60 protein-coding genes, 1 tRNA gene, 1 other RNA gene and 1 pseudogene (1 of these 63 running past the window's edge) are annotated in these 57,671 nt (G+C 31.7%); 28 read left to right on the top strand and 35 right to left on the bottom strand.

Annotated features, from left to right (window positions below; genetic code table 11):
* A protein-coding gene (locus VLC96_RS03250) for an SPW repeat domain-containing protein (RefSeq protein ID WP_325260616.1) crosses the window boundary here: on the top strand, window positions 1–57 show its final stretch. 297 nt of this gene lie to the left of the window's left edge; only the last 57 of its 354 coding nucleotides appear in the window; the start codon falls outside the window, past its left edge; it ends in the stop codon at window positions 55–57.
* A gap of 53 nt (window positions 58–110) precedes the next feature.
* On the opposite strand, the gene VLC96_RS03245 is transcribed toward VLC96_RS03250, so the two are convergent.
* From VLC96_RS03245 to VLC96_RS03200, 10 genes are all read right to left on the bottom strand, one after another.
* Window positions 111–797, bottom strand: a complete 687-nt coding sequence (locus VLC96_RS03245; RefSeq protein WP_325260615.1) for a DUF2243 domain-containing protein — start codon at window positions 795–797, stop codon at window positions 111–113.
* Window positions 798–882: 85 nt separating this feature from the next.
* The gene (locus VLC96_RS03240) at window positions 883–1,254 is read right to left on the bottom strand and encodes an SPW repeat domain-containing protein (RefSeq protein WP_325260614.1); all 372 of its coding nucleotides are present in this window, start codon (window positions 1,252–1,254) and stop codon (window positions 883–885) included.
* A 35-nt stretch (window positions 1,255–1,289) separates the two neighbouring features.
* Window positions 1,290–1,829 (bottom strand): hypothetical protein, encoded by a 540-nt coding sequence (locus VLC96_RS03235; protein WP_325260613.1) that lies wholly within the window; start codon window positions 1,827–1,829, stop codon window positions 1,290–1,292.
* 20 nt (window positions 1,830–1,849) lie between these two features.
* On the bottom strand, window positions 1,850–2,995 hold the full coding sequence (locus tag VLC96_RS03230; RefSeq protein WP_325260612.1) for a zinc-dependent alcohol dehydrogenase: 1,146 nt from the start codon (window positions 2,993–2,995) through the stop codon (window positions 1,850–1,852).
* 457 nt (window positions 2,996–3,452) lie between these two features.
* The gene (locus VLC96_RS03225) at window positions 3,453–3,680 is read right to left on the bottom strand and encodes a hypothetical protein (protein WP_325260611.1); all 228 of its coding nucleotides are present in this window, start codon (window positions 3,678–3,680) and stop codon (window positions 3,453–3,455) included.
* A gap of 17 nt (window positions 3,681–3,697) precedes the next feature.
* Window positions 3,698–3,937, bottom strand: coding sequence for a hypothetical protein (locus tag VLC96_RS03220; protein ID WP_325260610.1), 240 nt, complete (start codon window positions 3,935–3,937; stop codon window positions 3,698–3,700).
* Window positions 3,918–4,130, bottom strand: a complete 213-nt coding sequence (locus VLC96_RS03215) for a DUF2188 domain-containing protein (RefSeq protein ID WP_325260609.1) — start codon at window positions 4,128–4,130, stop codon at window positions 3,918–3,920. Before VLC96_RS03215 ends, VLC96_RS03220 begins: the two co-directional genes overlap by 20 nt.
* A gap of 4 nt (window positions 4,131–4,134) precedes the next feature.
* Window positions 4,135–4,314 (bottom strand): DUF3606 domain-containing protein, encoded by a 180-nt coding sequence (locus VLC96_RS03210; protein WP_325260608.1) that lies wholly within the window; start codon window positions 4,312–4,314, stop codon window positions 4,135–4,137.
* Window positions 4,315–4,433: 119 nt separating this feature from the next.
* The gene (gene xth, locus VLC96_RS03205) at window positions 4,434–5,213 is read right to left on the bottom strand and encodes an exodeoxyribonuclease III (RefSeq protein WP_325260607.1); all 780 of its coding nucleotides are present in this window, start codon (window positions 5,211–5,213) and stop codon (window positions 4,434–4,436) included.
* 179 nt (window positions 5,214–5,392) lie between these two features.
* A complete protein-coding gene (locus tag VLC96_RS03200) occupies window positions 5,393–6,346 on the bottom strand; it encodes a hypothetical protein (RefSeq protein ID WP_325260606.1) in 954 nt (317 codons plus the stop codon).
* A gap of 323 nt (window positions 6,347–6,669) precedes the next feature.
* Here VLC96_RS03200 and VLC96_RS03195 point away from each other — a divergent pair, with 323 nt between their 5' ends.
* The 9 genes from VLC96_RS03195 to VLC96_RS03155 all read left to right on the top strand — a co-directional run bounded on the left by VLC96_RS03195 (window position 6,670) and on the right by VLC96_RS03155 (window position 14,389).
* Window positions 6,670–7,185 (top strand): RNA polymerase sigma factor, encoded by a 516-nt coding sequence (locus tag VLC96_RS03195; RefSeq protein WP_325260605.1) that lies wholly within the window; start codon window positions 6,670–6,672, stop codon window positions 7,183–7,185.
* 50 nt (window positions 7,186–7,235) lie between these two features.
* Window positions 7,236–8,135, top strand: a complete 900-nt coding sequence (locus tag VLC96_RS03190; protein ID WP_325260604.1) for a FecR family protein — start codon at window positions 7,236–7,238, stop codon at window positions 8,133–8,135.
* A gap of 27 nt (window positions 8,136–8,162) precedes the next feature.
* Window positions 8,163–10,667, top strand: coding sequence for a carboxypeptidase-like regulatory domain-containing protein (locus VLC96_RS03185; protein WP_325260603.1), 2,505 nt, complete (start codon window positions 8,163–8,165; stop codon window positions 10,665–10,667).
* A 397-nt stretch (window positions 10,668–11,064) separates the two neighbouring features.
* Window positions 11,065–11,463 carry an OB-fold protein gene (locus VLC96_RS03180; RefSeq protein WP_325260602.1) on the top strand — a complete coding sequence of 133 codons (399 nt, stop codon included), beginning with the start codon at window positions 11,065–11,067 and terminating at the stop codon, window positions 11,461–11,463.
* A gap of 7 nt (window positions 11,464–11,470) precedes the next feature.
* Window positions 11,471–12,313: a DUF5777 family beta-barrel protein gene (locus VLC96_RS03175; RefSeq protein ID WP_325260601.1), complete on the top strand. Its 843-nt coding sequence runs from the start codon at window positions 11,471–11,473 to the stop codon at window positions 12,311–12,313.
* Window positions 12,314–12,333: 20 nt separating this feature from the next.
* Window positions 12,334–12,711 (top strand): c-type cytochrome, encoded by a 378-nt coding sequence (locus VLC96_RS03170; protein ID WP_325260600.1) that lies wholly within the window; start codon window positions 12,334–12,336, stop codon window positions 12,709–12,711.
* A 5-nt stretch (window positions 12,712–12,716) separates the two neighbouring features.
* Window positions 12,717–13,271 carry a YceI family protein gene (locus VLC96_RS03165; RefSeq protein WP_325260599.1) on the top strand — a complete coding sequence of 185 codons (555 nt, stop codon included), beginning with the start codon at window positions 12,717–12,719 and terminating at the stop codon, window positions 13,269–13,271.
* Window positions 13,272–13,366: 95 nt separating this feature from the next.
* Window positions 13,367–13,768, top strand: a complete 402-nt coding sequence (locus VLC96_RS03160) for a hypothetical protein (protein WP_325260598.1) — start codon at window positions 13,367–13,369, stop codon at window positions 13,766–13,768.
* Window positions 13,769–13,915: 147 nt separating this feature from the next.
* Window positions 13,916–14,389, top strand: a complete 474-nt coding sequence (locus tag VLC96_RS03155; protein WP_325260597.1) for a CHRD domain-containing protein — start codon at window positions 13,916–13,918, stop codon at window positions 14,387–14,389.
* A gap of 208 nt (window positions 14,390–14,597) precedes the next feature.
* Here the strand turns inward: VLC96_RS03155 and VLC96_RS03150 are convergent, their stop codons facing one another.
* The 3 genes from VLC96_RS03150 to rnpB form a co-directional block, all read right to left on the bottom strand.
* Window positions 14,598–16,610 (bottom strand): RagB/SusD family nutrient uptake outer membrane protein, encoded by a 2,013-nt coding sequence (locus tag VLC96_RS03150; RefSeq protein ID WP_325260596.1) that lies wholly within the window; start codon window positions 16,608–16,610, stop codon window positions 14,598–14,600.
* 13 nt (window positions 16,611–16,623) lie between these two features.
* Window positions 16,624–20,013 carry a SusC/RagA family TonB-linked outer membrane protein gene (locus VLC96_RS03145; RefSeq protein ID WP_325260595.1) on the bottom strand — a complete coding sequence of 1,130 codons (3,390 nt, stop codon included), beginning with the start codon at window positions 20,011–20,013 and terminating at the stop codon, window positions 16,624–16,626.
* 420 nt (window positions 20,014–20,433) lie between these two features.
* Window positions 20,434–20,755: RNase P RNA component class A (gene rnpB, locus VLC96_RS03140), an RNA gene on the bottom strand.
* A gap of 120 nt (window positions 20,756–20,875) precedes the next feature.
* Here rnpB and VLC96_RS03135 point away from each other — a divergent pair.
* The gene (locus VLC96_RS03135) at window positions 20,876–21,187 is read left to right on the top strand and encodes a hypothetical protein (RefSeq protein ID WP_325260594.1); all 312 of its coding nucleotides are present in this window, start codon (window positions 20,876–20,878) and stop codon (window positions 21,185–21,187) included.
* Between the two features lie 96 nt (window positions 21,188–21,283).
* On the top strand, window positions 21,284–22,078 hold the full coding sequence (locus VLC96_RS03130) for an RMD1 family protein (protein ID WP_325260593.1): 795 nt from the start codon (window positions 21,284–21,286) through the stop codon (window positions 22,076–22,078).
* 91 nt (window positions 22,079–22,169) lie between these two features.
* On the opposite strand, the gene VLC96_RS03125 is transcribed toward VLC96_RS03130, so the two are convergent.
* The 7 genes from VLC96_RS03125 to VLC96_RS03095 all read right to left on the bottom strand — a co-directional run bounded on the left by VLC96_RS03125 (window position 22,170) and on the right by VLC96_RS03095 (window position 27,325).
* Entirely contained in the window at window positions 22,170–23,633 is a 1,464-nt protein-coding gene (locus VLC96_RS03125) for an AAA family ATPase (RefSeq protein WP_325260592.1), read from the bottom strand.
* Window positions 23,634–23,767: 134 nt separating this feature from the next.
* Window positions 23,768–24,886 carry a vWA domain-containing protein gene (locus VLC96_RS03120; protein ID WP_325260591.1) on the bottom strand — a complete coding sequence of 373 codons (1,119 nt, stop codon included), beginning with the start codon at window positions 24,884–24,886 and terminating at the stop codon, window positions 23,768–23,770.
* Between the two features lie 77 nt (window positions 24,887–24,963).
* Window positions 24,964–25,752, bottom strand: coding sequence for an META domain-containing protein (locus tag VLC96_RS03115; RefSeq protein ID WP_325260590.1), 789 nt, complete (start codon window positions 25,750–25,752; stop codon window positions 24,964–24,966).
* A gap of 105 nt (window positions 25,753–25,857) precedes the next feature.
* Window positions 25,858–26,238 (bottom strand): YchJ family protein, encoded by a 381-nt coding sequence (locus VLC96_RS03110; protein ID WP_325260589.1) that lies wholly within the window; start codon window positions 26,236–26,238, stop codon window positions 25,858–25,860.
* Between the two features lie 130 nt (window positions 26,239–26,368).
* Entirely contained in the window at window positions 26,369–26,602 is a 234-nt protein-coding gene (locus VLC96_RS03105; RefSeq protein ID WP_325260588.1) for a hypothetical protein, read from the bottom strand.
* A gap of 11 nt (window positions 26,603–26,613) precedes the next feature.
* The gene (locus tag VLC96_RS03100) at window positions 26,614–26,766 is read right to left on the bottom strand and encodes a hypothetical protein (protein ID WP_325260587.1); all 153 of its coding nucleotides are present in this window, start codon (window positions 26,764–26,766) and stop codon (window positions 26,614–26,616) included.
* A 1-nt stretch (window position 26,767) separates the two neighbouring features.
* The gene (locus VLC96_RS03095) at window positions 26,768–27,325 is read right to left on the bottom strand and encodes a hypothetical protein (RefSeq protein ID WP_325260586.1); all 558 of its coding nucleotides are present in this window, start codon (window positions 27,323–27,325) and stop codon (window positions 26,768–26,770) included.
* Window positions 27,326–27,603: 278 nt separating this feature from the next.
* Here VLC96_RS03095 and VLC96_RS03090 point away from each other — a divergent pair, with 278 nt between their 5' ends.
* The 6 genes and pseudogenes from VLC96_RS03090 (at window position 27,604) to VLC96_RS03065 (ending at window position 30,517) form a co-directional block, all read left to right on the top strand.
* Window positions 27,604–27,846: a hypothetical protein gene (locus tag VLC96_RS03090; protein WP_325260585.1), complete on the top strand. Its 243-nt coding sequence runs from the start codon at window positions 27,604–27,606 to the stop codon at window positions 27,844–27,846.
* Between the two features lie 168 nt (window positions 27,847–28,014).
* Complete coding sequence (locus VLC96_RS03085; RefSeq protein WP_325260584.1) at window positions 28,015–28,455, top strand: KTSC domain-containing protein; 441 nt, start codon at window positions 28,015–28,017, stop codon at window positions 28,453–28,455.
* Between the two features lie 171 nt (window positions 28,456–28,626).
* A complete protein-coding gene (locus VLC96_RS03080) occupies window positions 28,627–28,845 on the top strand; it encodes a hypothetical protein (protein WP_325260583.1) in 219 nt (72 codons plus the stop codon).
* A gap of 247 nt (window positions 28,846–29,092) precedes the next feature.
* Window positions 29,093–29,848 carry a DUF4369 domain-containing protein gene (locus tag VLC96_RS03075; protein WP_325260582.1) on the top strand — a complete coding sequence of 252 codons (756 nt, stop codon included), beginning with the start codon at window positions 29,093–29,095 and terminating at the stop codon, window positions 29,846–29,848.
* An 18-nt stretch (window positions 29,849–29,866) separates the two neighbouring features.
* Window positions 29,867–30,253 (top strand): annotated as a pseudogene (locus tag VLC96_RS03070) (TlpA family protein disulfide reductase); the annotation flags it as partial.
* A gap of 183 nt (window positions 30,254–30,436) precedes the next feature.
* Window positions 30,437–30,517, top strand: a tRNA-Tyr gene (locus VLC96_RS03065).
* A 92-nt stretch (window positions 30,518–30,609) separates the two neighbouring features.
* Here the strand turns inward: VLC96_RS03065 and VLC96_RS03060 are convergent.
* The 3 genes from VLC96_RS03060 to VLC96_RS03050 form a co-directional block, all read right to left on the bottom strand.
* Window positions 30,610–30,855, bottom strand: coding sequence for a hypothetical protein (locus VLC96_RS03060; RefSeq protein WP_325260581.1), 246 nt, complete (start codon window positions 30,853–30,855; stop codon window positions 30,610–30,612).
* Between the two features lie 459 nt (window positions 30,856–31,314).
* The gene (locus VLC96_RS03055) at window positions 31,315–31,998 is read right to left on the bottom strand and encodes a response regulator transcription factor (RefSeq protein WP_325260580.1); all 684 of its coding nucleotides are present in this window, start codon (window positions 31,996–31,998) and stop codon (window positions 31,315–31,317) included.
* A gap of 7 nt (window positions 31,999–32,005) precedes the next feature.
* Entirely contained in the window at window positions 32,006–33,367 is a 1,362-nt protein-coding gene (locus VLC96_RS03050; RefSeq protein ID WP_325260579.1) for a sensor histidine kinase, read from the bottom strand.
* A 129-nt stretch (window positions 33,368–33,496) separates the two neighbouring features.
* Here VLC96_RS03050 and VLC96_RS03045 point away from each other — a divergent pair, with 129 nt between their 5' ends.
* Window positions 33,497–35,623, top strand: a complete 2,127-nt coding sequence (locus VLC96_RS03045) for an outer membrane beta-barrel family protein (protein WP_325260578.1) — start codon at window positions 33,497–33,499, stop codon at window positions 35,621–35,623.
* Between the two features lies 1 nt (window position 35,624).
* Here the strand turns inward: VLC96_RS03045 and VLC96_RS03040 are convergent, their stop codons facing one another.
* Entirely contained in the window at window positions 35,625–36,230 is a 606-nt protein-coding gene (locus VLC96_RS03040) for an RsmD family RNA methyltransferase (protein WP_325260577.1), read from the bottom strand.
* The gene (locus tag VLC96_RS03035; RefSeq protein WP_325260576.1) at window positions 36,227–37,033 is read right to left on the bottom strand and encodes a DUF3822 family protein; all 807 of its coding nucleotides are present in this window, start codon (window positions 37,031–37,033) and stop codon (window positions 36,227–36,229) included. Before VLC96_RS03035 ends, VLC96_RS03040 begins: the two co-directional genes overlap by 4 nt.
* Before the next feature lie 179 nt (window positions 37,034–37,212).
* Between VLC96_RS03035 and VLC96_RS03030 the strand changes: the two genes are divergently transcribed.
* The 3 genes from VLC96_RS03030 (at window position 37,213) to kdsB (ending at window position 40,421) form a co-directional block, all read left to right on the top strand.
* Window positions 37,213–38,634 carry an ATP-dependent DNA helicase gene (locus VLC96_RS03030; protein ID WP_325260575.1) on the top strand — a complete coding sequence of 474 codons (1,422 nt, stop codon included), beginning with the start codon at window positions 37,213–37,215 and terminating at the stop codon, window positions 38,632–38,634.
* Between the two features lie 162 nt (window positions 38,635–38,796).
* On the top strand, window positions 38,797–39,630 hold the full coding sequence (ygiD, locus tag VLC96_RS03025) for a 4,5-DOPA-extradiol-dioxygenase (protein WP_325260574.1): 834 nt from the start codon (window positions 38,797–38,799) through the stop codon (window positions 39,628–39,630).
* A 59-nt stretch (window positions 39,631–39,689) separates the two neighbouring features.
* Window positions 39,690–40,421: a 3-deoxy-manno-octulosonate cytidylyltransferase gene (gene kdsB / locus VLC96_RS03020; RefSeq protein WP_325260573.1), complete on the top strand. Its 732-nt coding sequence runs from the start codon at window positions 39,690–39,692 to the stop codon at window positions 40,419–40,421.
* Between the two features lie 37 nt (window positions 40,422–40,458).
* Here kdsB and VLC96_RS03015 read toward each other — a convergent pair whose 3' ends face one another.
* Window positions 40,459–41,124, bottom strand: a complete 666-nt coding sequence (locus VLC96_RS03015) for a spermidine synthase (protein ID WP_325260572.1) — start codon at window positions 41,122–41,124, stop codon at window positions 40,459–40,461.
* Window positions 41,125–41,188: 64 nt separating this feature from the next.
* On the opposite strand from VLC96_RS03015, the gene VLC96_RS03010 reads away from it, so the two are divergent.
* Window positions 41,189–41,743 (top strand): 1-acyl-sn-glycerol-3-phosphate acyltransferase, encoded by a 555-nt coding sequence (locus VLC96_RS03010; RefSeq protein WP_325260571.1) that lies wholly within the window; start codon window positions 41,189–41,191, stop codon window positions 41,741–41,743.
* A 64-nt stretch (window positions 41,744–41,807) separates the two neighbouring features.
* On the opposite strand, the gene VLC96_RS03005 is transcribed toward VLC96_RS03010, so the two are convergent.
* The gene (locus VLC96_RS03005) at window positions 41,808–42,257 is read right to left on the bottom strand and encodes a helix-turn-helix domain-containing protein (RefSeq protein WP_325260570.1); all 450 of its coding nucleotides are present in this window, start codon (window positions 42,255–42,257) and stop codon (window positions 41,808–41,810) included.
* Between the two features lie 311 nt (window positions 42,258–42,568).
* Here VLC96_RS03005 and VLC96_RS03000 point away from each other — a divergent pair, with 311 nt between their 5' ends.
* The 4 genes from VLC96_RS03000 (at window position 42,569) to VLC96_RS02985 (ending at window position 47,509) form a co-directional block, all read left to right on the top strand.
* A complete protein-coding gene (locus VLC96_RS03000; RefSeq protein ID WP_325260569.1) occupies window positions 42,569–43,723 on the top strand; it encodes a M14 family metallopeptidase in 1,155 nt (384 codons plus the stop codon).
* Between the two features lie 76 nt (window positions 43,724–43,799).
* A complete protein-coding gene (locus VLC96_RS02995) occupies window positions 43,800–44,279 on the top strand; it encodes an Lrp/AsnC family transcriptional regulator (RefSeq protein ID WP_159685266.1) in 480 nt (159 codons plus the stop codon).
* Window positions 44,280–44,371: 92 nt separating this feature from the next.
* The gene (locus VLC96_RS02990; protein WP_325260568.1) at window positions 44,372–46,957 is read left to right on the top strand and encodes a phosphoenolpyruvate carboxylase; all 2,586 of its coding nucleotides are present in this window, start codon (window positions 44,372–44,374) and stop codon (window positions 46,955–46,957) included.
* 36 nt (window positions 46,958–46,993) lie between these two features.
* Entirely contained in the window at window positions 46,994–47,509 is a 516-nt protein-coding gene (locus VLC96_RS02985; protein ID WP_325260567.1) for a DinB family protein, read from the top strand.
* Window positions 47,510–47,524: 15 nt separating this feature from the next.
* Here the strand turns inward: VLC96_RS02985 and VLC96_RS02980 are convergent, their stop codons facing one another.
* The 7 genes from VLC96_RS02980 to aroB all read right to left on the bottom strand — a co-directional run bounded on the left by VLC96_RS02980 (window position 47,525) and on the right by aroB (window position 54,479).
* On the bottom strand, window positions 47,525–48,004 hold the full coding sequence (locus VLC96_RS02980) for a DNA-deoxyinosine glycosylase (RefSeq protein ID WP_325260566.1): 480 nt from the start codon (window positions 48,002–48,004) through the stop codon (window positions 47,525–47,527).
* A gap of 4 nt (window positions 48,005–48,008) precedes the next feature.
* The gene (gene recQ, locus VLC96_RS02975) at window positions 48,009–50,120 is read right to left on the bottom strand and encodes a DNA helicase RecQ (RefSeq protein ID WP_325260565.1); all 2,112 of its coding nucleotides are present in this window, start codon (window positions 50,118–50,120) and stop codon (window positions 48,009–48,011) included.
* An 88-nt stretch (window positions 50,121–50,208) separates the two neighbouring features.
* Window positions 50,209–50,607 carry a DNA primase gene (locus VLC96_RS02970; RefSeq protein WP_325260564.1) on the bottom strand — a complete coding sequence of 133 codons (399 nt, stop codon included), beginning with the start codon at window positions 50,605–50,607 and terminating at the stop codon, window positions 50,209–50,211.
* 9 nt (window positions 50,608–50,616) lie between these two features.
* On the bottom strand, window positions 50,617–51,588 hold the full coding sequence (locus VLC96_RS02965; RefSeq protein WP_325260563.1) for a deoxyhypusine synthase family protein: 972 nt from the start codon (window positions 51,586–51,588) through the stop codon (window positions 50,617–50,619).
* A 136-nt stretch (window positions 51,589–51,724) separates the two neighbouring features.
* On the bottom strand, window positions 51,725–53,122 hold the full coding sequence (locus VLC96_RS02960) for a type III PLP-dependent enzyme domain-containing protein (protein WP_325260562.1): 1,398 nt from the start codon (window positions 53,120–53,122) through the stop codon (window positions 51,725–51,727).
* A gap of 55 nt (window positions 53,123–53,177) precedes the next feature.
* A complete protein-coding gene (locus VLC96_RS02955; protein ID WP_325260561.1) occupies window positions 53,178–53,354 on the bottom strand; it encodes a hypothetical protein in 177 nt (58 codons plus the stop codon).
* Window positions 53,355–53,411: 57 nt separating this feature from the next.
* Complete coding sequence (aroB, locus tag VLC96_RS02950; protein WP_325260637.1) at window positions 53,412–54,479, bottom strand: 3-dehydroquinate synthase; 1,068 nt, start codon at window positions 54,477–54,479, stop codon at window positions 53,412–53,414.
* Between the two features lie 92 nt (window positions 54,480–54,571).
* Between aroB and VLC96_RS02945 the strand changes: the two genes are divergently transcribed.
* Window positions 54,572–55,741: a proline dehydrogenase family protein gene (locus VLC96_RS02945; protein ID WP_325260560.1), complete on the top strand. Its 1,170-nt coding sequence runs from the start codon at window positions 54,572–54,574 to the stop codon at window positions 55,739–55,741.
* Window positions 55,742–55,854: 113 nt separating this feature from the next.
* Here the strand turns inward: VLC96_RS02945 and VLC96_RS02940 are convergent, their stop codons facing one another.
* On the bottom strand, window positions 55,855–57,642 hold the full coding sequence (locus VLC96_RS02940) for an ABC transporter ATP-binding protein (protein WP_325260636.1): 1,788 nt from the start codon (window positions 57,640–57,642) through the stop codon (window positions 55,855–55,857).
* Window positions 57,643–57,671: the final 29 nt, after the last annotated feature.

The raw sequence follows: 57,671 nt of genomic DNA, 5'->3' as shown, positions 1-57,671 counted from the left end.
GGTTTGATCGAAATAGGTATTGCTATTTTAACAAAATCAGAAGTGCAATATGCTTGATGAATCTATTAAGTGATTCTCGATAAGTTTCAAATCAGTTGACAATCTTTTTATTAGAGATTTTCAACTTTTTTTATTTCATTTTTTATCAAAATAAAACCAGCAATTAGTAAAGTTATTCCGAACATTAAAAACCCATAGTTCCATAATTCGGGGTTCGCGGTTGCTTCTCTCACATTGTGAAGTTTTAAAATTTGGTGGTTTATTATTCCTTCAATTAAATTAAAAATTCCCCAGCCAGTTAAATTTCCTCCGATTAAAAGTTGTACAGATTTATTGATATTATTCTGGTTTTGCAATCTCCAAAGCAAATAGATTCCGATCGTTGTTGCTAGAAATGTGAACAGATGAAAAATGCCATCCCAAAACATGTTTACACTTTTGTTAAGCAATGTATTTGAAGGTATTGAGTTCGAAAGCATTTGATGCCATTGCAATATTTGATGCAACACAATTCCATCTGCAAATCCGCCCATTCCAATCCCAATGATTAATGCAGCGGCAATCTGTGGAGCAAACAATTGCGAATAAACGTGTTTATATGATCGTAAAGAAAAATAGGTCAAAAGAATTAAAACAATTGTTAACACTATAAATGCAGAAAACATCTTAAAGCCTTGCAGATCATAACTTTTTGCAATGCAGTTTTGTAGTTGCTTATTGCAGTTAACACAGGAATAGCCGTTAGTTGTGACTAATATACTTGTTGTTAAAATGAATTTGAAATTTGTTATTTTCATTGTAAATGTATTTAGGATTTGATTCATAGATTAAAATAAAGCCACCAATAGGCAGCTTTATTTTATAAATAGATTTTATGAAAAATTAATCTCTGATTTCAATTCTTGTGCGCTCAGGCACAGTTCTGGTCATTAGTGCAGCAGCAATTTCAATCACACCTAAAGTGACATGGTGTCCATAAACAATTTCTGAAAAACCCAAAATCCATGGTGATGCCGCCAGTAAAATTCCTGAAAGGATATCAAGTATTAGGTGAAATTGCATCGGAATGAGTTTAAAAAAACTTACTTCATAATCAGTGAGCAGACTATAAATAATTACTGCAATACCCGCTACATAAAGTACAATACTCTCCTTCCCATTCATGTTAAAACCGAACAATGAAGGCGCTGCTAACAAAAATATTCCCATTATATAATCGATATATCCGTGGGTTTTGGTATCAATAATTTTCATGACTTTAGTTTTAAATGATTAAAAATAGTGTGTGGTTAAGTTCTAATTCGTCTGGTTTTCTTGTCAGATGAAAACAGCAACAATAAGACAGCGCCAGTAATAAGAATACCTACGGCAGTCCTGATTAAAAGTTTTTCTTTATTGTATTTCCATTCTGATTTTAATCCTATTTCTTTTGGAACATTCGGAATATGTCCTCTTGACAAATCATCAACGAAACCTTCGATCATGTCAATTCGGTCAGCAATCATCAACGGAAGCCATCTCATATAAGTTGATTCACTAAATTTATACGCAATTCTTCGAATGAATCCGCTTAAACCACTTGGAGGTCTTGAAGTGCCATAAACCGCCGGAAGATTTGGTCGTTCAACTGAATGGAGTATTTCTACAGTTTCATCTTGTTGATCAGGACGTTCCCAGGAATATCCTTTATGTTCGTCATTGTTTCTTTTTTTAATAGGGTAGGTGGGATCGTTTTCTAAGTTCATATCGACTCCCCATCCTTTAATATGGTTGTGATTGCCCCGTCTTTTATTTGAAAAATCTTCGGGACTTGTTTGATCTGTTATCATAATATAAAATTTAAAGTTAATTAGTCTGCAGATGGCGGAATCAAAACAGTTTTTATACAATTATCTAGTTTTGAGGAAAATATGTGGTATGCTTCAGAAACTTCTTCAAGCGGAATCCTATGTGTTATTAGTCCTTTAGGATTAAGCACTCCCGATTGAACATGGTCAATAAGTCTTGGCAAAAGTCTTTTAACAGAAGCTTGATTGGCACGGATTGTAATTCCTTTATTAACCACATTTCCAATAGGAACTAGGCTGTCGATTGGTCCGTAAACACCAACTATAGAAACAATTCCGCCTTTTTTCACTCCATTGATAGCCCAGTGAAGTGCAGTCGTTGCACCGCCTTGTAGCAGTAATCTTCGTCCCGTTATTGTGTTAATAGTATTTCCTGATGCTTCGCAACCAACGGCATCAATACAGACATCTGCGCCGAGAGAATCGGTAATGGTTTTAAGAAATACAACCGGATCTCCAATTGAATTAAAGTTATAGGCTTCACATTGGGCATATTTTTCGGCAAATTCCAAACGATAATCAATATGGTCAATTATGATTACTCGGCCTGCGCCAAAAAGCCAAGAACATTTTGCCGCCATAATTCCGATTGGTCCAGCACCAAAAACTACAACTGTGTCCCCAGGCTGGATGCCGCCCATTTCTGCAGCCTGATATCCTGTCGGAACAACATCGGTCAATAATACTGCATCATCAGGATCCATCCATTCAGGTATTACAACCGGACCAACATTAGCATAAGGAACGCGTACAAACTCGGCTTGACCGCCATCGTAACCTCCTGCAGTGTGGGAATAACCAAAGATTCCGCCAACAGCAGTAGCTTCGGGGTTGGATTCATGACAATTGCCATATAATTCCTGACGGCAGAAAGCACATTTACCACAAGCAATATTAAATGGTACCATAACACGGTCACCAATTTTTACTTTATCAACTGCAGAACCAGTTTCTACAATTTCGCCTATAAATTCATGACCAAAGGTAGAACCCACTCTCGTATCAGGCACAAGTCCATGATACAAATGCAAATCCGAACCACAAATGCAGGAACGTAACACTCTCACGATGGCGTCTTCGGGATGAAGGATTTCGGGAATCGGTTTGTCCCGATCCAGTCGGACTCTATGTGGTCCGCGGTAATTCATTGCTAGCATATTTTTTAATATTTAATTAAACTTCAGTGATTATATAAATGTTGTTCTATTTGATGTTGTTCGTGTGCTAATAACTGCTAGTAATTAGTTTATATAAAAGATTAAAGCACAGATGTTGATCGTATAGAAACAAATTTCATGTAAGGAGAGGACATTTTTTTATAACATTACAAGCTGATGTTATACATTTCGCATTTAAATAAGGAGGTAATTAATCTCATTTTCAATTATTTATAAAAAAAATGAAGTTTAAGAGAAGAAAAAATGAATGAATCAGAATTGGTAACTGGTTTATTAAAAAATAGAGCGCAGTGGAGATAGTATTATGTTATCGACTGCGCTTGAACTTATGTATCTAATTTTAAGTAATATAAAAAACAAAAAAAGAGCCTTTTACAGCTCTTTTAAATTTATAATTACTCTTTTTATAATGAGAATATTAATCATTTTAACTATTTGTACTAGCACTTCCAGAACTTCCGGATCCGCCGCTATTGTCATTTCGGTCGGTATTATAACCTTCGTCAATTTGCTCCGTATCACGCTCATTGTCCCAGTCGCCATTACTAGCATCTTTGTCAGCTGAATTACTGTTGTTTTTGTCTCCTGTATTTTGCTGGTTATGATACGGACAATTTGAAATATCCTCGCTGAATTTATTATTTGTATTTTCCATTGTGTTTCGATTTAAAATTAAAAGCCTTTAAGGTCTGAAAGCTTTGAAGTATTAGAAGCCTTGTTGATGTTTTCGTTTACTGTATCAGTTGTATCATTATCATCATTTAAGGCACTTTCTGTGTAATTTTCCAATTTGTCTGGTTCTCCGTTATTACCACCTGGTTGCCAGTTTCCAGAACCACTGTAGGCGCTATTGGCATTTAGATCGGTATTTTCATCGGCATTATTTTCCGTTTTATTTAGATCTTTTTCCATTGGTTTCTGTTGTTGAATTTTTCTCTTTATGATTCTTTAATAATTCACGTGCCTGCTTTAGTCCAGTGGCAATTGCAATGCCTTCAGGAACTCCATCACCAAGGAGTCCATTGGCTATTTCGACGGCTTTTTCCCTCAGTGCTATGGGCTGATTCTTATATGATGGAGGATAATCCCCGTTATACCAAGGCATGATGCTATGATTTTTGTTTAAGATATTGAGTAACTTCATTCACATCTGGACCAACTGCCTGGACAGCATTTCTCAACTGATCTCTGCTCACATTGAGCTTTTCAGACCAGTATTGCAATTCATACGATTCATTTACATTAATACGTGAATCATCACTTTTTCCTGTTTTTGATTTATTATCCATGATATATTATTTTAAAATGAATGATAAAATTAAAATACTAATCGGGGTAATAATTACAAAATCAATACGATATGTTACAGGATTTGAATTTTTGCAAATAATAAGAACAAACTTCGTTGCTAAATTTTGTGATCAATTTCAATCCACACAGGAGCATGATCACTGGTTTTTTCCCAACCGCGTACATGACGATCCACTTGGCCGGAAAGAAGCTTTGGTGCTAGCTCCGAACTTAACAAAAAATGATCGATGCGAAGACCAGCGTCTCTTTGATAGGCATTTCTAAAGTAGTCCCAGAAAGTATAAATCTTTTCGTTTGGATATAGAGTACGAATTGCATCTGTCCATCCTTGTGCGGTAATATCGCTAAAAGCTTTGCGGACTTCAGGTCTGAAAAGGGCATCTTTGACCCATTTTTCAGGTTTATAAACATCAAGTTCTGTTGGCATAACATTGAAATCGCCGATGAGAATTACCGGAGTTTTCAAGCTCAAAAGCACTTCGGCTCTTTCTGAAAGTCTTTCGAACCATTTTAATTTATATTCAAATTTCGGACCTGGTGCGGGATTGCCGTTGGGCAGATATAAACACGCAATGACAATGCCGTTTATAAGCGCTTCAATATATCGGCTTTGAACATCTTCGTCATTTCCTGGAAGTGTACGGGTCACTTCTTCAATTTCCATATTACGGGCAAGTATCGCGACGCCGTTCCATTGTTTTTGTCCATGCCAGATGGCGTTATATCCGGCATCAGCTATGGCTTTTTCAGGAAATTTATCCTGAGGTGCTTTCAATTCCTGTAGACACACAATATCTGGGGCGCTTTCTTCAAGCCACCGCAGCAAAACATTTAAGCGTCCGTTAATTCCATTTACATTATAAGTGGCTATTTTCATGATCATTACAATAATTGGTTTTTGTAATTTCTAATTTACAAATTATTATTGGATGATGAAAAATTTAGATTTTGGTAAGAAAAAATCTAGGAGGTATTAAAAAATTATCAATGAAAAATAAATTTATTGAAATATAATAGTTTGTAGTTTATGCTATTAAATAGAACTCAAACAGTCTGTCATTTCTCAAAATAAAGATAACTAGCAGTACTACCGCCTTCATTTCGCAATCGTATATGCGAATTATTAAATTCGTAGACATCCCAGTTATTATTCAACTTTTTGAGTACGTCTGAATTGAAACTTAATTTTACTTCCCTAACACCATTGTTTACTTTAGTTTCCCATTGACCAGTTTCCGAAATCGTTCCTTTGGTAGCAACAACAGAATAGTCATTTTTAAAAACAAATGAATAGCCACTATAGGAAGAAGTTTGGTCTGTATCAAAGAAAAAATAAGGGATTTTCCATGTGCCATTTGTTATTGCACTTACAAAATCAAGTGTGACAATGTTGTTTTCTGGACAGTATTTAATTGCATATTCGATAGCATCTTCGAAATCGGAATTGTTTGCAATTATTTTTGTTTGATTATTGTAGTCAACAACGGTGATTGGATATTTTAACGAAATGTACTGACTACTGTTCAGGTTTTTTATAAAATTAAAAAAAGCCTGATCACTCACAATGGATGTTGAACTTGCGAATTGATTGGCACTATTGTAAGTATCAATTGTTATTGGATAATTGATGTTCAACCCATTGATTTTGTATAAAAGATCAGGGTAAAGATTCCAATAATCAATTAAAGCATCAAAATCAGCTTGATTTGGAATTGGTTTTTCGATGTAATTGTAGTAGACCATAGTTACAGGAAAATCTATTTTTACAATATCATCGTCATAGCTATTTGCATTGATATTGTCTTGTACTTTCTGGTAATCGGCGGTAGTGTTTACGGCAATTTTAGCATTATTGACAGTAACTGTATAAGGGAGTTTAATGGTACAATAAGTAGATCCGTCAATCACATTATCCTGAACCGTTTTTACCATTGAAACTCTTTGCAAATACGAAGTCAGCGGAGAAGTATTTGTAACGGTTTCCGGTGCATTATAACTCTGTTCTTCCATCTCGTTTTGGCAGGAGAATAAGAACAAAATCATGACTATTGATAAATATTTTGTTAAAGGGGACATATTTATATTTTTACAAATGTAATAAAATTAAAAGAAATTGTTTTTTTTAATAAATTTGACATCAAGGGTTTAAGTTGTTTTGTTGCCACGAATTACAAGAATTTACGCTATTGCTATAATTGCAAAATAAATTTAAACCAATTATCTGTTCTTGTTTGTTTGAAATAAACCAATGTCCAGACACTCTAATAAAACATTCAGCTTGATTTTTACCCTACTTTAATTAAAATATTTTTTATACCAATAGAAAAACCTACATGCCAGATAAAAACCAATCAAATACTTGTGACGAAGTTATTTTCTCGTCTTTTTTTAAAAGTCATGTAAAATCACTTCGGAATTTTCTTTTTTACAAATACGGCAATATTGGTCGAGCCGAGGATTTGGCACAAGAAGCATTTATAAAACTTTGGCAAAACTGTGCTTCGGTGCCATTAGATAAGGCGAAATCATATATTTATACGATTGCAAACAATAGCAGTCTTAATGAAATTGCACATCAAAAAGTTGTTTTGAGGTATGAAAAAAACTTCACAGGTTTGGATAAAACCAATGAAAGCCCCGAATATATTTTGGAAGAGAAACAGTATCAAGCAAAGCTTTTGAAAGCTATTGAAAATTTAAACGAAAAACAGCGAGTTGCCTTTTTGATGCATCGAATTGATGGAAAAAAATACAGCGAAATTGCCTCAGAGCTTAATATTAGCGTAAAGGCAGTAGAAAAACGAATTCATTTGGCTTTGCTGAGTTTGCGCAAAGAGGTAGAGTTATAAAAGTAGGGTACAAGGAGTTTCAATTGTTTTAATGATGTAATACGAATACAATGAAAAAGAATCGCTTATTAGCAAAATGGCTCGACAACGATTTATCGGAGGCTGAATTAGTTGAATTTAGAGCAAGTCCTGATTTTGAGAAATACCAAAAAATAAAAGCATATACAGATCATTTAGAAGTAGATGATTTGGATGAAAATGCCATGTTATTTAATATTCTCAAACAGGAAAAAAAGCCTGTCAAAGTCGTTCCTTTATACAAAAAATGGATTTTTCAAGCAGTAGCTGTTTTGGTTCTGGCGCTTGGAATTACATATGCTTTGAAGGTTTTAGTGGCACAAACAGAAACAGCAAACTTTGGAGAAAAAACAATGTTTTTATTACCTGATAATTCGGAAGTGGTGCTAAATTCAGGCTCTGAAATTCAGTATAAAAAATGGAATTGGGATAACAATCGGCGTTTAGAACTTAAAGGAGAAGCTTATTTCAAAGTTGCAAAAGGCAGACGTTTTGAAGTACAAACCAGCCTTGGAAAAGTTTCTGTTTTAGGAACGCAATTTAATGTCAAAACCCGAAAAAACAGGTTTGATGTTGTGTGTTATGAAGGTCGTGTTAAGGTGAATTATTCAAACTTTCAAATTCTATTGACTCACGGACAAGGTGTTAGTTTTGAAAATGGAAAACAAGTTAAAATGCTTATCAATTCAGCAAGACCAGAATGGATAGACAATCAAATCAGTTTTTCCAGAGAAAACATCAGAACTTTATTAGATGAAGTTGAAAGACAATATAATATCGAAGTCGAATTGAAAGCAAAAGATACAGTTTCGTTATTCACTGGAAAATTGCCAAGTAAAGATCTAGATGTGGCTTTGCAAATTATCAGTACAACTTATCATTTAGAAGCAAAAAAAGTTTCAAAAGACAAAATAATTTTTGAAGAAAAATAAATGTTGCTCCCCAAACGATTTCGTTTTTTGCTTTTTATATTTTTCTGTGTTCTGCATCTTTCTGCCCAGGACTCGGGGAAACTTGTGCCTTTCAAAAAAATCATAAACGATATTGAAAAACAACATCAGGTTACTTTCAATTATACCGAAAATACAATTGCCGGACTGCAATTAATTCCACCCAAAAAAACACTTTCTCTAGAGCAAAAACTCGAATATCTTGCCAGAAAAACTAATTTGTCTTTTGAAAATCTAGATAACAAATTCATTAATATTTATAAAAAAGAAAATCACACGGAAACAATTTGTGGTTACGTTTTTTCCATTTCTGATAAAAAACCTATCGAAAACGTAAATATTAATTTGAATGATAAATCACAAATTACAACTGATCCAAAAGGATATTTTGAATTTAAAAAAGAAGATCAAAATACACTTTTGATTAGCCATGTAGGATTCAAATCCCAAAGAATTGAAGTGGATAATTCAGACTCCGATTGTCTCGAAATAATTTTAGAACCAGAAATAACCGAACTAGAAGAAATTAAAACCAATGCAATCTTGGCTTCGGGTATTTCAAAAAAACAAGATGGTTCATTTGAAATCAAACCTAAGAAATTTGGTATTTTGCCTGGACTTATTGAGCCAGATGCATTACAAACCATGCAACAAATTCCTGGTGTAAACAGTATTGACGAAAGTGTTTCAAGCATTAATGTTCGTGGTGGTACACATGATCAAAATTTGTTTTTATGGAATGGAATACGAATGTACCAAACGGGACATTTTTTTGGTTTAATATCAGTCTTTAATCCCAATTTGGCGCACACGATTTCTATTTATAAAAGCGGAAGTTCTGCTTTTTATGGCGAAAGTGTTTCGAGCGTAGTTGCTATCTCATCTACTCCCGAAATACCGGAAAAGAACTCTTTTAGTGCAGGAATCAATATGATTAATGCTGATATTTATGGCAAATACAATCTTTCGAAAAAAAATTATATCGAAATTTCAGCTCGTAAATCCATCACAGATTTTGTAGAAACTCCTACATACAAAGAATATTTTAATAAAGTATTTCAAAACACTACCATTACTGATTTTTCGCTTCCGCAAAATATTGATTATAAAAGCGATAAAAAATTTGATTTTTATGATGCAACATTAAAATTTGCGCAAAAAATAGGAAACAAAGACCAGCTAGTATTAGATTTAATAACAATAAAAGACAATCTGGAAGTTTTTCAAAGCGCCACTTCAGACGACACATACAAAACGGAAAACAATACGTTGCAACAACAAAATTATGGCGGAAATCTGTCTTGGAAAAGAGACTGGAACAGCTTCAATTCGACCAAAATTAATATCTATAATTCTTCCTATGAACTTCTGGCTAATCAAAACAGCACTGTCAATGACCAAGTAGCTGTTCAGGAAAATAAAGTAAATAATAATGGAGTAAATTTAGAAAACAATCATATTCTGAGCCCTAAATTGAGTTTTAACAATGGATATCAATTTGACGAAATTGGGATTACAAATTTTGAGCAGGTAAATACTCCTCAATTCTACCGCAAAGTCAAAGATGTTTTGAGAACTCATGCATTAATTTTGGAAGGAAAATACAATGACACACTATCCAGAATGTATGCTAAAGTCGGAACCCGAATTAATTATATCGAAAAATTTAAAAAGTACATTGTAGAACCGCGCGTGCAACTGGTTTATGGAGTTAGTAAAAGCTTGAATTTAGAACTTTTGGGCGAATTAAAAAGCCAAAATTCTCAACAAATTATTGATTTGCAAAAAGATTATTTTGGCATTGAAAAAAGGCGTTGGATTATCTCAAATGACTCCACAATTCCTATTCAAAGAAGTAAACAGCTATCTTTAAATCTAATCTACCAAAAGAATGATTGGTTGTTAGACATAGAGAATTTTTATAAAAAAGTAAGCGGAATTACGACTTCAAGCCAAGGTTTTCAAAACCAATTAGAGTTTATCCGAATGGCAGGCGATTACGAAGTTTTTGGGACAGAAATGCTTGTTCAGAAAAAAATTAACTCCTTCCTGACCTGGTTTAGTTATACCTACAATAACAATAATTATAATTTTTCCAATTATATACCTCCGACTTTTCCAAACAACTTTGAGTTGACTCACACTTTATCTTGGGCAGGAATTTATGAAAAGAACAATTTCAAAATTGCTTTGGGTGCAAAATGGTCCTCCGGAAAACCTACCACGACTCCTGATAATTCGCAAATTGACCTTTCGAATCCTACTTTGATTTATAATAAACCCAATAATACCAATATCAATATTTTTGCTCAAATTAATTTCTCATCGACTTACAAGTGGGAAACGGCAAATGGAAATCAATTCAAAATAGGGGTTTCTATCTTAAATATCCTTAACAGAAAGAATGCAATAGGCGAATATTACAGAATCAGCTCAATAACAAATTCTATCGAACAAGTCGAAACTTTCGCACTCCGAAGAACTCCAAATGTGAGTTTTAGAGCTTCATTTTAAGGTTTTATGTTACATTATTACTTCATTGCTTCACAAAATATTGACACAATCTTGTCATTCTGACGAAGGAAGAATCTCCGCAAGTAGCTCGACAAAGTAATTCATCAATATCAAAATAGTTTTGTAATTCTTACTATTAGATGATGGAAATACGATATGGATATACGGCACTGGGATTCATCCTTCGTCAGAATGACCAGATTGTGAAGTATGACTCGATTATACATAATTCCATTAATTGATTTGTGAAATTTTTAAAAACAATCAATTCGTGCTAATTCGTGTAATTCGTGTCAAAATAAAATTCATATATTTTTTTCCAAAAAAAATAACAATTTTTTGGTAGGGTAATCTACTACAAGACTGTTTTACTATTGAATCTCATTATAAGAAAAAAATGAAAAAATCAATAGTTTTTGTAATCGTCTTGTTATTAATGATTTCCGTAGGTATTTATCTGTATTACGGAGTTGTTTTTAAAGAAGCACGCAATATAGCCTTAGAAATGCCTGATTCCAACATTACAGCAACAACTTTACTTAAAGAGTATGATGCAAATCCGAAAGAAGCGGATTTAGTTTATCTCAATAAAACTATTGAAATAACGGGACTAATAACCAAAAAAACAGATTCGGTACTTATTCTTGAAAATACAGTTTTCTGTCTTTTTACTAAAAAAATAAAAAATATTCCTAAAAACAATATAGTAACCATTAAAGGAAAATGTATCGGTTACGATGATTTATTTCAGGAAGTTAAATTGGATCAATGCATTATTAGTAAACAAAACAATTAATGAATTTATGAAGAAATTATTTGTCACAGTCTGTATTTTCTTGGCCACGATAGCGTATTCCCAAGATGATTTACTCAAAAGTATTGATTCTACGCAGGTAGAAGACAGCTATGCAACAGCCACTTTCAAAGCTTTGCAATTGGTAACATTACAATCCACAAAATTACCAGCCAAAAAGGAGTTCTATTTTGTGATATCACATCGTTTCGGTTCTGTCAAGGATGGTTTGGATGGCTTTTTTGGTCTTGATAATGCGACTACAAAATTGGGTGGTATTTACGGAATTACCGATTGGTTGTCTGTTAGCCTTTCCAGACATACATTAAACAAAATGTACGAAATCGGACTGAAATACCGATTGATGAGACAAGACGATAATTTTCCTCTGGATATTGTTGGGTATAGTGTGTGGGATATCAACACATTTCTAGACACGGATCAATATCCGGGTTTAGAATTTAAGCATCGGAATATAGGCATTCAACAGTTGTTGATTTCAAGAAAAGTCAATAAAAAATTATCATTAGAAGTGATCCCTTCTTTTATACATAGAAATCTTTACGATCCAGCTTTAGAAAATGATAATCAGTTTTCGTTTGGTGGGGGAGGACGCTATAAAATCACTAAGAGGCTGTCCGTAAACTTAGAATATATGTACAATTTTGATCAACCTAGTTTTTATGAAAATCCATTGTCAGTAGGTTTGGATATTGAAACTGGAGGGCATGTTTTTCAATTATTATTTACCAATTCACAATCCATGAGCGAAAGCGGGTATCTCACAAATGCAGCCGGAAATTGGGGTAAAGGAGATTTCTTCTTCGGATTTAACATATACAGAGTATTTTAATAACTATAAATATATACACGATGAAAAAAGCAATCGCACTCACAATTTTATTAGCCTCATTAGCAAGTTGTAGTAATTCTGATACCTATGACGATATCTCAACACCACCAGAAACTGTTACGCCACCTATAACTGACCCATCGATAATAACTTATACCAAAGATGTAAAAGCAGTTATTGATGCTAATTGTATAGGTTGTCACAAAAGTGGAGGGGCTGCATCTTTCAGACCACTAACTACATATGCTGAAGTAAAAGCAGCTGTACAAACCGCACAATTATTAGATAGAATTCAGTTGCAAAATGGTCAGGAAGGTCTTATGCCTAAAACTGGAAGAATGTCTCAAGCCAATATTGATTTGATTCTAAAATGGAATACAGATGGATTAAAAAATTAATAGTGATGAAAAAATCAGTTCTAAAAATCTTTCTGATACTGTTGATTGCTGCTGTACATACAAATGGTTTTGCCCAAAAATTAATAACAAAAACGGGAACTATAAAATTTCAGGCTTCTGTGCCAGGGTATGAAGAAGTGGCAGCAGAAAGCAAAAGTGTTTCGGCGGTTTTGGAATCATCAACTGGAGATTTTGCTGCTTTGGTTCTTGTAAAAGGTTTTCGGTTTAAAGTTGCTCTAATGGAAGAACATTTCAATGAAAACTATATGGAATCTGAAAAGTTTCCAAAAGCAACTCTAAAAGGTAAAATTGAAGATTTTGATATTTCAAAAATCACAAACATCTCTAAAGATTTTAATTTAAAAGGTGAGCTTACCATACATGGAAAAATACAGCCGTTAGCAGTAATTGTGAGAGCTTCTAAAGTTGCAAATGGGATTACTATTATAGGTTCCTTTGAAGTAAAACCTGAAGATTTTGATATTAAAATTCCAAGCATTGTCAGACAAAAAGTGGCGGACAAAGTGAAAATCAATTACAATTTTTTATTGGTTAAATAATTTAGTTTTAATTGATGTAATAGTTTAAATAAATGCTCTTTATCATTTAATTAATAATTCAATATTTATTTTTTTATAACCTTAAACAAATTTATATGTTCAGTAAAAACTATAGTGTTACCGGAGAAGATGTGAATGATTATATGGTAATGGAAAGCAAAGCCTATATTTCATACACACTTCGATTATTATATCATTTTTTGTTTGATAAAGGATTTTCTAAAGAGAAACTCAACATTTTGAATTTAGGTTTGCAGGAAAAAAATCAAGCATTAGTTTGTTATAAAGATCTAATGTTTACCGAACGCTTTTCGGTTGAGTTGAAACAATGTTATATAGATAATAAAATCAGTATTAAAAGTTACTTTTTAAATTCCAAAAGAGAACATTGTGCAGAAGTAACGATAGAAGTAGAGTGGTTTGACAATGCTTGTAAAGAAGTAATAATGCCGCCCAAACAAATTTTGCAACATTTTAATTTGAATGTTGGAGTATAGACTAAAAAATTTGCCACACTTTTAATTAAAAATTAAAGTGAAATAGTAGTATTTATTTCTACTTATTTCTACCAAAATTACAATTGGAATAATCCAATTATTACTGAACCTTTTAAATTCATTATTAACTAATAAAAAATTGCAATTATGAAACGATTATTAATTATTCCCGCAATGTTTTTTCTTGTTTTGATAACTCCTTCGTGCTCCAATGATGATAATGAGGATACAAATCCTCCAACTGATGTCATTACTGTTTTTAATGCTACTTTGTCCGCTGCAACTGGTGTCACTTCATCAGCATCTGGAACTGCAGTACTTAAATTAAATCAAACCAAAAAAACATTTGAAATTACCGTAACTTACACAGGACTAACACCGACCCATGGTCATATTCATGGAGCCGATGGAGCAGTTGTAATTCCTTTTCCTGATGCAACTATTGCAACCTCACCATTTACTGTTACTGGTACTATAACTGATGCTCAAATTTTGGAGCTTATGGCTAATCATTATTATGTTAACTTACATACCACAAGTAATCCTGGTGGAGAAATCAGCGGAATACTTATGAAAGGCTCAACTACCGGAACTGGTGGAGGAGGAGGTGGTCCATATTAATAGCAAACAAAACAAAAAAATGTTATTAAAATGACCTCTTTAATTCAAACGAATGTAAGATGATATACTTTTTATTTAAAAAAAATCCCTAACAAACAGAATTTAAATCTTGATTGTTAGGGATTTTTAGTATGTAAAAGCTAAGTGTATAGCTTAATGGTTTAGCCTTAAGCGCTCAATTAATTTGAATAATTTATTTAAAAGCGGCTTAAATTTTGCTTTCATCTTCAACAGCATCCTGCCATTTAGTCCAAACCTTCACATTCGCATCATAACCATCGTACCCAAAGTTTTGACTTAATTGTCCATTAATATTAGGTTCTATAGCAAGTTTGTATGGAATTGGCCAGTAATTATTACGCTTATCCATAGTATAAAACTTTACACCTGGTTTAATAGAAATACCAGCTGGATATTTGTTGTAAAGGGTATAATGCACAATACGTTGCCACCAATAACTGCCTCCAGATGCATCTCTTCCAGATTGCTTATCCCAATTGGTTTTGCTGTAAATATTACCCCATTCATCCGGTTTTCCGCTAAGAGCGAGACAGTGCGAAATACGTTTTAACTCCACATTTCTCCATTCTTCTAGATAAAGTTCTCTTCCTCTTTCAGCACAAATATCACCAATAGTTACAGTGGTATACATTTGTGAAGCTTTTGCTCTTGTTCTTACAACATTCACATCCTGAGCTGCACCTGCAACATTCCCTTGATAAAAACGAGCTTCTGCACGTAATAGATAGGTCTCAGCCAAACGATATATGTACATATGTGCACTGGCTCCAGCAGTAGCTCCCTGAAAATCATTAGCAGTTGGGGTGGTTTCAGCTACAACATCATGATAAAAGATTTTATAATGAGGAAAATCAAACCAATCACGAATAGAATCCAATGCTAACAGTTTTCCATTTGCATCTTTCATTCTAAAATTTTGTCCAGCCCATGTAACACTACCACCTGCACCAGAAGCATATTTTAGATCTTTCATATGCACCCAGTTACCGACAGTGCTATTATGTCTAAGATCTTGATTATCCTCAACACCGTTTACAACCCACATAGGATGTTGTGAATAATAAGAAGCACTTATGGTACCAATACCGCGTCCTAATGCTCTTTGATAATCATATTTTGCATTATAATTAGTTTTATCAGTCAATGGGAAACGAGGTGCTGCAGTCTTACCATCAGGAGTAATTAAATTAGCATCATTCCAGTTAGGCCCAAAAATTCTCATCGAAGCAAATGCTAAAAATGATTGTGCTCCTCCATTTGGTGCAACCAATATAGCTTCAGTATTAGAACCTATAACTTTGTTTTCAGGTCTGTGTAAATCCCAGATCACATTTCTGGTAATAGGCCATGCCGTAGGATTTCCTCCCGGATCAAAAATTCCCAAATTGTTTTGCACCAAAGAGTAACCTGATTGATTAATAAGAATGTTTGCTTGTGCTTCAGCATCAGCAAATCTGCCCGACGCCAAATAACACTTAATCAGTAACTGACGGCATGCTCCTTTACTAACCATACCTACATACCCAATTTTTGATTGGTCTGGTACCCATTGTACAGCTTTCTCCATATCAGCTGTAATCATTTCTATGATGGCTTCTTTTTTAGTAGAGTAATAACTCTGCTTTGGAACTTCCAAAATTTTAGTAATCAATGGTATGTCTCCAAATTCATACACAAGATTAAGATAGCGGTAAGCTCTATGAAAATAAGCTTGTCCAATATATTTATTTTTAACATCCTCGGATAAACTTTTCACATCACCAATATACGTTAATATGGTATTAGCATTCTTAATCCCTGTATAGGCTTCAGTCCAAAGAAACCCAAGATAAATTGACTCACCACCTGCATCTCTTCGGAACACATCTGTACCGGCAGAAGGAACGATAGTATTAGCATAATCAGCAATACTACCATTCGTATCCGTTTTTCCATATTGCGCCATATCAGAAAAAAGATACTCAGTACCAATAGGAACACTAACACCAGAAAAATTATAATGAACATAATTATTACGAAGCTGTTTATCGCATAGTGCTAATGTTGCCTGCAACCCAGCTTCGGTGTTAAATGTATTTTCAGGTTTATAAAATGAAAGAGGATCTGCTTCAAGAAAATCTTTGGAACAAGAAACAGACATAGCGGCCAATACTGCCAAAGGCACCAGTCTTGAAATTTTATTTTTTATATATTTTTTCATTTTTGAGTAATCTTTAAAGTTGTACATTCAAACCTAAATTAAACATTCGTGTGGCCAATCCCCCGTTATCAGTATCTCCTTCTGGATCTCCATAATATTTCCATTCTTTAGAAGCACACCATGTTGCTACGTTTTGAACCGAAGTATAAATTTTTAAATTTTTAATTTTTAGTTTTGTTGTAAGATCTTTTGGAAAAGAGTAGGCCAACGAAATATTGTCAAGACGGATAAAACTACGGTCATACAATTTCCCTGGTGCAGCTGGAGTTCCAGCAGGACCCTTACCATCAAGACGCGCCCAATCATTGGTTGGGTTGTCAAGTGTCCAATATGGATTTACATATGGATTGAAGTTGAACTTATACAAACTACTATCGTTGAAAGTATTCACATAGCTTGAATTAAGTGATTTTTGACCCATATTAGAATACATATTTATAGTAAGATCCCAATTTTTATAAATCTTAAACTCATTTCGCAACGACCACTGTACAGGAGGAGTTTTATCGCCTAAAAACTGCTTGTCTTTTTCATTATAAACTGCTTTTTTATAAGCAACACCATCTCTGTCTACGGCATCAACATCGTCTCCAGTATAGCTATTTTCGACTTTTGGATCACCAGGACGTTGTCCGTATCTTTCAGCTTCTTTCCACTCATCCTTTTGCCAAATTCCAGATACTTTGTAATCCCAAATTTCAGTGATCGATTTACCTATAAACCATCCATTGTTTGAATCATCGCCTTCTTTCTGTCCAATAACATTGCCATTTGCATCTTTAATATCTACCATATTGCCATATAATGATATAATAGTATTATTGTTATAAGATATTCCTAATCCGGTACGCCATTCAAAATTAGGTTTTGTCATATTAACAGTGCTGATAGTTATTTCAAAACCTTTATTTTGAACCTCTCCAAGGTTGGTTGCAATTGATGAAAAACCTGTAAACCCAGGTAAAGCTTGACTCATAATCATATCATGGGTAGCCGTTTTGTAAAGGTCAACAGTAGCAGAAATGCGATTATTTAAGAAACCTAAGTCAAGACCAATATTTACTGCGCCTGTTTTTTCCCATTCTAGATTTGGATTTGCCATACGATCAAGTGATAAATACTTCATCTCAAGAGCTTTTCCTGAAGCATCGAGATAACCCATTGTTCCATTACTTACCAAGTTTGATAAAGAAATGTACGGATCATTAAGCGATCTATTTCCATTTTCACCCCAAGACAAACGTAATTTACCAGCGGACATCGCATCCCAATTAATCCAGTTTTCATTTTTAAAGTTCCATGCAACAGCTAGAGAAGGAAAAACTGCATAAGGATTTGAAGCTCCAAAAGCTGAATATCCATCGCGACGGATAGAAGCCGTCAACATATAACGATTATCAAACGAATAGAAAAGTCTTGCCATCAATGCATCTGCTGTTTGATGCGTGTCTTCTGATCTAAGCTTGCTATTTGCCATTGTTGCTGTATCAACATTGTGAAAACCCAAAGCATCACTAGGCAGAATATTATATGCATCCATTCCATCTGACCAATAACGGCGTTCTTCAGCTTCTTGAACAAAAGTTGCTACGAAATGGTGTTTCTCAGCAAATGTATAATCCCATGCTAATGTATTATTTAAACTATAATCAAATCTCATATTATTATTTCTATTTGCTCCATTGGTAGCAGGAGGATTATTTGGATTCGCTGTAGACTTGAAATAGCGATCGTGATAGAATTGATAACGAGGAGAAATATTAAATGTGTAAGTGATCCCCAAAGGCAAAGTCACCTTAGTATTGAAAATGGAATTCAATGTAACATATCCTGTCTCTTTCTCAATAAATTGGCGTTCGTAGTAATAGTTGTAATTCTGTCCGGAAACATTTTTTCCCATTGGTTGTCTTTCATAGTTGCCATTTGCATCTTTAAGGGTTCCAAAAGGACTGGTTCGCAACATATTATTATCTCCAGATCTAGTACCTAATGAAGGTGTGATATCTCCATCTGAACGATCTTGAAAATTGACGTTTGCTCCAAAGTCAAGCCAATCAGTAATTTTAGCATCAATTTTCATATTGGCACGAGCTGCTTTATAATCATTTCCAACAATAGCTCCTTGTGCAGTTAAATAACCAAAAGACATATAATAATTTACTTTGTCACCTGCTCCAGAAATACTCAAATTATTGTCATGGTTAATTCCTGTTCTAAAAGAAAGATCATTCCAATTCTGTGTTTTTCCAGCTAAGAAATTGGCCATCAGAGAAGGATCGAAATTTAAACCCAAACGAGTTCCCCATACTTCCTTCACACTTTTGCCTGCTGTTTGCGTAGCTGGTTGATAAGCTAACCATTGAGCTTCAGTAATACCCCACTTGGTTAAATCATTAGGATTTGAGAAATATCCCGGTTTACCATTAGCAACTGTCCCGGATATCCACGCTTCGTATTGGCCTGTTGTTGTATTAGGTCCATAAGTTGCTGCAGTCTCCCAATCTTCACGATATTTTAAATACCCTTCTGGAGAATACACAGTACGATAGGCACTCTTAGTATTAACCGTAGTGTTTGTAGTAAGACTAATAATAGGTTTGCCTGTTTTACCTTTTTTGGTTGAAATAACAATAACACCTGCAGCCGCTTTTGCACCATATACAGATGCAGACGCTGCGTCTTTTAAAATATCGATCTGGCCAATATCATCAGGGTTGATTTCTGAAAGCTCACCGTAAAATTGCATTCCGTCTAAAATAATAAGTGGTGAGTTATGAACGCCATCATTATTGGGATTGTAAACAGAAGTTTGTCCACGAATTTGCATTTTACCTCCTCCTTTTGCAGAAGCGTCATAACCTACTTTTAGACCAGGAACTCCTCTCAAAATATCTTGAACGGTTTGTGGGTTTTGGTTTGCCAGTTTATCTGGCGTAATCTGAACGATCGCCCCAGTTAAATCCTTTTTCTTCATTTTACCATACCCGACTACGACAACCTCCTCCAATGAAGTTGTTGCTTTTTGCAATTTTACAGTAATTGAAGTTTCGCCCTTTAAAATAACTTCTTTAGTTATATAACCTAAATAAGATAATTCTAATACTGAATTTTCGTTATCTACTGTTAAAGTAAATTTTCCGTCAAAATCTGTTAAAGCAGCATTTTTAGTTCCTTTTTCTAAAACATTCACACCTGCCAGTGGTATACCGTTTTCATCATTAACTTGTCCCTTAATTTCTTTTCGGAGTTGTAAATCTTTTGACACATCCGTGCTTTTAGAACTAATGGCGTATCCATGGATCTGAGATAAAGAAAGCAATAAACAGAAGATCATCACTTTCTTTTTCAAATTAAATCCAGATACGCAATCAGTATCTTTTTTAATTCTAGTAAAATTTGTCATTCTAGATTGTAATTTTTGGTTATTAAATAGATTAGTTTTTTTAAAATCACCATCACATTTTGTCATAATGATTTCGATACAAAATTGAATAATATTGATTCTAACAGAGAGTAAAAAAGTACGTTTTAGGGTATATTATAGTCTTAGCTAAGTGTTTATCATGTTTTTTCAGTATAAAAAAATATATCTACTAAAAAAACAAGTAAAAAAATATTGAATTGATAAAACGCTAAGAAAAATAAAACTCAATAATTAATCTTATAATAAAAAAAGCGATTGCAAAACAACCGCACAACAAATCACTATTGAGTTCTATTGTAAATACTAAAATTTGAAGTGAAAATGCATTTCAGCTAGAATTTTATTACTTTAGAACGAAAAGAATAAAAATATTTATCAGGGAAGAGAAATTAAAAAAAATTAAAAAGCAGACCTATAAGCCGGATTCTGTTCTCGTTATTTCTAACGATACCTTATCATTTATCTAGACTTATAATTACTCATAAGCTCAAGCTATCTACCCTTCAGCAACGGACGAGAAGCCCTTAAATGCTGATATACTTGATATTTCACCGCATAGAGTTTACCTGGTTTCACTACAGCATTACCTGTACATACTTTCTGTTGCACTTGTCCTAATTCCAATTGCTTGGAACCGACGGGTGTTACCCGCTATGCTTCTCTATGGTGTCCGGACTTTCCTCCCTCCGCCGAGGCGGACGACGATAAGGCGGTCTGCGGTGCAAACTTACAATATTAATTATGGTAAGTCAAGAATTACATTTTTTACTTTAACAATCATTTTATAATGACTTAAAATTAAAATGGTTAACTTTAGATGATAACTGTAAATATTTTAAAGATGAAACCGACCTATCATTATACCACAGTTCTAGAGGCTTTAGAAGATTTAAAAGAAAAAGGTTTCGTTCATGATTTTAATCTTCATCATGAAATTATTGTAACAAATCCACAAGACTATTGTGTCGAACATGTGTATCGTTATGAAGGTGAAACAGACCCAGGTGATGAATCGGTTGTGTATGGTATCGCTTCTATTTTTGGTGTAAAAGGAGTGTTTGTTTCTGGTTTTTCGGCTAATTCTGATAATGAGGCAGCACAAATTCTAGAAAAATTAATTATTGAAAGCAATGGAAAACTAGATTTTTTATAATTGTCTGCTACCTTTCTCTGAATTTAATTTTTAGACAGTAAAACCATTAAGGCGTTTATAAAGATTAAAATTTAAAAAAGCATCAAATAGTAAAATATGGTCGAAACTGATTTTATAAAAATCGAAGCTATTCAAATTGCCGAATCATTTAATATTAAAAAACTACGCAACGAATTCGGTCATGAATCACATTCTAGTTCTCCATCTGAAATTTTTTATACGTTAAATGACAAAAATAGTTATCTCTATATTTTCGATTATGGAGTTATTGTTTTGGCTAATTATTCTGCTTCTGAAAAAAAGGAATTGATTGATTTTGTTCGTAATTATGCCACCACAATAGTTGATTTGGACTTGTCCGAAGAGTACCAAATAGAAATTAACCCAAATATTCCAAAAGTAGTAATCAAGAATGATTATGTTACAGTTCCTTTTGTAAATCCTTTAGTAATGAGAATTATAATGCTCAACATCGGGCAATCTGTCGCTTTAGATTATTATGAAGAACTTACAAATGAGCTTATCAGCTCTTCCAGAGTCTATATATTAGAGTTGGAGAAAAGAGGAAGACTCAGTATTTCAAAAAGTAATTTGCTTAAATACATTGGAAAAGTGCTGAATGTCAAAAATAGCATCGTTGATAATCTGTATATTCTGGACGATCCTAATTTGGTTTGGGATAATGAAGAACTCAACCTTTTAAACAGGCAACTAAAAGCTAATTTTGATATCAATCCACGCTTCAGGGATTTGGACTATCGTCTGGATATTGTCGAAGATAATCTTAGGTTATTTACAGATGTTTTAAATGTTCGGGAAAGTTCTCGATTAGAATGGATCGTGATTATTCTAATCTTTTTGGAAATTATGATTGCCATGTTTTTCCACTGATTCAATATTTTAATAAAAATAACCATTAAGAAATTGAGCTAAATCATTTTTGTCAATTTCTTAATGGTTAAATAAAATCTATGTTTATTCTTTATAATTTATTAATGTAGCTCCCAAACATATCTTTAAATTGATATCCTTCGGAAAAGCGATCTTTACTCAATTTTTTAAATTCAACTAATCCCCAAAGCACAAATTCTTTCATGAAAAATTGATCTTCCGGGCTTAAATCTGGATGGTGTTTCTTAATTAGTTTATTCAATGGCGGAATGCTATTCAAAGTTGTTTGGTATTCCTCATCGCTATAATCGTCTAATATTTCAAAACCATTTTCAGTAAAAAACCAATCCAAAATATCGGTATAATCAGTTCTAACACCTTGCTTTTCTAATTTTTCAATTTTAGGAAAATATAATGGAAAGAAAGTGCGGATGGCATCTTCTATCAAATGACTTGCCACTATAGCAGCTCCTTCCTGTTCTCCTTCGTAAACCAATTCTACCTTACCAGTAATCGATGGAATAATCCCCATGAAGTCAGATAAACGAATTGAAGTTCGGTCAACTCCAGCTTTTAGAGCGCGACGTTCGGCTGTGCTTAATAAATTTTCGTAAGCAGTAATGCTCAATCGGGCACTTACACCACTTTTGTTATCAATAAATTCACTTTCACGAGCTTCAAAACTTATTTGTTCTAGTAAATCTTTTGCCAAAGAAGGAACATAAACCAAGTCAGTTTGATTGGTATCTAATTTAGCTTCTTGAGTTGTGATAGTACGTGCGATTTTAATGTTTTCAGGATAATGAGTCAGAATTTGAGAGCCAATCCTGTCTTTCAAAGGAGTAACGATACTTCCTCTGTTGGTGTAATCTTCAGGGTTTGCGGTGAATACAAACTGCATATCAAGAGGCAATCTAAGTTTGAAACCTCGAATCTGTATGTCTCCTTCTTGTAGAATGTTAAATAAAGCTACTTGAATTCTAGCTTGAAGGTCAGGTAACTCATTAATCACAAAAATACAACGATTAGCACGAGGAATCATTCCAAAATGAATTACTCGATCATCTGCATAAGATAACCTTAAATTTGCCGCTTTTATTGGATCTACATCGCCTATCAAATCGGCAACGGTTACATCAGGTGTTGCTAGTTTTTCGAAAAAACGATCATTTCTATGCAACCAGGAAATTGGAGTATCATCACCTTTTTCCAAAATTAAATCTTTTGCAAAACGAGATAGCGGTTGCAATGGATCATCATTTATCTCAGATCCGGTTACGTATGGGATATATTCGTCCAACAACTCAATCATTTTTCGAGCTAATCGAGTTTTTGCCTGACCACGAAGCCCCAATAAATTAATATTATGGCGAGAAAGTATTGCTCGTTCTAATTCAGGAATAACAGTATTTTCAAATCCATGAATGCCTTCAAAAGTTGGCTCTCCTGATTTAATTTTCTCTCTCAAATTATGGCGTAATTCGTTTTTTATACTTTTACTTTGATATCCGGATTTCTTTAATTCGCCCAGATTATTTATGTTTTCAATTTTCATATATTCTTTTTAAAGTTGCTAAGATTCTAAGTTGCTAATTCTAAGAATCAAGTTTGATTAATTTTGTTTGTTTTTATAATAGCAAAAAAGCAGCAAAAACTCATAATTCATAATTTATAATTCATAATTTATAATTACTTAATCCGTTTCTTCCTATTGGTTTCATAATCCTGAAAAATCATTTCGCCCAAACCTTTTAAACCAGTATAAAAAGCTTTTCCTTGATTGGCTTCGGTAAAATAATTTACAAATTTTTGCAAATAAGGATCATTTGCAATCATAAAAGTGGTTATTGGAATATGTAATTTTCTAGCTTGTTGCGCTTGAGTATAACATTTGTCAACTATATATTGATCTAAACCATTGCTATTCATATAATAAGTACCATCTTTTTCTATCACACAGCTAGGTTTTCCATCGGTAATCATGAAAATTTGTTTGTTGGTGTTTTTCTTTCTTCTCAACAAATCCATTGCCAATTGCAAACCAGCAACGGTATTGGTATGATAAGGGCCAACTTTTAAATACGGCAAATCCTTAATCGAAATTCGCCAGGCATCATTTCCAAAAACGAGTATATCTAAAGTGTCTTTTGGGTAACGTGTTGTGATTAATTCGGCTAGCGCCATTGCTACTTTTTTGGCAGGAGTAATTCGGTCTTCACCATACAAAATCATACTGTGGCTGATATCAATCATCAAAACAGTGCTCATCTGGGATTTATATTGCGTTTCCTCAACAATGAGGTCATTTTCTGTGAGTATAAAATCACCAACGCCATTATTGATTTGTGCATTGCGTAAACTTTCCGTTATAGAGATATTTTCTAATGCATCTCCAAAATGAAACTCCCGAAATTCACCGGCATGTTCATCTCCATTACCAACATGCTTGGTTTTGTGGTTTCCACTCCCTGATTTTTTTATATTTCCGAAAATAGTTTCCAAAGCTTGTTGTCTAATGGCGCGTTCTGTTTTAGCTGTGATACCGGTACCAGATGTTCCATCATCTTTTATTTCTTCTCGGATGTATCCTTTTTTCTTTAAATCCTCAATAAAATCATCAATAGTATAGGACGAATCGGTTAATTTGTATTCTTTGTCTAATTCGCGCAACCAATTGATAGCTTCATCAAAATCACCTGAAGTATGTGTGATAAGTTCTTTGAAAATAGCAAAGAGCTTATCAAAAGGCGATTGAAACGGAGCTTCGTAAGTCTTAAAATAAAATCCTTTTTTTACTGTATTGTTCATAAATATAAATTTAGATTATTTTTAAATGAACTGACAACAAACAATTTATAATTTTAAGTTAAAAGGTTTTAGGGTGATTAATCTACTTTTTTGAAAACTAATTCACTACCAGATGAATTGGTAAGTGTCAATCTTAAATTTTCGACTTTATAATTTGTAGTGTTTTGTAAGGTTTTAAGAAAACTATTTTCTTTATTATTTTCCCCACAAAACATTTTGGTCGTAATAACATTTGTGAACCGAAGCAAACCTCTTTCGAAGAAAATATCACCACTCATACTATTGCAACCTGCAAAACCCATGAAGGTATTTTTGGTGGTATTTATTTCAAGATTTGGCAACTGTTTTGTAAAATCTGTTACAGAAACTTCCTTGCCGTTTAGTTTTTCTAAAACCCAAATATCATGCAAACTTGGATTCGTAATGTAGTTTCCGCATCCATTAAAAAATATAGATTTATTATCTTTAACAACCTCAATTTTAACTGAATATGATGCTTTATCTCCACTCATTGTATTGATACATTCTTGCTGCATAATTTGAATGATCATCAAACCCGCAACCGTAGCAACACGATACATTTTTACATTCGCATCCATCGCTTGAACTGGTTCTACATGATTTCCACTCAAAGATTCATAGCCAGGTTTTAATGATGTAAATGTGATGGTTTTCTCAGATATTTTTAAAACCCATTCAGGTTCATTTCCGTTGCCTCTAAAATAAATCCCGCTCTCCAAATTTTCTATTTGCTGTTTGTAAGCAGTTGTTGGTTCAGTAGTTTCAACAACCTTTGGTGCTGGCAAATGAGTTTTACAACAAACAAAAATCAAAGTGATTGCTAATAATTGAATTCCTTTTGCCATATTTTTTAGTTACCAAGTTATCGAGTCTCTAATTTTTTCTCTTATTAATGCTTTATAAAAAGTACCAATCAAGTCTTAGCAACTTAGAAACTATTTCAAAAAAAATTATTTAAACTTCCCATCTACATAAAACCAACAGTCATTTTCTTTTTTGAAAGTGGAAAACTCATAATGTATTTGATCTAATTTATTTTCATCTTTATAATAAGCTTTAAACTCAACTGTATCATCGCTAAAAGCAATAATTTCCAGTTTTTGCCATTGATTGGAAACAGCCCATTTCAGAATTTCCTCTTTCGAGTAGTATTTCCTTTCAGAACTATGAGTGGTTGCCAATAAATAATCAGCTTGATGTGTAGCATAAGCTGCATATCTGGACTTCATCAAAGCCAGAGCTGTTGGAGCTTTTTCAACTCCACTAATATAAAGATTGCAACATAAAGCAAAAGGTTTATCAGAACCGCAGTAACAATTTTTATCTGTCATATTTTCAAGCATGGTCATAATTATAATATTCACAAAACTATCGACTGCTTTTCATCCAAAATAGTTAGTGAAATTATTTTGTTCGTTTTATTTGTGTTAATTAGTGAAATTCGTCTCCAAAAAAACAAACTCAATTAAGTTGTGCTTTAAGCAAAACTATCTTCTGTTGCAATTGATTCAATAACACTTGAAATTTACTAATCTCAATAAGATCTTCATCCTCATCAGTATGATCCAAAAGTTCGTCTAATTCCTCGCTAACATCTGCTAATTTATTATAAGCATCTGTAGCATTTTTAGCTGCAATGAAGTCAATTATTTCCTGAACTCCATTTTTTAATCCGTCAAATTTAGTTGCATCCATGTCAATATTTTTTAGTTATTCTCCGAAGCTCTATCCTCGTTGAATTTTTTAGTAATCAGTTTCAATTTTTCCTTACGATCCATTTCAGCTTTCTTGGCTTTTGCCTGAGCTTTATGCAGTTTATCGTTGTGTTTCTTGATATTTCCTTCGTTATTTCTGCCCATTTTATGATGTATAACCGTTAATATCTCTTTTTATTTCTTCTAATGTTCTGTTGGTAAAAATCAGTTCATTAATAATTTCCTTGCGCAATTCATCAATATCATCATAATCAAAATACTTTGCCCAAGAAGTCAACTCAAATAAATTCCGAATCTGTTTGATCTTTTTCCCTGTCTCAAAACTCGTTCTTAGGATTGGTTTTCCATTATATTTAGGATTATTTCGATGCTGATAATTCACCTTTTTCTTTTCAAAATCTGCCTCCAAATAATATAATTCATCCTCTGCATTATCCGGATAAAATTCATTCCAACGAGCAAAACCAATTTTAAACTTTGATTCCGTTTCGGGTTCCATCGGTTCCAAACGCCATTTGCTATTTGCCAAACGCCCCCAATGATTGGATAATCGGTACATTCCTTCTGTGGTATAATAGTATTTGCTTCCCGATTGACTATCATATTGCACCGTCATACCCGCAATTCTTTCGGGTAAAACTTCATGAAAAACACAAAATGTATTTTTAAACGATTTGGGACTGGGACGAAACATTTTTTCCATGAAACAAAGGTACTCACAAACGATCACTTACCAAAGTATTTCAAAATAAGCAATTGTTAATTCTATTTGGGCCGGGCTTTTCGCTACTTTGGTAGCTTGCTTCAAAGGAAATTCACTTAAGTTTTAAAAATGTATAAATGGTATATCAGTTTTGCAGTAGGACTTACCATTAACAAAATCTTTGCATGCACTAAATTTGTAATGTGATCTCTTTATAAAATTAATTCTCAATAAATACATACCTTTGCGGTATAATTTTTCATTTAAAGAAAATAGATATGAGCAAATCAGGAGAACAAAAAATGCTACAAAAAGGCGTTTTTACTGGAATAATGGAGCAAGATGAAAACAAAAACTATTTTTGTGGAGAATATCTTTTAGATTATAAAATGGCTCAAAAACACAATCTGGGTGATTGGATTACGATCAAAAGTGTAATTGAAAACCCTAGTGATATCAGTTATAACAAATACCCTAAGAAATCTAGAAATTTTGATAAGGCAAATAACAAGCCTGAATAACAGCTGTTTAAAGTTTTAGAATAATATAAAAAATCAAAAAGTACATTTTTTGATTTTTTTTTTGCTCGAAAAGGAAAAGTTAAAAAAAAGTGTACCTTTGCAAAAAATTTGTCGAAACCCAACCAGTTTTTTTGGTTTAATAGTAAAAGACAAGTAGTTACCTTATTTATGAAAAAAATAGTTGAATACCGCAAACTACTAAATGTAGAAAAAACAGTAGAGCTTAAAGAATTGAAAACCATCTATCGTAATGCGATGAAAGATGCGCATCCCGATAAATTTCAAGGTGATGAAGCTGGTTTAAAACAAGCTGAAGAAAACAGTAAAAAAATAATTGAAGCATACCACTTCTTGGTAAGCATCAACCCAGAGACAATCAAACAACTTTTACCTGAATATACTGAGACTATCTCTACTTCAACAATCACTGACTATAAATATGTTGAATCTAGATTAATCGTGAATTTCTCAAATGGTAGTGTTTACGAATATATCAGTGTTCCTAAAGCTATTTATGTAAAAATGGTCAATGCAGATTCACCAGGTCGTTTTGCAAAAAGACATATTTTTAATGCTTATCCTTGGAGAAAAACAACTAACCAAGAATAGTTTAAAAAAAACAAATAATTATAAAGCACTCTTAACCGGGTGCTTTTTTTTTGTTCATAGAAGATGAAACGCTTTAAAAAAAACGATAAACTGAAAACAAAAAATAGTTAACATTTATTTAACAAGGTTTTCGATAAATTAGCAATCCCAAACTATTTTAACTTAACCAAAATGAATGAAAAAATTGAAAACTATCAAAAGCAATACAAAAATGCTTTGGTAACAATTGAAAAACTAAAACAAATAAAAGCTGACATCGATTTGAAATTAAAAGATAATCCTGTTTGTTCTTATTTAAACAAAGATTTAAGAGATGTAAATTTAGATATTACAATTACTCAAAATGAAATTGAGCATATTGAGTCATATCTTCATCAATACAATCTTTAAATTATTTTACTAACCTTTTAAATAAAAAGCCTATAAAAAATAATACTTTTAAAACATGCACGGAATTAAATTTCAAATGATTACTATTTAAAGAAAATAATATTTAAAAAAATTATAAACACAATATTTCTTTATACAAATAGCTTTAAAATGAGGAAAATTATAACATAAATTTAGGGTTCTAAAGTTATTGTTAATTTATAATTTTAAATACTTTTGTAACCTTAAAAACAATTAACTAATAAAAATGAAAAAAATTATTTTATTTCTTACCGCTACAGCTTTACTTACTTCTTGTAGCAAAGACAAATACACTATCTCAGGAACTGCGAAAGGATTTGAAAACGGAAAAACAGTTGTACTAGAAGCACAAGATGATAAAGGAATGGGATTAATTCCTGTTGACACAGTAAAAATCGAAGACGGTAAATTTGAAATTAAAGGAAAAGTAACAGAACCAGCTTTCCATACTTTACAAATTGAAGGAGTACAAGGTAAAATTCCATTTATCTTAGAAAATGGTGAAATTACAATTGTAGTAAATAAAGATACAATTCAAAAATCTAAAATTTCTGGTACTTACAATAACGATGAGTATGTGAAATTTAATGAAGAAATCACAAAAATTCAGAAACCTTTAATGGACTTTCAAAATGCTAACATGCAAAAAATGCAAACAGCACAACAAACTAAAGATACTGCTGTTATCAATAGCTTAATGAAAGAATACACTAAAATCCAAACTGAAATTGGTAATACTTCAAAAAATAAATATGTGGATTATGCTAATACTCATCCAAAAGCTTTCATTAGTTTATTAATTATTGAAGGGATGAGCAATGATCCAACTGTAGATTCTAAAAAAATTGAAACGATGTTCAATAATTTAGAAGCTTCATTAAAAGATTCTAAACACGGTAAGAATGTAAAAACAAAACTTGCTGCAGCAAAACAACCTTCAGTAGGCGCAACAGCTGCTCCAACAGGTACTCCAGCTAAATGAAGAACAGATTTTTCTGCTCCTAATACAGAAGGCAAAACAATTAGCCTTAAAGAAAGTTTAGGAAAAGTAACAATCGTTGATTTTTGGGCTTCATGGTGCGGTCCATGCCGAAAAGAAAATCCGAATGTTGTTGCAATTTATAAAGAATTACATTCAAAAGGTCTTAATATAATTGGTGTTTCTCTAGACGAAGATCCAGTAAAATGGAAAGAAGCTATTGCAAAAGATAAATTAGTTTGGACACAGGTTTCAAATCTTAAAGGTTGGCAAGAACCAATTGCAATGCAATACAAAGTGGAATCAATTCCAGCAACATTTATCCTTGATCAATCAGGAAATGTAGTTGCACAAGATTTAAGAGGTGCCGAATTGAAAGCAAAAATCATAGAATTACTAGGAAAATAAGCCTTGGTAATATTTAAAAATAAAAAATCTCCCTAGTGGAGATTTTTTATTTTATTCAATACCAATACATTAAAAATAATAGTAAAATAATACTAAAATAAAGTGCAAAAAAAGTTTGTAAAACTAAAAAGTGTCTCTATATTTGCACCCGGATAACGCAATAAGCATTACCAAATAAGGCTCGGGGAGATACTCAAGCGGCCAACGAGGGCAGACTGTAAATCTGCTGTGTGAACTTCGCAGGTTCGAATCCTGCTCTCCCCACTAAAACGTTTCAAGCAATTGAAACGTTTTTTTTTGCTTAAAAAAATACGGATTAAGTTCAAAAGTAGGGACTAAGCAATAATGGATGAGATTTAACAAAGTACTATTGTATCTCCTAAATTTTGACCTGCGATAAAATCACTTATATATTCGTGGACTTCATTGCTGAAGGCTTCTGGGATTTCAAAAGAATTGATATGAAAGTCTTCATCTTGATCTTTAATGTGGATTATTTCTGTATATCCTTTTGAAATTAAAGTTCCCTTCAATTTGATTATATTTTGTTGCTGACGGCTATCTAAGTCTTTGCGAATTCTTAAAAGTACTGCTTTTTCCATATTCCATCATTTTAGATTAATAATCTTTATATTAAAATTAAAAAATTAATGAACCCAAAAAAGCATTTTAACAGTTTGTAATAGCTTTTTTTATTAACATCCATAGATATATAATTATTAAGCTGTTCTTCGATCTTGTTGACTGAATTTCTTTGTTTTTTGATCTGATTTAAAACATCTTCATTCGAAAAATTACTTCTAGATATAAAATGTAATTTTTGTTTGATTTCAATAGTTGATATCACTGATTTTGCATGTAATTTTCCATTTAAAGCATTATTCTTAGTTTTTGTCGTGTTGTGACAGTAACAAACAAATTAACGCTATGGAAGTTGTTTTCGGAATTTACTAATATTTTTTTGTTTGAACGATTTAAAATTTATTTATAACTATTTCTTATCCACTTTATAAAATTGATGAACTTACAAATAGTTTGAAGAAGTCATTCTAACCGCTTTTTTATATTATTTTAAATTCCAATCCAATATTCCGTACACTTTCAATACTTATTCGCGAATCATCTTTGAAATATTTTCGTATTTTACTGATGTACACATCCATACTTCTTCCTGAAAAAAAATCGTCATTACCCCAAATCGTTTTCAAAATCTGCTCTCTTTTTATCATCTGATTTTTATGAGTATAAAAGAAATGAATTAAATCAGCTTCTTTTTCTGTAAGTTGTTGAGTTGTTTCGCCATTTTTGAGGCATAACCTTTTAGTGTCAAAAACATAAATGCCAATTTGCAATTCATCAGCTACTTTAGAAAAATGATTTTGACTGCTTCTTTTTATGATATTATTCAGGCGTAAAACAAGTTCATCAGCCTCAAAAGGTTTTACGATATAATCATCGGCACCTAATTTTAAACCAATAATTTTGTCTTCTTTTAATTTTCTGGCAGTTAGAAAAACAAAAGGAATTTCGGGATTTATTGTAATGATTTTTTCAGCAAGCGTGAAGCCGTCCATTTTTGGCATCATTACATCAAAAACACAAATATCAAAAGTCTTGGATTGGAACAGTTGTAATGCTTCTTCACCATTTTCTGCCCAAGTGATTTCAAATTGACACAATTCTAAATATTGTTTGAGAACGCTTGCAAAGTCAGCATCGTCTTCAGCTAAAAGTATTTTTTTCAACTTTAAATTATTGAATTTTAAACATAATAGTAAATTCCGAGCCTTTTCCTAAATCACTTATAACACCAATTGTGCCTTGATGCGCTTTTATGATTTGCTTTACATAAAACAGTCCTAATCCCAGACCTTTTGCATTATGTAAATTGCCTTGTTCAACCCTGTAAAATTTATCAAACAATAGAGAATGTTTGCTTTTTGAAATCCCAATTCCATCATCTTTTATACTGATGTTAAATTGATTTTTAACTAATTCAGTTTTGAGTGTAATTGTACTACTGCCATATTTTACGGCATTTTCGAATACATTTAAGATGGCTGTCGTTAAATGAAACTTATCCAAAACCAATAGCGTTTCGTTAGTATTAAATTGAGTTTCAAGAGTAACTTTTGGAAATGCAACCTTAAAATCAGCAACAATAGATTTCAAAAAGGTTTCTGCTTCAACTTTTTCTTTTTGCAGTTCAACTTCGTTCTCTCCCAGTGAATTAGCCATTACCTGATCAATTAAATTTTGAAGGCGACTATTTTGACGTGAAATTGTATTCAAAATACTGTCGAATTGCCCATCATTTTCACGAATGTCTTTTCGTTCCAATATTTTAGTGGAAATTCCCAAAGTTGTCAAAGGAGTTTTGAGTTCGTGGGTGATATTATTAATAAAATCGGTTTTGACATCGCTTACTTTCTTTTGTTTTATAAGTGCTTTAATCGCAATAACAAAAAGAGTTATTAAGGTAAGAATGGATGCTAATGACAGTAATAAAACCATTCTCATTCTTTCAAAAATGATCATTTCCCAATCAGCTACAGAAACGTACATGGAGTCCTCAGTGAGTAATTTATAATCTTTCAGTACTGCAGACCCGTTTGTGGTACTCACATAATTTCTGACCAAAAAGGCATTATCCAAAGACTTTAAATGACCATATATTTTATTCTGTATAACAGGCTTTTCTGAAAAAAGAGTGTCGGGTTTTTTATAGCTATTATAAATGACAAATTTGTTCAGAACAATAGCAAAATCAATATCAATATTTGGAAAATCTCTTTTAAATCTAAGTTGTAATTTTCGGGTTAATGGGTCGTTAGACTCATTTTCAATTAAAGTATTTTTAATATCAATCTTTGACCTTTTATTTATAACATAGTTTTGCGCCAATTGGTTATACAGTAATTCCTTTTTATTGACGTATGCCGAATCAATATCACTGAATTCATTCGTTATTTTAGCAATATCCTCTTTAATTTCAGAGTGAAATTGAGCTACTTTGTAGTCATAGGCAGTTTTTACCAAATAGCATTGCACAGTCGACAGAGCAATCAAAGCTACTACCGAAAATGCTATTAATAAATTGATTCTCTTATTCATTCGATGAAAATTGTGGTCAAAAATAATTCTTTTATTATTCAAATTCGTCATTAACCCTGCATTAACCTTCGATTAACTTATAGAAGATATTTTTAAACTCATTTTTGCAATTATAAAATTTGCAATGTAATGCTATCAATAAAAAACAGATTAGAATTTAAAAATATAATTATTGTCATTTTTCTTATGATTTCTGTTTTTGGGTTTGCACAAAATACAACCGAAAATGACAGTATATCCAATAAATTAACTGAAGTAGTTGTCACCAAAGAAAAGAAAATGTTCACCAATAAAAATGGTAATATCAAAGTTGATGTGGCCAATACGATACTAAATTCAGTTCCAAATACACTGGATTTAATGTCCAAATTGCCCAATGTTACCATCAGCGCCGACAAGGAAAACATAACGGTTATTGGAAAAGGAACTCCTTTGATTTATATGGACAATCAAAAAATTGGAATGAATGATCTAAATGCCCTGTCTGTAGATGATATAAAAAGTATCGAAATAATCAATAATCCATCCTCCAAATATGAAGCTGAAGGGAGAGCCGTTATTTTGATTACCAGAAAATTTAGTAAAAAGGAAGGTTCGCAAACAACAATATCTGAGGTGGCATCTTTTAAAAAAGAATACAATAACTATCTCGGGATAAATTCAAGTTTCAAAAAGAATAAACTCGAATGGAAAGCTAATTTTAATTACAATAAATTAAGTCCTTGGGAAAGCCATAGCATCGATTATCAAATTCCAGATGAGGATATTATTTCAAATTATAATGTTGCCACAGCAAATACCAAAAGGAAGCAGTATCTTTTTGGTGGTGGTCTTTTTTATAAAATTAATGAAGAAGATTATTTCTCAATTAATATGAATGGCAAGCTACAGAGCGAACCTTTTGACATAAATACCACATCATACAACAAGAATGGCGATGTCGAAAATAATGTGGTGACTTACAGTGATAATAAGAGCCAGAAGAATTTTATCAATTCATTTATCAACTATTCGAAGAAAATAAAACCAATAGATACACAGTTATTTACAGGTTTTCAATATTCTGCTTTTGATCAGGATTCAAAAGCTTTTGTGCAGAATAATTATAATGAAACTCAATTTGAAAAAGTACAAAACAGCGATCAAAAATTCAAAGTGAATGTGTTTTCCGGAAGAATTGATTTCGAAAAGAAATTTAAAAATGAAATGAAGCTGGAATATGGCGGGCTTTATTTGTCTGCCGATGCCAAAACTGATTTCGAAACTTTAAATTTTGAAACCAATTCTACAATCAATTCAATTTATGATTTCGATGAAAAAAATAGCGCTGGATATGCGCAGTTATCAGGAAGTTTAAAAAAGATTGGCTATTCAGTTGGCTTTAGAGTTGAGAATACAGACATAAAAGGGAAATTCAAAAATGATGATATACCTTTAATCAAAAAGAATTACACCGATTTCTTTCCGAAGGTTCAGTTTGATATTCCGATTGACAGTACGAAATCTGTAACTTTAAATTATTCAAAAAGTATTTCCAGACCCAATTATTCATCTACTAGTCAGGGAGCCACTTATATCAATCCGTACTTTCTGTATTCCAAGAATATTAATTTAAATCCAATTATCAGCAATCAAATTTCGTCCAGTTTTCAATATAATGACAAATCGGTGAAGTTAAGCTATTATGTAAACACAGATCCTGTTTATAGTAGTTTTGTATTTGATAATCAAAATAATATATTGACTTTTAAAGAAATTAATTTCGAAAAAGAATCAGGATTCAATTTAGAATTTAGTTTGCCTTTTACTTATAAAATTTGGACATCAACTAATAGTTTAAGTTGCATATTGAATAAAATTGAAGATGATTTTGCATTGTTTATGGACTCAAAACCGTATTTATATTACTATTCAAGCAATGAGTTTAAACTGCCAAAAGGCTATTCGTTTGTGCTGACAGCCTATGGTTTAACAGATCAAAAAGAAGGAGTTTTTGAAAGAAAAGCTTGGTTCATTATGGATTTAGGTGTTTCTAAAACATTATTTACCAATTGGAATTGTACTTTGAGTTACAATGATATTTTTAAAAACACGATCTACGAAGAAAAATTTACGATAAATAATATTAGATCAAAAGCTAGGTATTTGGTCGATGCAAATGAATTTTCGATAGCAATTAAATATTCTTTTGGAAAAATAAAAGCTTCTAAGTTTAAAGAAAAAAATATTGACGACAATTCGAATAGAATACGATAGATTATAGCTCGTCGTCTTCAGTAACTTTATTTGATAAATTTTCTGGAAGTTCTTCTTCTTCATCAGTGGAATTCAATTCGAAGAAACTAAAAATAGAACCACCATAACTTTTTTGAAAAGAAAAATTAATCAAATGATCCAGTTTAGTGTATTTAGAATGTTCAATAATCATCATGCCTTCCTCATCCAATAATCCTTTTTCAAAAACCGTTAAAACCACTTTTTCAAAAGTCTTTTGGTCTAAACCATAAGGAGGATCAGCAAAAATAATATCGTAAGTCGTTTTGTTTTTTTCTAAAAAAGTAAATACATCACTTTTGGTCGCTGCAATATTAAAATCATATTCTGCTGCCACTTGTTTGATGAATTTCACACAACCAAAATCAGCATCCACCGAAGTAATTGGTGAACTTCCGCGCGAAGCAAACTCATAACTAATATTCCCTGTTCCCGAAAATAAATCCAATACTTTCAAGCCTTCAAAACTAAAATGATTATTCAAAACATTAAATAATGCCTCTTTACTCATATCGGTTGTAGGTCGAACGGGCAAACCTTTTGGCGGAAAAATGCGTCTTCCTTTGTATTTTCCAGATATGATTCTCATGAGTTTAAAAGTATAAAATGTTGCAGATTTTGTGCTGCTGAAAAGTTGTTGTTTTTTTGTAAATCGCTTACATCCAAGAAAGAAACATTGCGAATGTACTTGTACGCAATTTTGTAAAAATCATCTTCTTCCGAAATCGCTCCTAATAATTCTAAGTGAAAACTTTCCGGATTCATATTTAACTGCTCGGCTGTAAAAAGCAGATAGTAAATAAAATCCTCAGGCGTTTTGTATTCAAATGAATTGAATAAAAGCAGTTTTTGATTCTGAATCACAATAATTTCAAAATGACCCGGATTAAAGTGAACAATCATTTTCTTGTTGTCATTGTTTTTGGAAGCATCCAAAAGCTTAGAAACCAAAACAGTATTAGCATGTTTGTAGTCAAAAGAACCAAACTGGTCAATAAAAAAGTTATTGATATTCACATAAGGAATGTAAACCGCATTCATCTGATAATTAGTGATTTCATCAAATGCAAAAAAATCCGTTTCAAAAACTTTGGTATTGTACTGTAAATAACTGCCTAAAAAGTTTTCATCAAATAGGGCAGTAGGCACAAATGTTGAAAGATTATTATTGTGAATCACCTGAATTTCATCATAACTATCACTCAGCTCTGGATAATTTTTAAAAGCATCCGAAAACAATTCTTCAATCTTAATCGACTTATGAAAAGTATCAAACTGAATTTCATTTATAGACACAATTCTGTTATGAAGCGTGTCAAAGCAACAAAACGAAAGCCCCGTAAGTGAAACTTGAATTGAAAGTTTTTTATATTTCTTGTCAGTGATATTCATAGATTTTTTTTCAACAATGCAAACTTACAAATTAAAATAGCAATATCAATTTCAAAAATCAATATCAACTACAATAGCAAAAGTCAATTGCAAAAGTTAATGGTGAACAGCATTGAATTTTTTATTGATATTGAAATTGATATTGAAAAAGCCGTTCTTTGTAATTCAAATAAAACTCAATGAACTCCTCTGCATTTTATAATCATTTACAAAAAAAGTTTCCTTTTCAACTCACGTATAATCAGGATATTTTTTTTCAAAAGATAGCCATTTTTTTGACTGACATTCATAATGATACGATTTTTGTGCTAAAAGGATATGCCGGAACAGGAAAAACAACCGTGATTTCTACGATTGTAAATAGTCTATTGGATATTAATAAAAAGTATGTTTTGTTAGCTCCAACTGGTCGTGCGGCCAAAGTAATTTCAAATTATTCGAATAAACCTGCTTTTACAATTCATAAAAAAATATACTTTCCAAAGAAAAATTCAGGTGGAGGCGTTTCATTCACTTTACAGCAAAACAAACACAAAAACACCATTTTCATAGTCGATGAAGCTTCGATGATTTCCGATGTTAATTCGGATTCCAAATTATATGAAAACGGCTCTTTGCTCGATGATTTGATTTCCTATGTATACTCAGGAACCAATTGCAAAATGATACTGTTGGGAGATACTGCTCAGCTACCACCGGTAAATTTAGAAGTAAGCCCAGCTCTGGATATTGAAACTTTAAGTTTTCATTATAATAAAGAAGTAGAACATATCGAGCTTGACGAAGTAATGCGTCAGGAAGAAAACTCAGGGATCTTGTACAACGCCACCGAATTAAGAGAATTATTAAAAGATTCTTTCATATCCGAATTCAAGTTCAATGTCCGAAAATTCAAAGACATTGTCCGGCTGATTGACGGTTATGATATTCAAGATGCTATTAATTCAGCTTATAGTAATTACAGCATCGAAGACACGGCTTTTATTGTCCGTTCCAATAAAAGAGCGAATCAATACAATGAACAAATTAGAACCAAAATCCTTGATAAAGAAAGTGAACTATCAACAGGCGATTTCTTGATGGTGGTGAAGAATAATTATTTTTGGCTAAAGGATTCGGATGAAGCGGGATTTATTGCCAATGGTGATATTATCGAAGTTTTAGAAATGTTCGGAATCAAAGAATTATACGGTTTTAAATTTGCCAAAGTAAAAATCCGAATGATTGATTACCCTGATCAAAAGCCGTTTGAAACCGTACTTTTAATGGACACTATAAAAAGTGAGTCGCCATCATTAACTTTTGAAGAATCAAACAGATTGTATCAGGAAGTGATGAAAGATTATGAAAATGAAACTACCAAATACAAAAAGTTTCAAAAAGTAAAAGAGAACGAATATTTCAATGCACTGCAAGTTAAATTCTCTTATGCCATTACCTGTCATAAATCGCAAGGAGGACAGTGGAATACAGTCTTTATAGAACAACCTTATCTGCCGAATGGAATCGACAGAGATTACATTCGTTGGTTATACACCGCTATGACTAGAGCCAAAAATAAGCTATATTTGATAGGATTTAAGGATGATAGTTTTGTGTAATAAATTGATAATTAACCGTATAAGTTCATTGAAGCTAGTATTGAGATGAATTTTTAAGTTTTTATAAATTTTTAAAACAATCATGCTAAAACTTAAATGACCTTATATGACTTATATGGTTTAAAAAATAATTTGTCTGTTTTAAATTTTAGATATTTGTCTATGAACACTTTAAACGATTTACATAATATTTCAATCACTTTTTCGAATACCGAAAAAATGCCTGTATTATTCCTTGGACACGGAAGCCCAATGAATGCCATTGAAGAGAATGAGTTTGTAACAGGTTTTCGAAATATAGCCAGAACATTACCCAAACCCAATGCAATTTTATGTATTTCGGCGCATTGGTTTACTAATGGTACCAAAATTACCGCGATGGAAATGCCAAGAACCATTCATGATTTTGGAGGTTTTCCTAAAGAATTATTTGAGGTACAATATCCAGCTAAAGGCAATCCAAATTTAGCAACATTAACTCAGGAATTGTTGTTGCCAACAGCAGTTGAATTAGATCATCATTGGGGTTTGGACCATGGCGCGTGGAGTGTAATTAAACATTTATATCCGGCGGCTGATATTCCTGTAATTCAGATGAGTATAGATTATACAAAATCTGGTCAATATCATTTTGATTTGGCGCAAAAATTAAGTGTATTGCGAAGCAAAGGAATCCTGATTGTAGGCAGCGGTAACATTATTCACAATTTGCGTTTGGTAGATTTTAGAAACATCAATACCGATAATTATGGCTACGATTGGGCCTTTGAAGCCAGGGAGAATATCAATAATTATTTGTTAGACGGGAATTTTCAACCACTTATTGATTTTGAAAAACAGAGCAAAGCATTTCAGTTATCAATTCCTACTCCAGAGCATTATTTACCTCTAATTTATACTTTAGGACTAAAAGAAAATCAAGAAGAGTTGAGTTTGTTTAATGATAAATTGGTTGGAGGTTCGTTGAGTATGACTTCCATTAAGATTTCGAATTAGTTTATATTATAAAAAACATATATTTGGAAACTAAAATTATAATTGAAGAATAAATATAAATGAAAATAATAGCAGTCATACCCGCACGTTACGCATCTACACGATTTCCAGCCAAATTAATGCAGGACTTGGGAGGAAAAACAGTAATTCTAAAAACCTATGAAGCAGCAATAAACACACAATTATTTGATGATGTTTTTGTAGTAACCGACTCCGATTTAATTTATAATGAAATTGTTTCAAATGGTGGAAAAGCCATAATGAGTATCAAAGAACACGAGTCGGGGAGTGACCGTATTGCAGAAGCTGTTGAAAATCTCAATGTTGATATTGTCATAAATGTGCAAGGTGACGAGCCATTTATAAATGCTGAACCTTTGGCGAAAGTTATTGAAGTTTTTAAAAATGATACTCAAAAACAAGTCGATTTAGCTTCTTTAATGCGTGAAATAAAAGATGAAACCGAAATCAATAATCCAAATAATGTAAAAGTAGTTGTAGACCAAAATCAATTTGCATTGTATTTTTCACGTTCGGTAATTCCTTATCCTAGAGAAGTTAATGTTGGCGTTCGCTACATGCAGCACATCGGAATTTATGCTTTTAGAAAACAGGCTTTATTGGATTTCTATGGTTTGCCAATGAAATCATTAGAAGCATCCGAAAAATTAGAACAATTGCGTTATTTGGAATTTGGAAAACGTATCAAAATGGTTGAAACCACTCATGTTGGAATAGGAATCGATACTCCTGAAGATTTAGAAAAAGCAAGAAAAATGCTAACAGTATAAACTATAAAATTAGGCATTGAATATTTTTGTTCAATGCCTAATTCAATTTCTCAATAATAATCAATTCATTGTGTACTTCAACTCTAGGAATAGATTGAATTTTATAATTCATTATATCAAATTCTTTGATGAAATTTTGATTTCTAACATTATTATTATTGTTTAAACACATTGTATTAAAGAGGACAACTCCTTTACTTTTGAGTAAAAAACAAATTCTGTCAATAAAAAATTTTTCGAATAAAAAGTTAGGCATCGTTGTATCCTGAAATATATCAATGATAATTAAATCGTAACTATCTTTTGTTTTTAATACAAAGTCAAATGCATCTTCAATAACAATTTCAAGATTTTTAATTTCATTGAGTTGGAAGTATTTATTAGCAATTTCAATAATTTCTGAGTCAATTTCAACCCCAGTGATTTTACCTTTATATTGAATTTCATCAACTAACGTTTTGATAACACTTCCTCCTGCCACACCAAGAACCAGGATGTTTTGCATTGCTACTATTTTTTCAAAGCCAAAATGTTTTAGTCCTAATCTTAAAATGCGTTGCAAACTGCCATAAGAATAATTTGTATTTTCAGAATCCAGTACTAATTCTCCGTTTGCCCAGGTTACTTCAATGGTTTTACTTAAAGTTGATTTGGTTTTAAATATTTTAATTGGAATGAGGTAACTCAGTAATTTCTTCAGCATTAATTTGGTGTTTTTTTCAAAAATAACATTTTAATTGTTTTATTTGTACAAAATGAAATGAGAAATGAAGAAACAAATCTATAAGTGGATTTTTAAGAATTTAATGGGCTGGAAAATAGAAGGTAACTTCGATGAGCAAATAAAAAAAAGTATTTTAATGGTTATGCCGCATACAAGCTGGCATGATTTCTATATTGCTATTATTTGTCGAGGCGCAGTTGGAAGCGGAATAAATTGGATTGGCAAAAAAGAATTATTTCGTTTTCCTTTTAGTTATTTTTTCACCTCATTAGGCGGTGTTCCACTTGATAGGAGCGGAGGTTTGAATAAAGTTGAATCTATTGCTAATATATTTAAAACAAAAGAGACTTTTCGCTTGGGATTGTCACCAGAAGGAACTCGTAAAAAAGTTGAAACACTTAAAACGGGATTTTATTATATTGCATTAAAAGCAAATGTACCAATTATTCCAGTTTCTATAAACTTTGAAAAAAAAGTGGTTCATTTTGGAAATCCTTTCAATCCAACTGGAAATATAGAGTCAGATTTTATTATTTTGAACAAACATTTTGTTGGTGCGAAAGGGAAAATACCTGAAAATGGGTATTCTGTATCTTAAAAACTAAACGCCTGAGAATCGCATATTTTATTTTTTCTGATCATTTGTGCGAAATATTGAATTCTCATGAATTTGGATTGTACGCTTTAAAAGTTCCGTTTTTATAAAAAATAACTATTTTTTCTATTTCTTTCGGATTTTCATTTTCAATAAAAAAAGATTTTGGTTTTACTTCTTCCTGAATTTTTTCTTTTTGTGTGACAGTTTGAATTTCAGAAAATAAATCAATTGGAGTAGGGGAATTTAAAGTTTGAATTGGTGGCTTTGAATTTTCAATAGATTCATTTTTTTTAGGAAATGATCCTGTTCCATTTAGCAACCAATACAAATCAACTTCTTGAAAAAACTCCACAATTTTTAAAATAAAATCTAGGCTCGGTTTATTTCTACCAGATAATAAATGAGACATACTAGATCGTTGAACCCCAATTTTATCTGCAAATGAAGAAGCTGTTAGATTATAATAATCGAGTATAATCTCCAATCTTTTTATAAAATCATCTGTGTTTACCATTGTAAATTTTATTTAAAATTGATGTATTTACAAAAGTAAATAAAAGCTAATAATTATGCTAAATTATAATGTTAAAACAAATTATTGTTCTATAAAGTATTAAAGTAATATTTTAAATAAACAATATAATTAGTTGATATTTAGGAAATAATAATATAAATATTAATTTAAAGATCCAATTATATCTTTTAATGGATAGCTGTTTATAAAGTTAAACGGATTGTGTTTACAATTCTAATTTTTAATAAATTTCATTTGTTTACAATTGTAAAAATAAAGATGTTTACTTTTGTAAACCAAATAATAATAACATGGATTTAGAACAACTATTTAATCAGAATAAAGAAAATACAATTCAAGGGCGTTATATTACTTTGAATGAAATTGAACCATTATTAAATAAAGATTCCATTAAAAAGGATGTAAAAATAATTGGAAAATCAATTTTAGGGAAACCAATTTATAGTTATCAAAAAGGACACGGTAAGATAAAAATTTATCTTTGGTCACAAATGCACGGTAATGAAAGTACAACTACAAAAGCATTATTTGATTTTATTAATCTTCTAAATAATGGTTCTGACTTAGCTAATCAACTTTTAGATACTTTTACATTTTACTGCATTCCGATGTTGAATCCCGATGGTGCTGAGTTATATACCAGAGCCAATGCAAACAATATTGATTTAAACAGAGATTCACAAGATCTTTCTCAACCAGAAAGTAAAGTTCTGAGAGCGGTTTATGAAGAATTTAAACCAGATTTCTGTTTCAATCTTCATGATCAGCGTACCATTTTCGGCGTTGCGGATACTGGTAAACCTGCTACTCTTTCTTTTTTAGCTCCATCATATAACGAAGAAAGGGAAGTCAATGAATCAAGATTGAAAGCAATTAATTTGATAGCTGGCATAAATGAAGTGTTGCAAAAATATATTCCCGGACAAATTGGAAGATTTGATGATTCTTTTAATATTAATTGTATTGGAGATACTTTTCAATATTTAGGAACTCCTACAATTTTATTTGAAGCTGGTCATTTTCAAGATGATTACGAAAGAGAAAAAACAAGAAAATTCGTATTTATGTCTTTAGTTTCAAGTTTCATTATTCTTAACGAAAACGATATAGTTCATAATAGAAATGATAAATATTTAAACATTCCTCAGAATAATGTTGTATTTTTTGATTTTATGTATAAAAATGTCAAAATAAATTATGATGGTATTGAAATAATTACGAATTTTGTCGCTCAGTATAAAGAAGAGTTAATTGATAATAAATTAAATTTTAATTCTTATATAGTTGAAATTGGTGATTTAAAAGAAAAATTCGGTCATTTCGAATATGATGCAAAAGGAGCTTTATATCACGATGATTTAGGTAATTCTCCAAAAATTGGACAAATGGCTAATTTTAATTTTGATCATAAAGTGTTTTTCGTTAATGGAAAAATAAAAAAATGATTTTTTTGCAGATTATTTAATTTTAATTTATAATTTTAACTTTTTAAGTATAAAATAACCATATAATAAAAGAATTATGAGTAAGTTTCGTTTAGATGAAGTAGATCACCAGATTTTAGATATGTTGATAGACAACACAAGAGTTCCGTTTACTGACATTGCTAAAAAATTATTGATTTCAGCTGGAACGGTGCATGTTAGAGTTAAAAAAATGGAAGATGCTGGAATTATTATGGGATCTTCATTAGTTCTTGATTATGATAAATTAGGATATTCATTTATTGCTTATGTAGGTGTTTTTCTTAACAATACGTCTCAAACTAAATTTGTTTTAGAGCGTATTAATGAGATTCCATTTGTAACAGTAGCATCTGTTACTACTGGTAAATTCAATATTTTCTGTAAAATTAGAGCAAAGGATACTAAGCATGCAAAAGATGTTATCTTTATGATTGATGATATCGATGGCGTTTATAGAACTGAAACTATGATTTCTCTTGAAGAAAGTATCAATGATAAGAAGCGCTTGATGCATACCATTTTCAAAGAAATGTAAAAATCTTGATTGCTTATATGTAAATATAACCTCAAGTGTACTCTTGAGGTTTTTTTATGTAAAATTAACTATAACCAAATAACAGTATAATTATGTACACGTTACCTAAAATAGAACGTTTTAATCAAAATGTTTTATCTAAATACCACATTTACAATAGTGTATTTATAACATTACCATTTGATTCTGTGGATAATACAGGTGTTTTATTGCCAATTTTTGCAGAACTATGTGATAGTGGTTTCAAAAAACAAAAAACTCCAATAGAAATATTTGATTTCTTTTCGGATAAATATATGCATAGTGATTCTGAAAAGGACAAAATCAATTTGATGTTTCATTTTATACAATATATTGAACGTCAAATAGTTTTGTTTGATGCTATTGAAGATGCTGCTTTTCCAGTAGTCAATAATATGGAAGGAAGAGGCTCTCTTCGCGACATCAAAGAAAAATCAGATGTTAAAAACAATAAGGAAGAGTTAATTAATTTCTTAGAAAATTTCAACGTTCGTACTGTTTTAACTGCACATCCGACTCAATTTTATCCTGGACCTGTATTAGGAATCATTAATGATTTGACAGAAGCAATTAGAAATAATAATTTGCTTGAAATCAAGCAATTATTGGCTCAATTAGGTAAAACTCCTTTTATCCAAAATGAAAAACCAAATCCATTTGATGAAGCGGTAAGTTTAATTTGGTACTTAGAAAATGTATTTTACAATACTTCTGGAGAGATGATTCATTATCTGCAAAAAAATGTTTTCGAAGGTGAATCAATAAACAATCCATTAATCAAACTTGGTTTCTGGCCAGGGGGTGACCGTGATGGAAATCCATTTGTAACTACCGAAATTACTCTTAAAGTAGCTGAACGCTTGAGAACTTCGATTTTAAAATGCTACTATTTTGAAATAAGAAACTTAAAAAGAAAGCTTACTTTCCCAGTTGTTGATTCTTTAGTAATGGAATTGGAACAAAAATTATATCGTTCTGTATTTTATTCTAAAGGTGAAGTATTTATTACTCATGAAGAATTCAAATCTCAACTTATTAAAATTAAAACTATAATAATTGAACAACATCAATCATTATACGTTGACCAAATAGATGCTTTACTTATTAGATTGAATTTGTTTGGTTTCCATTTTGCTACTTTAGATATTAGACAAAACAGTAAAATTCACCAAAGTGTCTTTTATGATATTGTAAATTATTATTCAAAATCTAAAGAAAATGTATTCCCTGAAAATTATTTTTCTTTGACCGAAGCTGAAAAAATTAATGTTTTGTCAAAATTAAAAGGAAATTTAGATCCTACTGATTTTGATAACGAAATGACAAGATCAACAATTGAATCAATTTATGCCATTAAAACTATTCAGGATAAAAATGGTGAATTTGGTTCAAACCGTTACATTATAAGTAACAACGAAAGTGCATTGAATGTTATGGAAACTTATGCGTTATTCAAATTATGTAATTGGGAAAATGCAACAGTAGATATTATTCCTCTTTTTGAATCCGTGGACGATTTACAGAACGCACATTTAGAAATGGAGAAATTATACTCAAATCCTGAATATCTTAAGCATTTGGAAAAAAGAAATAATAAGCAAACAATAATGCTTGGTTTTTCTGATGGAACAAAAGATGGTGGATACTTAATGGCAAATTGGAGTATCTATAAAGCAAAAGAAGCTTTAACAGCAATTTCCAGAAAGTATGGCATTCATGCAATATTTTTTGATGGTAGAGGAGGACCTCCAGCACGTGGTGGTGGGAAAACTCATAAATTTTATGCATCACTAGGACCAAATATTGAAAATAACGAAATTCAGATAACGATTCAGGGGCAAACAATCAGTTCTAATTTTGGAACCTTAGATTCTTGTCGTTACAATTTAGAAAATCTTTTGAGCGCTGGTGTTGCCAATCAAGTATTTAATCAAGGTCAAAATGAACTAAGTTCTGATGAAAAGAATATTTTGGACAAATTGGCTGAATTAGGATATGATAAGTATTTAAGTTTTAAAAATCATCCTAAATTTATTCCGTATTTGGAACAAATGAGTACTTTAAAATATTACGCCAAAACCAATATTGGAAGCCGACCTTCAAAAAGAAGCAAATCTGAAAAACTTGATTTTGCTGACTTAAGAGCAATTCCATTTGTGGGTTCTTGGAGCCAATTAAAGCAAAACGTTCCTGGATTTTTTGGTGTAGGTACAGCATTGAAACATTTTGAAGATAATGGTCAGTGGGATAAAGTTCAGAATTTATACAACAATTCATTATTCTTTAAAACGTTACTTGAAAATAGTATGATGTCATTGGCAAAATCATTTTTCCCTTTAACGGCATACATGAAAAATGATCCTGAATTTGGTGCATTCTGGCAAATTATTTACGATGAATTTTTAGATACAAAAAGGTTGTTATTAAAAATTGCTGGCCATAAAGAACTGATGGAAAATTATCCAGACGGTATAGCTTCGATTGAAATGAGAGAACGTATAGTATTGCCACTGTTGACAATACAACAATATGCTTTATTAAAAATTAGTGAACTTAATAAGAATGAAAATCCAGACCAAAACTTAATAAAAGTTTATGAAAAGATAGTTACTCGTTCTCTTTTTGGAAATACTAACGCAAGTAGAAACTCTGCTTAAAATATTAAAAAATAAAATTTCTAAAAAAATTGACATATGAATTCTAATCAGTTGCCAGTAGATGAATATTCAAAATTTAATGCGACTTATATACAAGCGTTAGAAAATGTTGAATTGTTCGAAGAATTAGAAATTAGTTTGCATGAATTTATCAAATTTGTCCAAAATATTCCTTTGGACAAATTTGATTACAGTTATGCTGAAGGAAAATGGACTATAAAAGAAATAATTCAGCACGTAATCGATACCGAAAGAATTTTTGCTTATCGTGCACTGAGGATTTCCAGAAATGATAAAACTCCTTTGCCAGGATTTGAAGAAAATGATTTTGTTGCAAACACAGATGCAAAATCAAGAAGTATTCAGGATTTATTAACTGAATTTTCAGCAGTGAGACATTCAAATTTGTTAATGTTCAAAAGTTTTTCTGATGAGCAATTGAGAAGAATTGGAATTGCATCAAATCATGAGATTTCAGTGAGAGCAATAGGTTTTTTACTTTTAGGTCATCTAAAACATCATCAAAAAGTTTTTGCGGAAAGATATTTGTAAAATTTAATCAAATATTTATTCAAAACAACTTGACCAAATTTTTAGTTTATTCTCAAAACTCATAGTATTTGCAGGACTAGTTGAAGGCATTACAAAATAAGTAATGCCTTTAATTTGTCCAAATATTTTATAGAAGAAAGCATGACTTTGTTTTCCGTTAAAAATAATTTTAGTGATTCTTGGGAATTCTTTTAGCAAAACTTCAAAATCATTTTCTTTTTGATTTTTGATATGAATATCCAGACTTCCCTTTCTTTCGCAATTTTCTAATACATCCCAAAGTCCTATTTTGTGAGCTTTCAAGAATTTTTTCTTATCTTCAAAATCAACATCAATGGGTAATGCATCAAAAATAGTATATAGAATTCTCCAAAAATGATTTCTTGGATGAGCGTAATATTCTTGCTTTTCCAGAGACATTGCTCCAGGCATAGTTCCTAAAATCAAAATTTCGGTATCGGAATCAATAAAATATGGAAATGAATTTATTTTCATAAAATTATATACTTACATTTTCTTTTTCTAGGACGGTTAAAGCTATTCTTATTTTATCATAAGATATTTGTTCTTCAAAAAAATCAAAATACGGTTTTAATGCTGATGGAGATTCAAGTTTAATTTTAGCTTCAGCAATTCTAGAGATTTCATCTTTATTAATATATTTACTTAAATCAATTGGATGCCCATCGGTGTATAATTTTGCTAGATGTGAAATTATTGTGGGAACTCCTAATTTTCTTTTAGTTGCAATTTCTTCAGCAGACAAACCACTTTTGAATAATTCTAAAGTTTCTTTATAAGTAGTACTTTCTTTTTTGGAACGTTCTTTTTTTATTTTTTGAAATTCACTTATTGCTTTCATAAACACATTGCCGTATTTTTCTAGCTTTGCTTTTCCAACACCATCAATACTTAGAAATTCTTCATCATTCATTGGTCTTTCAATTTCTAATTGTCTTAAAGTGGCATCATTAAAAATTACATAAGCAGGCACAGCTTCTTCTTTTGCAATTTCTGCACGAAGCTTTCTTAAAAACTCAAAAAGAGAATTAGTTGTAGTTTTAGTTTTTTCAACTTTGCTTTGTTCAGAATGATTTATTTTTTTCTGAACGTTGGTCAGTTGTACTTTTTCACCTTCAAATAAAACTTTTTTAGCAAATGGTGTTAATTTGATTTTATTTTTTTCATGAAAAGCTATTTCACAAAATCCTAAATTAATTAATTGAATAATATAATGATTCCAATCATACCAGGAAATATCAGCACCAACTCCATATGTTTTTAAATTTTGATATTGTTTGTCATAAATAGATGCATTTTTAGAACCTCTTAAAAAATCAACAATAACCGGTAAAGATTCTGATTCTTGTAATCGAATAATAGCAGAAAACGCTTTTTGTGCAATTATTGTTCCATCAAAAAAAGCAGGCGGATTGTTACAAATATCACAATTGCCACAATTATCTGGAACTAGTTCGCCAAAATAAGAAAGTAAAATTTTCCTGCGACAACTCAAAGCATCAGCATATTGTTTCATTCTCTCTAGTTTTGCAAGCTGCACTTCAGCATTCAACCCTTGGGAAGCAAATTTTTGTAATTGGACTACGTCACCATAACTTTCGAACAATACTGTTTCGGAAGGTAATCCATCACGACCAGCTCTTCCAATTTCCTGATAATAACCTTCGATATTTTTTGGTAAGTTATAATGTATTACCCAGCGAACATTGGATTTGTCAATTCCCATTCCAAAAGCAATTGTTGCACAAACCACCTGACACTCATCATTTATGAATTCATCCTGAGTTTTGGAACGAATTTTATTATCCAATCCGGCGTGATATGCTTTGGCTCTAATTCCAATTTTTTGCAATTTTTCTGCAAGTTCTTCAGTGGTCTTTCGGCTTAAACAATAAACGATGCCAGATTCATTCCGTTTGTTTTTTATAAAATCAATAATTTGTTTTACCCGATCCAAAGCTGGTCTTACTTCCAGACTTAAATTTTTTCTATCAAAAGAAGATATAAAAATTTTGGGACTGTTTAAATTTAGCTGTTCACAAATATCTGTACGTGTAGCTTTATCAGCGGTCGCTGTTAATGCTAGAATTGGAGTAGAAGGGAAGCGGTTTTTCAAATATCCCAAATTGGTGTAAGCTGGTCTGAAATCGTGACCCCAAGCAGAAATACAATGAGCTTCATCAATGGCAATTAAGTTTACAGTAATTTGGCTAAAAGCATTTTCCAAAAACGATAAACTTTCGGGAGCAACATACACAAGTTTGACTTTATTGTCTTTCAAGTTTTGAATATGCATTTCTTGCTCTTCATTAGATTGGCTGCTATTAATAAAACAAGCAGCTATACCATTGGCTTTCAGGCTATCAACCTGATCTTTCATCAAAGCAATAAGTGGAGAAATAACAATAGTAATTCCAGAAAATACCAAAGCAGGTAGTTGGAAACAAATCGATTTACCACCTCCGGTTGGCATAATTGCTAAAGTATCTTTTCCAGAAAGTATACAGTTGATTATCTCCTCTTGGTTGGGTCTAAATTTTTCAAACCCAAAATTTTCTTTAAGTTTGGCGTGTAAAATTGTTGTTGTCATTTTTGGCGTATAGTTTATAAAAATAAATATAATAAAAAAAGGAACTCGAAATAGAGTTCCTTTTTTATATTTTAGAAAAAATTAAAAATTAATCTTCGTCCTCATCATCTTCGTCATCTACGATATCTTTGTCATTTGAATCATCATCCTCATCATCTTCACCATCTAAGTCCGGTTTATCGATATTGTCATCTTCATCATCATCGTCAGCATCATCAACATCCAATTCTAAACCGCTAATTGGTTCAACCACATCATCAATTTCATCATCTTCATCAAAATTACCGATTCTGTCAGCTAGTTTAGTACTTACTTTTACTAAATAAATAGTGTCTTCTGTCCTAACTTCAACAGCTTCAATTAATTCATTCTTTGCATTTCTAAATCTAATGATATCTGAATCATCATAACCATCAGGAAATTTATCAACCAAAAGGTTCAAAATTTCGTTGGTCAATTTGGCGTAATCAACTATTATCCTTTTCATAAATAATTTTTATAAATCTAACAAATAGGCAAAAATTAATGGAGCTACGATTGTAGCATCCGATTCGATAATGAATTTTGGAGTAGAAATATCTAATTTCCCCCAAGTGATCTTTTCATTAGGAACTGCTCCAGAATAAGATCCATAACTTGTTGTTGAATCAGAAATTTGACAGAAATAACTCCAAAATGGGACGTCATGCATTTCCATATCTTGATACAACATAGGAACTACACAAATTGGAAAATCGCCAGCAATACCTCCTCCGATCTGGAAGAAACCAATTCCGTTGGCACTATTTTTTGGATACCAATCTGCAAGATAAGTCATATACTCAATTCCAGATTTCATTGTAGAAGCTTTCAAATCTCCCTTAATTACGTACGATGCAAAGATATTTCCCATTGTACTATCTTCCCAACCTGGAACAATGATAGGTAAGTTTTTCTCAGCTGCAGCATACATCCAACTGTCTTTTAAATCAATTTCATAATATTCTTCTAAGACACCAGAAAGTAACATTTTGTACATAAACTCATGTGGAAAATATCTTTCTCCTTTATCATCAGCATCTTTCCAAATTTTATAAATGTGTTTTTGAAGACGACGGAATGCTTCGTGCTCAGGAATACAAGTGTCTGTAACTCTGTTTAGACCTCTTTCCAATAAATCCCATTCGTCTTGTGGTGTCAAATCACGGTAGTGTGGAACTCTCTCATAGTGAGAATGTGCTACCAAATTCATTATATCTTCTTCAAGATTTGCTCCAGTACAGGAAATAATTTGAACTTTATCCTGACGAATTATTTCGGCAAAAATTTTTCCAATTTCAGCGGTACTCATTGCACCTGCCATACTTACCATCATTTTTGCACCATTGGCTAATTGCTGCTCATAAGCTTTTGCAGCGTCAACTAAGGATGCAGAATTGAAATGCAAGTAATGCTTTTCAATAAACTGACTTATTGGTCCTTTACTCATTTTCTTTTTTCTTTTTTATTTATTTTTCAAAAAGGGTTTAATTGAGATTTAGGTTTTACAAATAAAAGAAATTTATAAATATCTAATTTCCCAGATCTCAATTTTATTTAATTATTTAATATAACCCAATAATTTATTATTTATTATAGCCTAATATTTTTAAAACATCTTCGGCAGTTTGTTGTTCCGAAAATACTTCCGTAGCAAGAATTCCATTTTCATCGCGATCAATCAGAATGTGCTTTGGCTGTGGAATTAAACAGTGATGTAATCCTCCGTAACCGCCAATAGTTTCCTGATATGCACCTGTATTGAAAAAACCAATATACAAAGGTTTCTCTTTATTATATTTTGGCAAATATATGGCATTCATGTTTTGTTCAGAGTTGTAATAATCATCGCTATCACAAGTCATTCCGCCTAATAAAACTCTTTCGTATGTATCATTCCAACGATTAACAGCAAGCATGATAAAACGCTTATTAATAGCCCAAGTATCTGGTAAAGTAGTAATGAAAGAAGAGTCAATCATGTTCCATTTTTCTCTATCATTTTGTTGTTTTTGATACAACACTTGATAGATTGCTCCACCACTTTCTCCAACTGTAAATGAACCAAACTCAGTAAAAATATGAGGTACATCAACTTCAGCTTCGTCACAAGCAATTTTAATTTGGTTGATAATCTCATCAATCATATATTGGTAATCATACTCGAAAGCTAGTGAATTTTTGATAGGGAAACCACCACCAATATTTAAACTATCAAGAGTAGGGCATTCTTTTTTTAATGATACATAAACTTTGATACATTTTACAAGCTCATTCCAGTAATAAGCATTATCATTGATTCCTGTATTGATAAAAAAGTGCAACATTTTAAGTTCCAAATTTTTATTCTCTTTTACCTCTTTTTTGTAAAATGGAACAATGTTTTTGTATCCAATTCCTAATCTTGAAGTATAAAATTCAAATTTAGGTTCCTCTTCTGCAGCAATTCTAATGCCAATTTTAAATTTCCCATTAATTTGTTCTTGGAGTAAATCCAATTCTTCATAATTATCAATAATCGGAATCGTGTTTTTGTGCCCATTATTGACTAATCTGGCAATGTTTTCAATGTATTGATCTCTTTTGAAACCATTACAAATAATGTAAGTACTTTTATTAATTTGCCCTTTTTCTAATAAATTTTCAACAATATTAATATCAAAAGCAGATGATGTTTCTATGTGAATATTATTCTTGAAAGCTTCATTCATAATGTATTCAAAATGAGAGCTCTTTGTACAATAGCAATAGAAATATTTTGCTTCGTATTTGTTCTTTTCCATCGATTTACGAAACCAGCTTTTGGCTTTGCTAATGTTGTTGGAAATTTGCGGCAAATAAGTAAACTTTAAAGGAGTGCCATAAGTTTCCACCAATTTCATTAAATCAATGTTATGAAACTGAAGATTATCTTTGTTTAATTTGAATTCTTCTTGTGGAAAGTAATACGTTTGATTTATAAGATCAGAATATTTTGTATTCATTTGTTTTCAGAGTTTTATGAATTAATTGCATTAAAAAATAGAATTAATTTTAAATTCAAACTCTAATATTGGCATAGATAATTTGAAGTTCTTCGTAATCTGCCTTAAAATATTGAAATACATCAAAACTAAAATTCCCTTTTATACCAAAACGCTTCAATAAACTCAAAAATGATCTATTGCTTCTGTTCCTTCTAGCGGAAAATATTTTGGTATTTTTACTTTTATTCATTGGCGCAAATGTAAAAAATAAAATAAACGTAAAGCAATGGTTTTTATTAAAAAAAAACTACAATTTATAATCTTCGAATGCGTTTAGAATTAATTCATTTTCAACAGATTGATTGATTTTTATTTTGCCGATACCTTCGATTAAAGCAAATTGTATAGTTCCATATTCATTTTTCTTATCGTGAATCAGTAATTGGAGAATTGGATCAATATCATTTTCTTCAAAAACTACATCATTATATATTGATTTAAGTGTCGTTTTTATTTGATAATATTCATCTTCAGAAATCAATTCTTTCTTCCATGAAATGTAACTTTCTAAAATCATTCCAACAGCAATTGCTTCGCCATGTAATAATGTAGTTTTTTCTGTGCTTTCTAAGAAATAACCTTCTATTGCATGACCTAACGTATGGCCAAAGTTTAGTGATTTTCTAATGTTTTTTTCAGTTGGATCCTGCATTACAATGATATTTTTGATTTCAACTGAACGATGAATCAAAGAATCTAGTTGATCAAAATCAATTGCTTTTATGTCTAAAAAAGATTCCCAATAAGCTTTGTCAAAAATTAATCCGTGTTTTAACATTTCTGCAAGACCAGATCGCATTTCGTTTTGAGGAACTGTTTCTAAATAATTCGTATCAACCAAAACCATTTTAGGGGTATTAATTACACCAATTTGATTTTTTAAATTTCCTAAATCAACTCCGTTTTTTCCACCAACAGAAGCATCCACCATTGATAGCAAAGTTGTTGGAATATGAATAAAATCAACTCCTCTTTTGAAAGTTGAAGCAACAAAACCTCCCAAATCTGTTACAACACCACCACCAATATTAATAACTAAAGTTTTTCTATCAGCACCGAGTTCAGTTAGAACATTCCAAATTTCAATGCAAGTTTCTATGTTTTTATTGATTTCTCCTGCTTCAAATTCAATTATTTCTATCTTTAAATCGGTCTCTAATAATGGAAGAAATTTTGGCAAACAAAATTCATTAGTATTAGTGTCAGCAATGATGAAAAGATTGGAATATTTATTCTCTTTTAAATGTTGGTTTAGTTTCTCATATCCAGTTTCATTAAAATGTACAGGATAATTATTTGCTTGAATAGATTGCATCATTTTATTTTTATTGAAAGCGCAAAATAAGGGAAATTTTGCGTATTATAATGATTCACACTCTTTATATTTGCAAAAAAATATAACAAAAAATGAATAATATTTTCAATAACACACAAATTGCATTTGCTTTGAAGAGTGATACTGAACTCGACAGGGCTTATTTTCTTTTCAAATTAATTAACAGTCAACCTTTAGTTCGTATCGGAACAGCCGTTACAAATTTTGCGATAAAAGCAAATCTTCCTGTTGAAAGTTTGATACGTGCCACAGTTTTTGATCATTTTTGTGGTGGAGTAAATGAAACCGATTGTTTAACTGTAGTTGATAAAATGTACACTAAAGGCGTTTCATCAGTATTAGATTATTCAGTTGAAGGCAAAGAAGAAGAGGACCAATTTGATGCAGCATTGAAAATGACTTTAAAAACCATTGAATTTGCTAAAGAAAGAAAAGCAATTCCTTTTGCAGTATTCAAACCAACAGGTTTTGGACGTATAGATTTATATGAAAAAGTAGGAACAAAAGCATCGTTAACGCCAGAAGAACAAACGGAGTGGAATAAAGTAGTGGCTCGTTTTGAAGAAGTTTGTAGTGAAGCACACAAAAAAGATGTTGCTTTATTAATTGATGCTGAAGATAGCTGGATGCAAGATGCTGCTGATGATTTGGTAACCGAAATGATGCGTAAATACAATAAGGAAAAAGTTATTGTATTTAACACGCTTCAAATGTACCGTTGGGATCGTTTAGATTATTTGAAAAAATTACATGAAAAAGCCAAAAATGAAGGTTTTTTTATTGGAATGAAATTAGTTCGAGGAGCGTATATGGAAAACGAAAATCAACGTGCGATAGAAAGAGGATATCCAACACCAATATGCGCTTCCAAAGAAGCTTCAGATGATAATTATGACGCTGCTGTTGAGTATATGGTTGAACACTTGGATACGATGGCTATTTTTGCAGGAACTCATAACGAATTAAGCACTTATAAATTGATGGAATTGATGAAATCTAAAGGAATTTCATCAAATGACAATAGAATTTGGTTTGGCCAACTGTATGGAATGAGTGATAATATTAGTTATAACTTAGCTGCAGCAGGTTATAATGTTGCAAAATATTTACCTTTTGGTCCAGTAAAAGATGTTATGCCATATTTGATTCGTCGTGCTGAAGAAAACACTTCTGTAGCTGGGCAAACAAGTCGTGAATTGGCTATGATTAAAGCAGAGCGAAATAGAAGAAAGGAAAAATAGTATTTAATCAGCAGAATTAAGTGTTAATGTATTAATTATCTGTGAATTAAAATAATAAATCCATTTGAATGTAATGTTTACAATCAAATGGATTTTTTGTTGATTTTAATTATTTATGAATTACTAAATTGTAAATTACTTAAATTTTTATATAAGCCATTCTCTAAATTGATTAATTCTTGATGAGTTCCCTTTTCACTAATCCTTCCACTATCCAAAACTAAAATTTGGTCAGCACTACGAATCGTAGAAAGACGGTGAGCAATAATAATACTAGTTCTCCCTTCCATTAGAATCTCTAAAGCTTCTTGAACTAATTTTTCGCTTTCACTATCTAACGAAGAAGTAGCTTCATCTAAAATTAATATAGAAGGATTTTTCAATAAAGCGCGAGCAATCGCAATACGTTGTCTTTGTCCTCCTGAAAGTTTAACCCCACGTTCACCAACAACCGTTTCGAATTTCTCAGGGAAACCTTCGATGAATGTGTAGGCATTGGCTTGTTGAGCAGCCTTAATAATTTCTTCATCCGTAGCATTTGGTTTTCCATAAGCAATATTTTCTCTTATAGTTCCTCCAAAAAGAATTACATCTTGCGGAACAATACTCATATTGCCACGAAGATTTTCTAAATCATAGTCGTAGATGCTTTTTCCATCAATTAAGATTTCACCGCTTTCAATATCATAAAATCTTAATAATAAAGATGCAATTGTAGATTTCCCCATTCCGCTTGGTCCTACAAGTGCTATTTTTTGACCAAAATTTGCGGTGAAGTTAATGTCTTTCAAAACCTGAACTTCTTTTCTGGAAGGATAGCTAAATGCAACATGATTGAAAGTAACTTCTCCTTTAATTTTATTGATAGAGGGGATATGCATATCTGCATTGATTTTTTCGGGTTCTTCCTCTAATAATTCAAAGACTCTTTCGGTGGCACCGATTGCTTTTTGCATCTGTGCATATAATTCGGCAATACCACCTGAAGAAGCGCCTACATAACTTGAATACAATATAAAAGTAAATAATTGTCCAACGGTAATTTCACCAGCAATACTCAATTGAACGCCATACCAAACGACACCTACAATTGTTCCAAATAAACAAATAATAATAAAAGAAGCAAAATACCCTCTGAATTGCCCACCCTTGATTCCGATTTTAACAACTTCTCTAATTCGCTCTTTATAACGTGCTATTTCGTACCACTCATTTGCAAAAGCCTTAACAATACTAATTCCCTGCATAGTTTCTTCAACCACAACTTGACTTTCGGCAACCTGGTCTTGTACTTTTTTAGAATATTTTCGAATGAAGCGTCCAAAAACAACAGCAATAACTCCAACCAAAGGCACGACTGAAACCATCATTATAGTTAGTTTGATATTGATGCTTGCTAACATCGCAAAGCTTCCAATGATTAATATAAACTGTCTTAGAAATTCAGCTATTGTTGAAGTTAGTGTATCTTGAATTTGTGTAATATCATTACTAATTCGGCTATTTAATTCTCCAACTCGCTTTTGCGAAAAGAAAGACATGGGTAATTTAACCAAATTGGTATATAATGCTAATCGGACATTGGCTAAGGTGTTTTCTGTAAAATTGACAAATAATGAAAGTCTGAAGAATGAAAATAATGATTGTAATAATAAAACACCTCCTAGACCCAAAGCAATTTGATTAGCTAAATGAGCATCTTTTTTATTAACACAATCTACAAGCATCCCCATAAATTTTGGAAAGGCTAGGGCAGTGACACTAGTAAGAAGCAAAAAAACTAATCCCAGATAGAATTTCCATTTGTGATTATTGGCGTATTTGAAAATAAGAACTGCTTTCTGTAGTGAATTTGCTGTGATTTTTGATTTTGGTAAATCATTTTCTTGGAATCTTGCCATTATAAAAGTTTTATGATACAAATGTAAGG

It is taken from the genome of Flavobacterium sp., assembly GCF_035456085.1.
In the GTDB taxonomy this organism is placed as follows: Bacteria; Bacteroidota; Bacteroidia; order Flavobacteriales; family Flavobacteriaceae; genus Flavobacterium.
The sequence above is the reverse complement of the archived record's forward strand: the minus strand, read 5'-3'. Positions and strand labels throughout refer to the sequence as shown.

Excerpts from the sequence above, each read along its gene's own strand:
- VLC96_RS03125 (WP_325260592.1), bottom strand. The coding sequence starts at position 23,633 with ATGAAAATTGAAAACATAAATAATCTGGGCGAATTAAAGAAATCCGGA.
- VLC96_RS03045 (WP_325260578.1), top strand. The coding sequence starts at position 33,497 with ATGCTATCAATAAAAAACAGATTAGAATTTAAAAATATAATTATTGTC.
- VLC96_RS03060 (WP_325260581.1), bottom strand. The coding sequence starts at position 30,855 with ATGGAAAAAGCAGTACTTTTAAGAATTCGCAAAGACTTAGATAGCCGT.
- VLC96_RS03040 (WP_325260577.1), bottom strand. The coding sequence starts at position 36,230 with ATGAGAATCATATCTGGAAAATACAAAGGAAGACGCATTTTTCCGCCA.
- VLC96_RS03010 (WP_325260571.1), top strand. The coding sequence starts at position 41,189 with ATGAAGAAACAAATCTATAAGTGGATTTTTAAGAATTTAATGGGCTGG.
- VLC96_RS03100 (WP_325260587.1), bottom strand. The coding sequence starts at position 26,766 with ATGGGCAGAAATAACGAAGGAAATATCAAGAAACACAACGATAAACTG.
- VLC96_RS02940 (WP_325260636.1), bottom strand. The coding sequence starts at position 57,642 with ATGGCAAGATTCCAAGAAAATGATTTACCAAAATCAAAAATCACAGCA.
- VLC96_RS03080 (WP_325260583.1), top strand. The coding sequence starts at position 28,627 with ATGAATGAAAAAATTGAAAACTATCAAAAGCAATACAAAAATGCTTTG.
- xth (WP_325260607.1), bottom strand. The coding sequence starts at position 5,213 with ATGAAAATAGCCACTTATAATGTAAATGGAATTAACGGACGCTTAAAT.
- VLC96_RS03220 (WP_325260610.1), bottom strand. The coding sequence starts at position 3,937 with ATGGAAAAAGATCTAAATAAAACGGAAAATAATGCCGATGAAAATACC.
- VLC96_RS03195 (WP_325260605.1), top strand. The coding sequence starts at position 6,670 with ATGCCAGATAAAAACCAATCAAATACTTGTGACGAAGTTATTTTCTCG.
- VLC96_RS03180 (WP_325260602.1), top strand. The coding sequence starts at position 11,065 with ATGAAAAAATCAATAGTTTTTGTAATCGTCTTGTTATTAATGATTTCC.
- VLC96_RS03215 (WP_325260609.1), bottom strand. The coding sequence starts at position 4,130 with ATGCCTTGGTATAACGGGGATTATCCTCCATCATATAAGAATCAGCCC.
- VLC96_RS03110 (WP_325260589.1), bottom strand. The coding sequence starts at position 26,238 with ATGACAGATAAAAATTGTTACTGCGGTTCTGATAAACCTTTTGCTTTA.
- VLC96_RS03135 (WP_325260594.1), top strand. The coding sequence starts at position 20,876 with ATGAAACCGACCTATCATTATACCACAGTTCTAGAGGCTTTAGAAGAT.
- VLC96_RS03050 (WP_325260579.1), bottom strand. The coding sequence starts at position 33,367 with ATGAATAAGAGAATCAATTTATTAATAGCATTTTCGGTAGTAGCTTTG.
- VLC96_RS03150 (WP_325260596.1), bottom strand. The coding sequence starts at position 16,610 with ATGAAAAAATATATAAAAAATAAAATTTCAAGACTGGTGCCTTTGGCA.
- ygiD (WP_325260574.1), top strand. The coding sequence starts at position 38,797 with ATGAACACTTTAAACGATTTACATAATATTTCAATCACTTTTTCGAAT.
- VLC96_RS03235 (WP_325260613.1), bottom strand. The coding sequence starts at position 1,829 with ATGATAACAGATCAAACAAGTCCCGAAGATTTTTCAAATAAAAGACGG.
- VLC96_RS03190 (WP_325260604.1), top strand. The coding sequence starts at position 7,236 with ATGAAAAAGAATCGCTTATTAGCAAAATGGCTCGACAACGATTTATCG.
- VLC96_RS03230 (WP_325260612.1), bottom strand. The coding sequence starts at position 2,995 with ATGAATTACCGCGGACCACATAGAGTCCGACTGGATCGGGACAAACCG.
- VLC96_RS02960 (WP_325260562.1), bottom strand. The coding sequence starts at position 53,122 with ATGAATACAAAATATTCTGATCTTATAAATCAAACGTATTACTTTCCA.
- VLC96_RS03090 (WP_325260585.1), top strand. The coding sequence starts at position 27,604 with ATGAGCAAATCAGGAGAACAAAAAATGCTACAAAAAGGCGTTTTTACT.
- VLC96_RS03015 (WP_325260572.1), bottom strand. The coding sequence starts at position 41,124 with ATGCTGAAGAAATTACTGAGTTACCTCATTCCAATTAAAATATTTAAA.
- VLC96_RS03200 (WP_325260606.1), bottom strand. The coding sequence starts at position 6,346 with ATGGAAGAACAGAGTTATAATGCACCGGAAACCGTTACAAATACTTCT.
- VLC96_RS03210 (WP_325260608.1), bottom strand. The coding sequence starts at position 4,314 with ATGGATAATAAATCAAAAACAGGAAAAAGTGATGATTCACGTATTAAT.
- VLC96_RS02980 (WP_325260566.1), bottom strand. The coding sequence starts at position 48,004 with ATGAAAATAAATTCATTTCCATATTTTATTGATTCCGATACCGAAATT.
- VLC96_RS03005 (WP_325260570.1), bottom strand. The coding sequence starts at position 42,257 with ATGGTAAACACAGATGATTTTATAAAAAGATTGGAGATTATACTCGAT.
- VLC96_RS03120 (WP_325260591.1), bottom strand. The coding sequence starts at position 24,886 with ATGAACAATACAGTAAAAAAAGGATTTTATTTTAAGACTTACGAAGCT.
- aroB (WP_325260637.1), bottom strand. The coding sequence starts at position 54,479 with ATGCAATCTATTCAAGCAAATAATTATCCTGTACATTTTAATGAAACT.
- VLC96_RS02955 (WP_325260561.1), bottom strand. The coding sequence starts at position 53,354 with ATGAATAAAAGTAAAAATACCAAAATATTTTCCGCTAGAAGGAACAGA.
- VLC96_RS02985 (WP_325260567.1), top strand. The coding sequence starts at position 46,994 with ATGAATTCTAATCAGTTGCCAGTAGATGAATATTCAAAATTTAATGCG.
- VLC96_RS03075 (WP_325260582.1), top strand. The coding sequence starts at position 29,093 with ATGAAAAAAATTATTTTATTTCTTACCGCTACAGCTTTACTTACTTCT.
- VLC96_RS03245 (WP_325260615.1), bottom strand. The coding sequence starts at position 797 with ATGAAAATAACAAATTTCAAATTCATTTTAACAACAAGTATATTAGTC.
- VLC96_RS02965 (WP_325260563.1), bottom strand. The coding sequence starts at position 51,588 with ATGAGTAAAGGACCAATAAGTCAGTTTATTGAAAAGCATTACTTGCAT.
- kdsB (WP_325260573.1), top strand. The coding sequence starts at position 39,690 with ATGAAAATAATAGCAGTCATACCCGCACGTTACGCATCTACACGATTT.
- VLC96_RS03085 (WP_325260584.1), top strand. The coding sequence starts at position 28,015 with ATGAAAAAAATAGTTGAATACCGCAAACTACTAAATGTAGAAAAAACA.
- recQ (WP_325260565.1), bottom strand. The coding sequence starts at position 50,120 with ATGACAACAACAATTTTACACGCCAAACTTAAAGAAAATTTTGGGTTT.
- VLC96_RS03240 (WP_325260614.1), bottom strand. The coding sequence starts at position 1,254 with ATGAAAATTATTGATACCAAAACCCACGGATATATCGATTATATAATG.
- VLC96_RS02995 (WP_159685266.1), top strand. The coding sequence starts at position 43,800 with ATGAGTAAGTTTCGTTTAGATGAAGTAGATCACCAGATTTTAGATATG.
- VLC96_RS03165 (WP_325260599.1), top strand. The coding sequence starts at position 12,717 with ATGAAAAAATCAGTTCTAAAAATCTTTCTGATACTGTTGATTGCTGCT.
- VLC96_RS03000 (WP_325260569.1), top strand. The coding sequence starts at position 42,569 with ATGGATTTAGAACAACTATTTAATCAGAATAAAGAAAATACAATTCAA.
- VLC96_RS03145 (WP_325260595.1), bottom strand. The coding sequence starts at position 20,013 with ATGACAAATTTTACTAGAATTAAAAAAGATACTGATTGCGTATCTGGA.
- VLC96_RS02945 (WP_325260560.1), top strand. The coding sequence starts at position 54,572 with ATGAATAATATTTTCAATAACACACAAATTGCATTTGCTTTGAAGAGT.
- VLC96_RS02970 (WP_325260564.1), bottom strand. The coding sequence starts at position 50,607 with ATGAAAAGGATAATAGTTGATTACGCCAAATTGACCAACGAAATTTTG.
- VLC96_RS03155 (WP_325260597.1), top strand. The coding sequence starts at position 13,916 with ATGAAACGATTATTAATTATTCCCGCAATGTTTTTTCTTGTTTTGATA.
- VLC96_RS02990 (WP_325260568.1), top strand. The coding sequence starts at position 44,372 with ATGTACACGTTACCTAAAATAGAACGTTTTAATCAAAATGTTTTATCT.
- VLC96_RS03160 (WP_325260598.1), top strand. The coding sequence starts at position 13,367 with ATGTTCAGTAAAAACTATAGTGTTACCGGAGAAGATGTGAATGATTAT.
- VLC96_RS03095 (WP_325260586.1), bottom strand. The coding sequence starts at position 27,325 with ATGGAAAAAATGTTTCGTCCCAGTCCCAAATCGTTTAAAAATACATTT.
- VLC96_RS03175 (WP_325260601.1), top strand. The coding sequence starts at position 11,471 with ATGAAGAAATTATTTGTCACAGTCTGTATTTTCTTGGCCACGATAGCG.
- VLC96_RS03225 (WP_325260611.1), bottom strand. The coding sequence starts at position 3,680 with ATGGAAAATACAAATAATAAATTCAGCGAGGATATTTCAAATTGTCCG.
- VLC96_RS03030 (WP_325260575.1), top strand. The coding sequence starts at position 37,213 with ATGAACTCCTCTGCATTTTATAATCATTTACAAAAAAAGTTTCCTTTT.
- VLC96_RS03115 (WP_325260590.1), bottom strand. The coding sequence starts at position 25,752 with ATGGCAAAAGGAATTCAATTATTAGCAATCACTTTGATTTTTGTTTGT.
- VLC96_RS03130 (WP_325260593.1), top strand. The coding sequence starts at position 21,284 with ATGGTCGAAACTGATTTTATAAAAATCGAAGCTATTCAAATTGCCGAA.
- VLC96_RS03035 (WP_325260576.1), bottom strand. The coding sequence starts at position 37,033 with ATGAATATCACTGACAAGAAATATAAAAAACTTTCAATTCAAGTTTCA.
- VLC96_RS03170 (WP_325260600.1), top strand. The coding sequence starts at position 12,334 with ATGAAAAAAGCAATCGCACTCACAATTTTATTAGCCTCATTAGCAAGT.
- VLC96_RS03105 (WP_325260588.1), bottom strand. The coding sequence starts at position 26,602 with ATGGATGCAACTAAATTTGACGGATTAAAAAATGGAGTTCAGGAAATA.